Annotated in this window: 38 protein-coding genes (2 of these 38 cut by a window edge); 27 read left to right on the top strand and 11 right to left on the bottom strand. The window is 73.0% G+C overall.

The window, feature by feature from the left end:
- Positions 1–972 carry the 5' portion of a PQQ-dependent sugar dehydrogenase gene (locus HDA31_RS22295; RefSeq protein ID WP_376701461.1) on the bottom strand. It extends 210 nt beyond the left edge of the window, so 972 of the gene's 1182 nt are visible here — the first part of the coding sequence; the start codon lies at positions 970–972; its stop codon lies beyond the left edge, outside the window.
- A gap of 55 nt (positions 973–1027) precedes the next feature.
- Between HDA31_RS22295 and HDA31_RS22290 the strand changes: the two genes are divergently transcribed.
- The gene (locus HDA31_RS22290) at positions 1028–1954 is read left to right on the top strand and encodes a 2-hydroxyacid dehydrogenase (RefSeq protein ID WP_178063724.1); all 927 of its coding nucleotides are present in this window, start codon (positions 1028–1030) and stop codon (positions 1952–1954) included.
- 22 nt (positions 1955–1976) lie between these two features.
- Here the strand turns inward: HDA31_RS22290 and HDA31_RS22285 are convergent, their stop codons facing one another.
- Positions 1977–2351 carry a PH domain-containing protein gene (locus tag HDA31_RS22285; RefSeq protein ID WP_178063725.1) on the bottom strand — a complete coding sequence of 125 codons (375 nt, stop codon included), beginning with the start codon at positions 2349–2351 and terminating at the stop codon, positions 1977–1979.
- A gap of 790 nt (positions 2352–3141) precedes the next feature.
- Here HDA31_RS22285 and HDA31_RS22280 point away from each other — a divergent pair.
- A complete protein-coding gene (locus tag HDA31_RS22280; RefSeq protein WP_246384654.1) occupies positions 3142–5373 on the top strand; it encodes a putative bifunctional diguanylate cyclase/phosphodiesterase in 2232 nt (743 codons plus the stop codon).
- Between the two features lie 27 nt (positions 5374–5400).
- On the opposite strand, the gene HDA31_RS22275 is transcribed toward HDA31_RS22280, so the two are convergent.
- A complete protein-coding gene (locus tag HDA31_RS22275) occupies positions 5401–6420 on the bottom strand; it encodes a LacI family DNA-binding transcriptional regulator (protein WP_074473747.1) in 1020 nt (339 codons plus the stop codon).
- 302 nt (positions 6421–6722) lie between these two features.
- Here HDA31_RS22275 and HDA31_RS22270 point away from each other — a divergent pair, with 302 nt between their 5' ends.
- The 7 genes from HDA31_RS22270 to HDA31_RS22240 all read left to right on the top strand — a co-directional run bounded on the left by HDA31_RS22270 (position 6723) and on the right by HDA31_RS22240 (position 16708).
- A complete protein-coding gene (locus HDA31_RS22270) occupies positions 6723–8006 on the top strand; it encodes an ABC transporter substrate-binding protein (protein WP_178063726.1) in 1284 nt (427 codons plus the stop codon).
- A gap of 1 nt (position 8007) precedes the next feature.
- The gene (locus tag HDA31_RS22265) at positions 8008–8949 is read left to right on the top strand and encodes a carbohydrate ABC transporter permease (protein WP_178063727.1); all 942 of its coding nucleotides are present in this window, start codon (positions 8008–8010) and stop codon (positions 8947–8949) included.
- 65 nt (positions 8950–9014) lie between these two features.
- Positions 9015–9857 (top strand): carbohydrate ABC transporter permease, encoded by an 843-nt coding sequence (locus HDA31_RS22260; protein WP_246384655.1) that lies wholly within the window; start codon positions 9015–9017, stop codon positions 9855–9857.
- Entirely contained in the window at positions 9854–12319 is a 2466-nt protein-coding gene (locus HDA31_RS22255) for a glycoside hydrolase family 2 protein (protein WP_178063729.1), read from the top strand. The genes HDA31_RS22260 and HDA31_RS22255 overlap by 4 nt, the downstream gene beginning before the upstream one ends.
- A 160-nt stretch (positions 12320–12479) precedes the next feature.
- Positions 12480–14552 (top strand): FAD-dependent oxidoreductase, encoded by a 2073-nt coding sequence (locus tag HDA31_RS22250; RefSeq protein ID WP_178063730.1) that lies wholly within the window; start codon positions 12480–12482, stop codon positions 14550–14552.
- A gap of 84 nt (positions 14553–14636) precedes the next feature.
- Positions 14637–15032 (top strand): ArsR/SmtB family transcription factor, encoded by a 396-nt coding sequence (locus HDA31_RS22245; RefSeq protein ID WP_246384468.1) that lies wholly within the window; start codon positions 14637–14639, stop codon positions 15030–15032.
- A 17-nt stretch (positions 15033–15049) separates the two neighbouring features.
- A complete protein-coding gene (locus HDA31_RS22240) occupies positions 15050–16708 on the top strand; it encodes a SulP family inorganic anion transporter (RefSeq protein ID WP_178067148.1) in 1659 nt (552 codons plus the stop codon).
- A 111-nt stretch (positions 16709–16819) separates the two neighbouring features.
- Here the strand turns inward: HDA31_RS22240 and HDA31_RS22235 are convergent, their stop codons facing one another.
- Complete coding sequence (locus HDA31_RS22235) at positions 16820–17290, bottom strand: DUF2690 domain-containing protein (protein ID WP_178063731.1); 471 nt, start codon at positions 17288–17290, stop codon at positions 16820–16822.
- A 135-nt stretch (positions 17291–17425) separates the two neighbouring features.
- On the opposite strand from HDA31_RS22235, the gene HDA31_RS22230 reads away from it, so the two are divergent.
- The 7 genes from HDA31_RS22230 (at position 17426) to HDA31_RS33140 (ending at position 32367) form a co-directional block, all read left to right on the top strand.
- On the top strand, positions 17426–18475 hold the full coding sequence (locus HDA31_RS22230; RefSeq protein ID WP_178063732.1) for a helix-turn-helix domain-containing protein: 1050 nt from the start codon (positions 17426–17428) through the stop codon (positions 18473–18475).
- A gap of 78 nt (positions 18476–18553) precedes the next feature.
- Positions 18554–18931 carry a nucleotide pyrophosphohydrolase gene (locus tag HDA31_RS22225; protein ID WP_178063733.1) on the top strand — a complete coding sequence of 126 codons (378 nt, stop codon included), beginning with the start codon at positions 18554–18556 and terminating at the stop codon, positions 18929–18931.
- 95 nt (positions 18932–19026) lie between these two features.
- Positions 19027–20931, top strand: coding sequence for a DUF2075 domain-containing protein (locus HDA31_RS22220; RefSeq protein ID WP_178063734.1), 1905 nt, complete (start codon positions 19027–19029; stop codon positions 20929–20931).
- Positions 20932–21040: 109 nt separating this feature from the next.
- Positions 21041–23059, top strand: a complete 2019-nt coding sequence (locus HDA31_RS22215; protein WP_178063735.1) for a DUF2075 domain-containing protein — start codon at positions 21041–21043, stop codon at positions 23057–23059.
- Between the two features lie 119 nt (positions 23060–23178).
- Positions 23179–27321 (top strand): BREX system serine/threonine kinase PglW, encoded by a 4143-nt coding sequence (gene pglW / locus HDA31_RS22210; protein ID WP_178063736.1) that lies wholly within the window; start codon positions 23179–23181, stop codon positions 27319–27321.
- Positions 27318–30842 (top strand): BREX-2 system adenine-specific DNA-methyltransferase PglX, encoded by a 3525-nt coding sequence (pglX, locus tag HDA31_RS22205; protein ID WP_178063737.1) that lies wholly within the window; start codon positions 27318–27320, stop codon positions 30840–30842. Before pglW ends, pglX begins: the two co-directional genes overlap by 4 nt.
- Positions 30843–30855: 13 nt before the next feature.
- Positions 30856–32367: an HNH endonuclease gene (locus HDA31_RS33140; protein ID WP_246384470.1), complete on the top strand. Its 1512-nt coding sequence runs from the start codon at positions 30856–30858 to the stop codon at positions 32365–32367.
- A 188-nt stretch (positions 32368–32555) separates the two neighbouring features.
- Here HDA31_RS33140 and HDA31_RS22195 read toward each other — a convergent pair whose 3' ends face one another.
- The 4 genes from HDA31_RS22195 to HDA31_RS22180 all read right to left on the bottom strand — a co-directional run bounded on the left by HDA31_RS22195 (position 32556) and on the right by HDA31_RS22180 (position 34939).
- Positions 32556–32921 (bottom strand): hypothetical protein, encoded by a 366-nt coding sequence (locus HDA31_RS22195; RefSeq protein ID WP_219825010.1) that lies wholly within the window; start codon positions 32919–32921, stop codon positions 32556–32558.
- Positions 32922–33118: 197 nt separating this feature from the next.
- Positions 33119–33754 carry a Dag1 family anti-phage DNA glycosylase gene (locus tag HDA31_RS22190; protein ID WP_178063739.1) on the bottom strand — a complete coding sequence of 212 codons (636 nt, stop codon included), beginning with the start codon at positions 33752–33754 and terminating at the stop codon, positions 33119–33121.
- 122 nt (positions 33755–33876) lie between these two features.
- The gene (locus tag HDA31_RS22185) at positions 33877–34065 is read right to left on the bottom strand and encodes a DUF397 domain-containing protein (RefSeq protein ID WP_178063740.1); all 189 of its coding nucleotides are present in this window, start codon (positions 34063–34065) and stop codon (positions 33877–33879) included.
- Complete coding sequence (locus tag HDA31_RS22180; RefSeq protein WP_178063741.1) at positions 34058–34939, bottom strand: helix-turn-helix domain-containing protein; 882 nt, start codon at positions 34937–34939, stop codon at positions 34058–34060. Before HDA31_RS22180 ends, HDA31_RS22185 begins: the two co-directional genes overlap by 8 nt.
- Before the next feature lie 264 nt (positions 34940–35203).
- On the opposite strand from HDA31_RS22180, the gene HDA31_RS22175 reads away from it, so the two are divergent.
- Both HDA31_RS22175 and HDA31_RS22170 read left to right on the top strand, forming a co-directional pair.
- A complete protein-coding gene (locus HDA31_RS22175) occupies positions 35204–35455 on the top strand; it encodes a hypothetical protein (RefSeq protein ID WP_178063742.1) in 252 nt (83 codons plus the stop codon).
- Positions 35431–37419, top strand: coding sequence for an amino acid adenylation domain-containing protein (locus HDA31_RS22170; RefSeq protein ID WP_178063743.1), 1989 nt, complete (start codon positions 35431–35433; stop codon positions 37417–37419). The genes HDA31_RS22175 and HDA31_RS22170 overlap by 25 nt, the downstream gene beginning before the upstream one ends.
- Positions 37420–37467: 48 nt before the next feature.
- On the opposite strand, the gene HDA31_RS22165 is transcribed toward HDA31_RS22170, so the two are convergent.
- Positions 37468–38766 carry a 7-cyano-7-deazaguanine synthase gene (locus tag HDA31_RS22165; protein ID WP_178063744.1) on the bottom strand — a complete coding sequence of 433 codons (1299 nt, stop codon included), beginning with the start codon at positions 38764–38766 and terminating at the stop codon, positions 37468–37470.
- Positions 38763–39374, bottom strand: a complete 612-nt coding sequence (locus HDA31_RS22160) for a hypothetical protein (RefSeq protein WP_178063745.1) — start codon at positions 39372–39374, stop codon at positions 38763–38765. Before HDA31_RS22160 ends, HDA31_RS22165 begins: the two co-directional genes overlap by 4 nt.
- Before the next feature lie 538 nt (positions 39375–39912).
- Here HDA31_RS22160 and HDA31_RS22155 point away from each other — a divergent pair.
- Genes HDA31_RS22155 through HDA31_RS22135 form a run of 5 tightly spaced genes read left to right on the top strand, consistent with a single transcriptional unit; the run spans position 39913 to position 50372 of the window.
- A complete protein-coding gene (locus HDA31_RS22155) occupies positions 39913–43719 on the top strand; it encodes a DUF6079 family protein (protein ID WP_178063746.1) in 3807 nt (1268 codons plus the stop codon).
- Positions 43716–46484 (top strand): BREX-2 system phosphatase PglZ, encoded by a 2769-nt coding sequence (pglZ, locus tag HDA31_RS22150; RefSeq protein ID WP_178063747.1) that lies wholly within the window; start codon positions 43716–43718, stop codon positions 46482–46484. The genes HDA31_RS22155 and pglZ overlap by 4 nt, the downstream gene beginning before the upstream one ends.
- The gene (brxD, locus tag HDA31_RS22145; RefSeq protein WP_178063748.1) at positions 46481–47782 is read left to right on the top strand and encodes a BREX system ATP-binding protein BrxD; all 1302 of its coding nucleotides are present in this window, start codon (positions 46481–46483) and stop codon (positions 47780–47782) included. The genes pglZ and brxD overlap by 4 nt, the downstream gene beginning before the upstream one ends.
- A complete protein-coding gene (locus HDA31_RS22140) occupies positions 47779–49935 on the top strand; it encodes a DEAD/DEAH box helicase (RefSeq protein WP_178063749.1) in 2157 nt (718 codons plus the stop codon). Before brxD ends, HDA31_RS22140 begins: the two co-directional genes overlap by 4 nt.
- Before the next feature lie 35 nt (positions 49936–49970).
- Positions 49971–50372 carry a hypothetical protein gene (locus HDA31_RS22135; RefSeq protein WP_219825011.1) on the top strand — a complete coding sequence of 134 codons (402 nt, stop codon included), beginning with the start codon at positions 49971–49973 and terminating at the stop codon, positions 50370–50372.
- Between the two features lie 117 nt (positions 50373–50489).
- On the opposite strand, the gene ilvD is transcribed toward HDA31_RS22135, so the two are convergent.
- Entirely contained in the window at positions 50490–52337 is a 1848-nt protein-coding gene (gene ilvD, locus HDA31_RS22130) for a dihydroxy-acid dehydratase (RefSeq protein ID WP_178063751.1), read from the bottom strand.
- A 129-nt stretch (positions 52338–52466) separates the two neighbouring features.
- Here ilvD and HDA31_RS22125 point away from each other — a divergent pair, with 129 nt between their 5' ends.
- From HDA31_RS22125 to ilvC, 4 genes are all read left to right on the top strand, one after another.
- The gene (locus tag HDA31_RS22125; protein ID WP_221487640.1) at positions 52467–54899 is read left to right on the top strand and encodes a putative bifunctional diguanylate cyclase/phosphodiesterase; all 2433 of its coding nucleotides are present in this window, start codon (positions 52467–52469) and stop codon (positions 54897–54899) included.
- Positions 54900–55092: 193 nt separating this feature from the next.
- On the top strand, positions 55093–56973 hold the full coding sequence (locus HDA31_RS22120; RefSeq protein WP_178063753.1) for an acetolactate synthase large subunit: 1881 nt from the start codon (positions 55093–55095) through the stop codon (positions 56971–56973).
- A 61-nt stretch (positions 56974–57034) separates the two neighbouring features.
- A complete protein-coding gene (gene ilvN / locus HDA31_RS22115; RefSeq protein WP_178063754.1) occupies positions 57035–57550 on the top strand; it encodes an acetolactate synthase small subunit in 516 nt (171 codons plus the stop codon).
- A gap of 68 nt (positions 57551–57618) precedes the next feature.
- A protein-coding gene (ilvC, locus tag HDA31_RS22110; protein ID WP_074473763.1) for a ketol-acid reductoisomerase crosses the window boundary here: on the top strand, positions 57619–57671 show its 5' portion. The gene runs 961 nt beyond the window's last position; the window shows 53 of its 1014 coding nt (coding positions 1–53); the start codon lies at positions 57619–57621; the stop codon falls past the right edge of the window.

The raw sequence follows: 57671 nt of genomic DNA, 5'->3' as shown, positions 1-57671 counted from the left end.
CCACAGCCGCTGCCCGCGCAGGCAGGCGGTGACCAGCAGCCGCTCGGCCGCCGCGAGCCCCGAGCAGGAGGCGTCGGAGGTGGGCCACTGCACCAGCGGGTCGGCGTACCGGCTGTCGTCGGCCTGGCCCTCGACCTGGGGCCAGCCGTAGTTGCCGCCCTTGGTGACCTGGTTGATCTCGTCCCAGGTGTTCTGGCCGAACTCGACGGCGTACATCCGCTTGCCGGCGTCCCAGGCCAGGCCCTGCACGTTGCGGTGGCCCAGGGACCAGACGGGGGAGCCGGCGAACGGGTTGCCCGGGGCCGGCTTGCCGGCGGTGGTGATCCGCAGGATCTTGCCGCCCAGGTTCTTCTGGTCCTGCGCGGCCTCCCGGTTGCCGGCGTCGCCGGTGCTCGCGTAGAGGAAGCCGTCCGGGCCGAAGGCGAGCCCGCCGCCGTTGTGGATGCCGGCCTTGGGGATGCCGGTCAGGATCGGGGTGGGCGCCCCGTCCAGGTCCAGCTTGACGATCCGGTTGTCGTTCGCGGCGGTGTGGTAGACGAAGATCGTCTGGTCGGTCGCGTAGTCGGGGGAGACCGCGATCCCCATGAGCCCGCCCTCGCCGCCGGGCACCACGCCCGGCACCGTCCGCACCGGAGTGACCGTCAGCCCCTCGCGCCCGGACCCGGGGCCGACCTGGAGGATCCGGCCGCTGTCGCGCTCGGTGACCAGCGCCCCGCCGTCGGGCAGGAACGCCATGCCCCACGGCACCCGCAGCCCCTTGGCCAGCACCGTGGTGACCACCTGCTGACCGGCCCCGGCGGGCGCGGAGACAGACGGGGTGGGCAGGTTGGGCGGCTCGCCGGCCGGGTCCGGCTCCGGCTCGCCGAAGCTGCACCCGGCGGCGGCCAGCAGCAGCGCCGCGCAGGACGCCGCGACGACCGCCCGCAGCGGGCTCTTGCGGTGGTACGGGGCACCGGTGCTCACCCGGCCCAGCCTAGCCGCCCCGGCCGTGCCGCGACGGGGCCCGCACCGGCTATCGTCGGCGTTCGTGAAGGTCTGGATCCCGCACCCCGCCGGCCGCGCCCTCCTCGGCGAGGTGCCGCCCGGGGTGACCGTCGAGGTGGCCGAGGACCCGTCGCGGCTGCCCTCCGGGGTGGCCGGCGTCCGGTTCTGGGTGCCGCCGTTCCTCTCCGGCGTGGACGCCACCGCCCTGCTCGGGGAGCTGCCCGACCTGCGGGTGGTGCAGCTCCTCTCGGCCGGCGCGGACGCCTGGGCGGGCCGGGTGCCGCCCGGGGTGACGCTCTGCGACGCGCGGGGCGTGCACGACGTCGGCACGGCCGAGTGGGTGGTCGCCGCGATCCTGTCCCAGGTGCGCGGCTTCCCCGACTTCGCCGTCGCCCGGTCCCGCCGCGAGTGGGCGTACGACCGGCTCTGCCCGACCGACGAGCTGGCCGGCAAGCGGGTGCTGATCGTCGGGGCGGGGTCGATCGGCGCGGCGGTGCGGGCCCGGCTGGCCCCGTTCGAGGTGACGTTCACCCTGGTCGCCCGGACGGCCCGCCCCGCCGAGGGGGTGCACGGCGTCGACGAGCTGCCCGCGCTGCTGCCCGCGGCCGACGTGGTGGTGCTGCTGGTGCCGCTGACCGACGCGACGCGCGGCCTGGTCGACGAGAAGTTCCTCGCCGCGATGCCCGACGGCGCGCTGCTGGTCAACGCCGCGCGCGGCCCGGTGGCCCGCACCGACGCGCTGGTCGCCGAGCTGGCCGCCGGGCGGCTGCGGGCCGCCCTGGACGTCACCGACCCGGAGCCGCTGCCCGCCGACCACCCGCTGTGGGAGCTGCCGAACGTGCTGCTCACCCCGCACGTCGCCGGCTCGGTGCGCGGGCTGCTGCCCCGGGCGTACCGGCTGGTGGCCGAGCAGGTCCGGCGCTTCGCCGCGGGCGAGCCGCTGGCGAACGCGGTGACGGACGGCTACTGACCCGCCGGCCCGGGGGGACGGCTCAGGCGGCCCGGCCGGGCAGGGGCTGGCCGGTGACCGCGACGAGCCGGGGCAGCTCGCTGCCGCGCACCCCGGGCAGCACGACCAGCTCGCCGTCGTCGAGCCGGGCGACCGCCCGGCCCCGGGCGTCGACGCCCAGCTCGACGACCCGGTCCCAGGTGACGCGCCGCTGCCCGGCGAGCGCGCGCAGGCGCAGCTCGCGGGCGTCGGCCTCGGTGCCGGCCCGCCAGGCCCAGACGCCGACCGCCAGCGGCACGAGCAGCACGGGCAGGAAATACCACCCGGCGCTGGCCAGCGGCAGGGCCCCGATGAAGGCGATCACCGCCGCGACCAGGATCGCCTGGTGGTGGCGGAAGCGGACGGTCTCGGTACGCACCCGGAGATGATCCCACCCGGCCGGTGCGACCCGCCGGCCGGGCGTCGGGCGGCCGGCGGGACGCAGTGACCCGAATCACGCCCACCCGGTCCGCCGCGCCCGCGTCCGGCGGTGACGATGAATCGTTCTCCCGTGTTGGGCGGTTCCATCCGCCGCGCCGCGCCACGACGTCGGCGGACCCGTCCGCCGGGTGGCACCGCCGATCATCCCGGTCCGGCGACCGCAACCGCCGTGCCGGGCCGCACCGCCCTACCGCACCCGCCCGTGCCCCCTCACGAAGGCGACCGCCGTGCCCGACGCGTACCCCTCAGGTGTTCCCCGCCTGCGCCCCGCCGACCTGCTGGTGCTGGCGGTGGTGGCGCTGCTCCTCCTCGCCGGGCTGGCCGGCGCGGGCCCGCCGCTGGCCGTGGTGGCGCTCGCCGGTGCCGCCGGCAGCGCCCTCGCCGGGGCCCGGCTGTCCCGGCTGGTCGTCCCGGCCAGCGGCGACGACCCCGCCGGGGACGGCGGCGACCGGCCCGGCCCGTGGCGTGGCCCGCGGGTGCGGCCCGCCGCCGGGCTGCTCCACGCGGCGGTGCTCACCGTCGGGCTGACCGTCGCCGTGCTGCCCCTGGTCGCCGCCGGCCTGCGCGTCGCCGTCGGCGCGGCGGGGCTCGGCCTGGCCGCCGTGCTGCACACCGTCGGGCTGCTCCTGCTGCCCGGCCGGGCCCGGCTGGCGGCGCGCGCCCGGGTGCGGCACGCGACGGACATCGTCAGCCTGGGCCTGAGTCTGCACTTCGCCGCCTGGGTGCTGATGCCGACGGCGCAGGCCCCGCTCGCCGCCCGGATCGCGGTGGCGTCCGGCGGGTTCGGCTTCGCGGCGGTCGGCGTGGCGGCGCTGGCCGACTGGCGACGCCGCCCGGGCGCGGCGGTCTGCCTCCTGGGCACCGGGGCCGCCCAGTTCGGCCTGCTCGCGCTGATCGTCCTGCTGGCCTACGGCGCGCCGGACCGGGCGGCCCTGGCGACCGCGCCGCCCCTGGTGGCCGGGGTGCTGCTCACCGCCGCCGGGGTCCGGCGGGTGGCCGCCGGCGACCCGAGGCGGGCGGGCGGCCCGCCGCCGGTCTGGCCCCGGGTGAGCGCGCCCGCGGGCATCGCCACCGTGGCCGCCGCCGGGCACCTGGCCGTCTACGGCGGGTTCACCACCGGCATGGTCGTGCTCGGGCTGGCGGTGATCCCTCCGCTGGTCGTCCGGGAGCTGATCTCCGCCACCGACAACCGCCGGTACGCCGGCCGGCTCGCCGCGCAGGAGGCGCACTTCCGTGCCCTGGTCTCCGGCGGCAACGACCTGATCCTGCTGCTGGACGGCGCGCTGCGGGTGCGTTGGCAGTCCCCGGCGGCGGCCCGGCTCTTCGCCCTCACCGACGCCGACGTGCTCGGCCGGCACTTCGCGGACCTGCTGCATCCCGACGACGCGCCGCAGGCCGCGCGGCTGCTCGACCGGGTGCTCGCGGGCGACCGGCCGACGCTGCTGCCGGCCCGGATGCGCGACGGGCACGGGGCGTGGCGGGAGACCGAGTCCACGGTGAGCGACCAGCGTGGGGTGCCCGAGGTCCATGCGCTCGTGCTGCACGTGCGCGACGTCGGCGAGCGCCGCCGGCTGGAACGCGCGGTGCACCAGCTCGCCGCGACCGACCAGCTCACCGGGCTGGCCAACCGGCAGGAGCTGCTGCGCGAGCTGCGCGCCCGTCGGGACCGGTCGGGGGCGCTGCTGGTGGTCGACCTGCACGGCCTGGGCGTGGTCAACGACGGCCGCGGGCACGCGTTCGGCGACACGGTCGTCGTCGAGGTGGCCCGCCGGCTGCGCGCCGTGGCCGGCCCGGAGGACCTGGTGGCCCGGCTGGTGGGCGACGAGTTCGCGGTGCTCACCGACGCGGGCCCGGTGCTCGCGTACGGGCTGGGCAACCGGCTGCTGGCGGCGCTGGCGGAGCCGTACCGGATGGCGGGTGACGACGAGGTCCGGTTGCAGGCCAACATCGGCCTGGCCGAGGTCCGCGGCGCGGGGCCCGACGACGTGCTGCGCCAGGCGGACCTGGCCCGCCGCCGGGCCGCCCAGCTCGGGCGGGACCGCATCGAGTGGTACGACGCGTACCTGGAGGAGCAGCTGGTGCGGCGGCTCGACCTGGAGCGGGAGCTGCCCGGCGCGGTGGCCCGGGGCGAGCTGGACCTGGTCTACCAGCCGGTGCTGGGGCTGGCCGACCGGCTGCCGGTGGGCACGGAGGCGCTGCTGCGCTGGCGCAGCCCGGTGCTGGGCACGGTGCTGCCGGCCGAGCTGCTGCCGGTCGCCGAGGACCTGGACCTGATCGGCGAGGTGGGCCGCTGGGTGCTGGACCGCGCGTGCCGCCAGCTCGCCGACTGGTCGGCCGGCGACCGGCGGCTGTGGATGTCGGTGAACGTCACCCCGGGGGAGCTGACCGCGCCGGACTTCCTCCGCCGCACGGCGGCGGTGCTGGCCGCCCACGGGGTCCCGGCGGACCGGCTGGTGGTCGAGGTGGCCGAGCCCCGCGTCGGCCCGGAGCTGCCGGCGGTGGTGGCCCGGCTCGCCGGGCTGCGGTCGCTCGGCGTCCGCACGGCCCTGGACGGCTTCCGGGCCGAGCACGCCTCGCTGGCCCAGCTCCGCCGGCTCCCGGTCGACCTGTTGAAGCTGGCCCCGGCGGCGGCGTCCGCGCACCGGCCCGGTGGGGCCGGCATGGGCGGTCCGGCCGGCGGGGCCGGCATGGGCGGTGCGGCCGGCGCGACCTGTCCGGCCGGCGCGGCGGGAGGGACCGGCGCGGCCGGCGCGGTCCGGCCGCCGCTGACGGACGTGGTGGTCGGCCTCGGCCAACGGCTCGGCCTGGAGGTGGTCGCGGCGGCGCTGGAGACCCCGGCGCAGGTCGACGCGGCGGCGCGGGCCGGCTGCCGGTACGGGCAGGGCCACGCGCTGGCCCGCCCGGCGACCGCCGAGCGGGTGGAGGCGTACCTCGAGGAGTTCCCGTCGGCCTCGCGCTGACCGCTGAACCGGTTAAGTCTCCCCGGCTCACCGTGCCCGGGGCGGCGCGGTGCTGCCCCGGGGGGTGAGGTGCGCCGTCTCGCCCTGCACGCCGCTGACCGGCTCGCCCGCGATCACCTGGAGCAGCTGCCGGGCGGCGTGCGCGCCGTACGCGGGGATGTCCCGGCCCAGCGCCGTGAGCGGCGGGTGCACGAGCTGGCACAGGGGTGAGTCGTCCCAGGCGACGATGGACAGGTCGCCGGGGACCGTCAGGCCCATCTCCTGGGCCACGGACAGGCCCGCCACCGCCATCACGTCGTTGTCGTAGATGACGGCGGTGGGGCGGTGCGGGGAGCTGAGCAGCCGGCGGGTGGCCCGCGCCCCCTCCTCGCCGGTGTAGTCCGACCAGACGGTGACCGACTCGTCGAGCCCGAGCCGGGCGCACGCCTCGGTGAAGGCGTCGCTGCGGACCTCGGTGTGCAGCAGCGAGGGCAGCCCGCCGACCCGGGCGATGCGGCGGTGCCCCAGGGCGACCAGGTATTCCACGGTCTCCACCAGCGCCGTGGCGTCGTCGGACCAGACGTGGGCCAGCCCGCCGGTGTGCCCGGGACCGCCGATCACCACGGCGGGCAGTTGCAGCTCCTCCAGCGCCGGCACCCGCCGGTCGTCGGTGCGCAGGTCGCAGACGAATACCCCGTCGACGCGGCGCTCGGCCCACCAGCGGCGGTAGACCGCGATCTCGGCGTCGGGGTCGGCGACCACCTGGAGGGTCAGCGCGTACGAGCGGGCGGACAGCTCGGCCTCGACGCCGCTGATCAGCTCCATGAAGAACGGCTCGATGCCGAGTATCCGGGCCGGGCGGCACAGGGCGAGGCCCACGGCGTTGGCGCTGGCGCCGGAGAGCGCCCGGGCGGCGCTGCTCGGGCTGAACCCGATCTCCGCGGCGATGGCCAGGATGCGCTGGCGGGTCGCCTCGGAGACGCCGGGCTGCCCGTTCAGCGCGTACGAGACCGCGCCCTTGGAGACCCCGGCCCGCCGCGCGACGTCGGCGATGGTCGGCCGCTTCACCGGCGTGTTCCTCCACTTGCTCGGCCCGCCCCCGTGGCGGGTGCACGCTGCCGGGGTGGCCGGCGGCCCTCACGCTACTGCAACCGGCCCGGCCGCCGAGCGGCACCGGGGCCCGTGCGCGGCGCGGCCCCGGGGCGGCGCTTGCGCGGTTAAGCCCCGCGAGACGCCGACAAGTTACGGAAAAGGCACCTGGTTAACCGGCCGTTGACACTGGTGAAGCCGGCCCGTACGGTGGCGTCACTTATCCGGTTCAGTCGACGTCTCTCGATGTCGGGAGCGTTCCACCATGCTCGGAGGATGACATGAGACGGTCCTGGAGCCACTGGGCCCGCGCGGTCGCCGTGGGGGCGGTCGGCCTGACCCTGGTGGCCGCGTGCAGCGGCCGGAGCACCACCGGCGGCGGCGACGCGGATGGCGGCACGGTCACCCTGAAGATCAATTTCTGGGGCGACTTCGGGCTCCAGGACCTCAAGACCAGGTACGAGGCCGCGCACCCCGACGTCAGGATCCAGCTCAACTCGGGCGAGTACAACGCCCAGCACGAGGACCTCCAGAAGAAGCTCGTCGCCGGCTCGGGCGCGGCGGACATCGCCGCCATCGACGAGGGCTACGCCGTGCAGTTCCGCAGCCAGTCCGACAAGTTCGTCAACCTGCTGGACAAGGGCGCCGGGTCGTTCGAGAGCAAGTACCTGCCCTGGAAGTGGAAGCAGACGCTCTCCGCCGACGGCAGGACCCAGATCGGCCTCGGCACCGACGTCGGCGGCCTGGCCATGTGCTACCGCACCGACCTCTTCAAGGCCGCCGGGCTGCCCACCGACCGCGACCAGGTCTCCGCGCTGTGGCCCACCTGGGACAGGTTCATCGAGGTCGGCCAGCAGTACACCGGCGCGACGGGGAAGAAGTTCATCGACTCGGGCACGAACCTGTTCAACCCGATCCTCGGCCAGCAGCAGGCCGGCTTCTACGACGAGCAGGAGCAGCTCCGGATGGACGGCGGCCCCAAGGTCGCCTTCGACTACACCGTCAAGGCGCTCCAGGCCGGCATCTCCGCCAAGCTCGTCAGCTTCCAGGCCGACTGGGACAAGGGCTTCACCAGCGGCGCGTTCGCCGTCCTCGCCTGCCCGGCGTGGATGCTCGGCCACATCAAGGACACCGCCCCCGGCACCGAGGGCAAGTGGGACATCGCGGCCGTGCCCGGCGGCGGCGGCAACTGGGGCGGCTCGTTCCTGACCATCCCCAAGCAGAGCAGGCACGTCGACGAGGCGTACGAGCTGCTGGAGTGGCTGGTCCAGCCGGAGCAGCAGATCGAGATCTTCAAGAAGGTCGGCAACCTGCCGTCGCAGCCGGCCCTCTACGCCGACCCGGCGATCGCCGAGTTCAAGAACCCGTTCTTCACCGACGCCCCGGTCGGGCAGATCTTCCCGAAGATGGCGCAGGGCCTCACCCCGCAGTACCAGGGCAGGAAGAACGGCCCGACGCGGGTGAACGTGGAGAACGTCATCCGACGGGTGGAGAACGGGACGCTCAAGCCGGACGCCGCCTGGGCCGAGGCGGTCAAGGAGGCCGAGAAGGCCAGCAGGTCCTGACATGCCCGACACCCGGCGGCTCACCTGGCGCGACCGGCTGTACCGCTTCGACATGCGCTACCTGCCGTACCTGATGATCGCGCCCTTCTTCCTGCTGTTCGCCGTCTTCGGCCTGTTCCCGTTGCTGTTCAACGGCGTGGTGGCGCTGCGCAACTACGAGCTGGACGACCCGACGCTGCCGTACTGGGCCGGGCTCGACAACTTCACCCGGCTCGCCGGCGACGAGGACTTCTGGAACGCCCTCTACAACACCTTCGGCATCTTCCTGCTCTCCTCGGTGCCGCAACTGCTGCTCGCCCTGGTGCTCGCCTCGCTGCTCAACCGCAGGCTGCGCGCCCAGACCTGGTGGCGGGTCGGCGTCCTGCTGCCGTACGTCACGCCGATCGTCGCCTCCACGATGGTGTTCAGCGTCTTCTTCTCCCGCGACTTCGGCCTGGCCAACTGGCTGCTCGGCCCGTTCGGCGGTGGCGACGCGCCGATCGACTGGCGGGCCGACAAGCTGCACTCCTGGATCGCCGTCGCCACCATGGTCAACTGGAAGTGGATCGGCTACAACGCGCTGCTCTACCTGGCGGCGATGCAGTCCATCCCCCGCGACGTCTACGAGGCGGCGGCCATCGACGGCGCGGGCCCGTGGAAGCAGCTCTGGCGGATCACCGTGCCGATGATCCAGCCGGTCGTCGTGTTCACCGTCGTGCTCTCCACCATCGGCGGGCTCCAGCTCTTCACCGAGCCGATGCTGTTCGACCTCAACGCGCAGGCGGCCACCGGCGGCCCGAACGGCGAGTGGCAGACCATCGCCCAGCTCATCTACAAGGTGGGCTGGAAGGACCTCAACCTCGGCTACGCCGCCGCGATGTCCTGGGCCCTGTTCCTGATCATCCTCGTCATCGCCGGCATCAACACCTGGCTGACGAGCCGCCTGTCCGGAGGCCGCACATGAGCGTCGACACCGCGCGCAGGCCAGTCGCGCAGGTCCCCGCGCCCCGGGGCCGGCGGGCCCGGCTGATGGGCCGCGCCCCGCAGGACACTCCGGCGGGCCTCGGCACGTACCTGCTGCTGGCCGTGACGATCCTCTTCTCGGTCTTCCCGCTGTACTGGATGTTCGTCATCGCCACCAGCGACGACGAGGCCCTCGCGATGATCCCCCCGGCGGTCGTGCCCGGCGACCGGTTCCTGGTCAACCTGGAGGAGGTCTTCTCCCTCCAGGACGTCTTCTTCGCCGCCGGCCTGATCAACAGTCTCGTCGTCTCCACCGTGGTCACCGCCTCGGTGCTGTTCTTCTGCTCGCTGGCCGGCTTCGCGTTCGCCAAGCTGCGGTTCAAGGGCAGCGGCTGGCTGATGCTGTTCGTGGTGCTCACCCTCACCGTGCCCAACCAGCTCGGCATCGTGGCGCTCTACATCGTGATGGGCAAGCTCGGCTGGAACGGCACCCTGCTCGCCGTCGTCGCGCCCGGCCTGGTCACCGCGTTCGGCGTGTTCTACATGCGCCAGTTCATCGTCAACTCCGTCCCCGACGAGCTGGTCGAGTCGGCGCGGGTGGACGGCGCGACCACCATGCGGATCTACCGGAGCATGGTGCTGCCGGCGATCCGGCCCGCCCTCGCGGTGCTCGGCCTGCTGACGTTCGTGGCCACCTGGAACGACTTCCAGTGGCCGCTGATCACGCTCAGCGGCACCGACTTCCCCACCTCGATGGTGGCCATCTCCGACCTGGCCAGCGGCAACTACGTGATCTACCGGCGGGTGCTGGCCGGCGCGTTCGTCGCCACGATCCCCCTGTTGGTCATGCTGTTCGTCGGCGGGCGTCAGATCGTCCGCGGAATCATGGAAGGCGCGGTGAAGTCGTGATCCGGCAATCGTTGCACGAGGGTTGGCTGCTGCGGGCCGTCGCCGGCGGCCAGGCGCCGCCGCAGGTGGCGGGCCGGTCGGTCCCGGCGAGCGTGCCCGGCTGCGTGCACACCGACCTGCTCGCCGCCGGGCTGATCCCCGACCCCTACCTCGACGACAACGAGACGGCGCTGGCGTGGATCGGGCGCACCGACTGGGTCTACGAGACCACGTTCGACGCGCCGGCCGGCGACGCCGACCGGGTCGACCTGGTCTGCGCCGGCCTCGACACGGTCGCCACGCTCGCCGTCAACGGCGTCGAGGTCGGCCGATCCGAGAACATGCACCGCGGCTACCGCTTCGCCGTGGCGGACGCGCTGCGGCCGGGGGCCAACACGCTGACCGTCCGGTTCGACTCGCCCTACCGCTACGCCGAGGCGCACCGGGACCGGCTCGGCGACCGGCCCAACGCGTACCCCGAGCCCTTCCACTTCATCCGCAAGACGGCCTGCAACTTCGGCTGGGACTGGGGGCCGACGCTCGTCACCGCCGGCATCTGGCAGGACATCGGCCTGCACGCCTGGTCCACGGCCCGGCTCGCGACGGTCCGGCCGCTGGTCACCGTCGCCGACGGTGTCGGCCGAGTCGAGGTGGCCGTCGAGGTCGAGCGCGCCGCCGCCGGGCAGGCCACCTCCGCCGGGCAGGCCGCCGACGGGCCGGTCACCGTCCGCGCCACGGTGGCCGGGGCCGCCGCCGAGGCCGTCGTCGCGGCGGGGGAGCGCACGGCCGCGCTGACCGTCGAGGTCCGCGACCCCGCGCTGTGGTGGCCCCGGGGGTACGGTGACCAGCCGCTGCACCCCCTCGACGTGACCCTGCACGCCGCCGACGGCCGGGAGCTGGACGCCTGGTCCCGCCGGATCGGCTTCCGCACCGTGCGCCTGGACACCGCGCCCGACGCGCACGGCTCCGCGTTCACGCTGGTCGTGAACGACGTGCCGGTGTTCGTCCGGGGGGCCAACTGGATCCCCGACGACGCGTTCCCCGACCGGGTCACCCGGGCGCGGCTGGCGCACCGCTTCGACCAGGCCGTCGGGGCGAACATCAACCTGCTGCGCGTCTGGGGCGGCGGCCGGTACGAGTCGGAGGACTTCTACGAGCTGGCCGACTCCCTCGGGCTGCTGGTGCAGCAGGACTTCCTGTTCGCCTGCGCGGCCTACCCGGAGGAGGAGCCGTTCCGCTCCGAGGTGGAGGCCGAGGCGCGCGAACAGGTCACCCGGCTGGCCGCCCACCCGTCGCTGGTGCTGTGGACGGGCAACAACGAGAACATCTGGGCCTGGCACGACTGGGGCTGGCAGGAGCGCCTCGCCGGCCGCACCTGGGGCCGGGGCTACTACCTGGAGCTGCTGCCGGCGATCGTCGCCGAGCTGGACCCGACCCGCCCGTACTGGCCGGGCAGCCCCTGGTCGGGCACCGAGGACGTCCACCCCAACGACCCGGCGCGCGGCAGCATGCACATCTGGGACGTGTGGAACACCGACGACTACCCGAAGTACCGCGAGTACCTGCCCCGGTTCGTCGCCGAGTTCGGCTACCAGGCGCCCCCGGCGTACGCGACGCTGCGCCGGGCCATCTCCGACGACCCGCTCGCCCCCGACTCGCCGGGGATGGCCCACCACCAGAAGGCCATCGACGGCGACGCGAAGCTCCGGCGGGGCCTGGACGCGCACCTGCCCCCGCCGGCCGACTTCGCCGAGTGGCACTACTTCACGCAGCTCAACCAGGCCCGCGCCATCCAGCTCGGGGTGGAGCACTTCCGCTCGCACCGGCCGGTGTGCATGGGCGCCATCGTGTGGCAGCTCAACGACTGCTGGCCCGTCACCTCCTGGGCGGCCGTCGACGGCGACGGCCGGCGCAAACCCCTGTGGTACGCGCTGCGCCGCGCGTACGCCGACCGGCTGCTCACCGTCCAGCCCCGCGACGGCGGGCTGGCGCTGGTGGCCGTCAACGAGACCGGGCAGCCGTGGCGGGCCCCCGCCGCCGTCACCCGGGTCACGGCGGACGGCGAGCCGAGGGCGAAGTCGGCGTACGACCTCGACGTGCCCGCGTACGGGAAGGTGGAGCTGGCGCTGCCGGCGGACCTGGCCCGGCCGGAGGAGCCCCGGCGGGAGCTGCTGGTCGCCGAGGCGGGCGACGCCGGGCGGGCGTTCTGGTTCTTCGCCGAGGACCGCGACGCCGACTGGCCGGCGGCGGAGTACGGCGCCACGGTCGAGCAGGTCGACGGCGGGCAGCGGGTATGCGTCACCGCCCGCACGTTCCTGCGCGACCTGACCCTGTTCCCGGACCGGCTCGACCCGGCCGCCGAGGTCGACGAGGCCCTGGTGACGCTGTTGCCGGGGGAGTCGGCGACGTTCACGGTGCGGGCCCCGCGCCCGCTGCCCGCGGCGGCCCTCACCGCCCGCCCCGTCCTGCGCACGGTGAACTGAGGTGCAAGGAGGGGCCCCTTGTTAACGCTTTCTGTATAGGAAGGGGCCCCTCCAATCACCCCGCAGGCGCTTGACAGCAGCCGAGTGCATGCACGAGAGTCGATGCGTTCCCGAGGTGCGGCGGCGCGCGCCTTTCCCCTTTCCCCGAAGGGCCTGCGCGATGCCGCTCCCGCTCGACCGCCGCCGCCTGCTGCGCCTCGGCGGCGCCACCCTCCTCGCCCCCGCCGTCACCGGCCTCGGCCAGCCGGCCCGGGCCGCCGCCGGCCCTGGGCTGCCCAGCGCCGGGTCGCCCGCCGCCGGCCGGCCCGCCCGCACCGCCGCCACGGTCGCCGCCGACCTGGTCGTCTACGGCGCGACGTCGGCCGGGATCATGGCCGCCGTGCAGATGCGCCGGCTGGGGGGCACCGCGCTGATCGTGGAGCCGGGCGGCCACGTCGGCGGGCTGACCACCGGCGGCCTCGGCTACACCGACAGCGGCACCAGCGCCGCCATCGGCGGCCTCGCCGGGGAGTTCTACCGCCGGGTCCACGCGAAGTACGCCGGCACGGCCGTCACCCCCACCTCCCCGATGCGGCTGGTCTTCGAGCCGCACGTCGTCGCCGCCGTCTTCGCCGACCTGCTCGCCGAGCACGCGATCCCGGTCCACCTCGACGCCCGGCTCGCCGCCGTGACCCGCGCGGGCGACCGGCTCACCGGCCTGGCCACCGACGACGGGCGGATCTTCGCGGGCGGCATGTTCGTCGACGCCACGTACGAGGGCGACCTGATGGCGGCGGCCGGGGTGCCGTACACGGTGGGCCGGGAGGCCAACTCGGTGTACGGCGAGACGCTCAACGGGGTGCAGCTGCGCGGGGCGCACCAGTTCACCCTGCCCGTCGACCCGTACGTGACGCCGGGCAACCCCGCGAGCGGCCTGCTGCCCGGCATCTCCGCCGCACCCGTCGCGCCCAACGGCACCGGCGACGACCGGATCCAGGCGTACAACTTCCGGATGTGCCTCACCCGGGCCGCCGACCGGATCCCGTTCCCGAAGCCGGCCGGCTACGACCCGGCCGACTACGAGCTGCTGCTGCGCTACGTGCAGGCCGGCTACACCGGCCCGTTCTTCACCACCCAGAGCGTCGGCGGCGGCAAGACCGACTCCAACAACACCGGCGCGTTCTCCACCGACTTCATCGGGGCCGGCTACGCGTACCCGACGGCCACCTGGGCGCAGCGGGACAGCATGGTGGCCGAGCACCGGGCGTACCAGCAGGGTCTGCTGTGGTTCCTGGCCAACGACCCCCGGCTGCCGGCGTCGGTCCGGGCCGACACCGCCGCCTGGGGTCTGGCCGCCGACGAGTTCACCGCCACCGGCGGCTGGCCACCCCAGTTGTACGTCCGCGAGGCGCGGCGGATGCTCGCCGACTACGTGATGACCGAGCGGGACTGCCGGGGCGCGGTGCGGGTCGCCGACTCGGTCGGCCTGGCCAGCTACACGATGGACTCGCACAACTGCCAGCGCGTGGTGGTGAACGGGGTGGTCAAGAACGAGGGCGACGTGCAGGTGGGGGTGCCGGGGCCGTACCCGGTCAGCTACCGGTCGATCGTGCCCGCGCAGGGGCAGTGCGCGAACCTGTTCGTCCCGGTCTGCCTGGCGGCCAGCCACATCGCGTACGGCTCGATCCGGATGGAGCCGGTCTTCATGATCCTCGCCCAGTCCGCCGCGACGGCGGCGAAGCTGGCCCTCGACGCGGGCGTGCCGGCGCAGCGGGTCGACGTCGGCGCCCTCCAGGCCCGGCTGCGCGCCGACGGGCAGATCCTCACCTGGCCGCCCGCCGCCGAGGGCGAGATCGTGGTCGACAACCGCGCCGCCGGGGTGACCCGGGGTGGGGTCTGGGTGGGCAGCACCCACGTCGGCGGCTACTACGGCACCGACTACGAGCACGACGGCAACACCGGCAAGGGCGTCAACCGGCTGCGGTTCACCCCGGCGTTGCCGGCCGCCGGCACGTGGACGGTCCAGCTGCGCTGGACGGCCGATCCGAACCGGGCGAGCAACGTGCCGGTGGACGTGGCGCACGCCGGGGGCGTGACCACCCGCACGGTCGACCAGCGCGGCTCGGGCGGGCAGTGGGTGTCGCTCGGGGCGTACGAGTTCGCGGCGGGGTCGGCGGGCAGCGTGCTGATCCGCACGGAGGGCACCGACGGGTACGTGGTGGCCGACGCCGTCCGGTTCGTCCCGGCGGCCTGAGGGGGGCGTCCCCGCTCTTCGACTTGAAGATTTCTGCAAGTGTTAAAGTCTTCACGTATGGGTCGTCGAGCGGGGAGTCCCCAGGTGTCCGTGCCGCTGTACCAGGCCAAGGCCGAGCTGTTCCGCACCCTCGGGCACCCCGTGCGCATCCGCGTGCTCGAACTGCTCCAGGACGGGCCGAAGCCCGTCCGCGACCTGCTCCTCGCCATCGACGTCGAGGCGTCCAACCTCTCCCAGCAGCTCGCCGTGCTGCGCCGCGCAGGCATGGTCGCCTCCCACCGCGACGGCCCCCTGGTCGTGTACTCCCTCAGCACCCCCGACGTGGCCGACCTGCTGGCCGCCGGGCGGCGCATCCTCGGCGCGGTCCTCACCGACCGCGACGCCCTCCTCGACGAGCTGCGCGCCGACTCCGTGCCGGCTGCCGGCTCGGCTCCGGCCGCCAGCGGGGAGGTCGGCTCGCGGCCCGGTGCGGGCCGGTGAGCGCCGCCACAGCCGCGATGACCGCCGTCCGCGACCGCGTCCTCGGCCTGCTGCCCGGCCGCGCCGACTGGCACGCCGTACGCCGCTCGCCCCGCCGCGACCTGCTCGCCGGCCTCACCGTGGCCATCGTCGCCCTGCCGCTGGCCCTCGCCTTCGGCGTCACCTCCGGGCTCGGCGCGCAGGCCGGGCTGGTCACCGCCGTCGTCGCCGGCGCCGTGGCCGCCGTCTTCGGCGGCTCCAACCTCCAGGTCTCCGGCCCCACCGGCGCGATGACCGTGGTCCTGGTGCCCGTGGTGCAGCAGTTCGGCCCGACCGGGGTGCTGATGGTCGGCGCGCTGGCCGGCCTCCTGCTGATCGCCCTCGCGCTGGCCCGCCTCGGCCGCTACGTCCGCTATCTGCCGACCCCCGTCATCGAGGGCTTCACCGCCGGCATCGCCGTGGTCATCGCCCTGCAACAGGTGCCCGCCGCGCTCGGCGTGACAGACGCGCACGGCGAGCGGGTGTGGGCGGTGGCCGCCGACGCGGTCGCCCGGTTCGTCGTACACCCCCGGCCGGCGGCCCTCGCGGTGGCCCTCGGCGTCGCGGCGCTGATGCTGCTCGGCGGCCGCTGGCGGCCCGGCGTGCCGTTCTCCCTGGTCGGGGTCGCCGCCGCGACGATCCTCGCGGAGGCCGCGCCGGTCGACCTGGTCCGCATCGGCGCGCTGCCGCAGGGGCTGCCCGCGCCGTCGCTGGGCTTCCTCGACCCCGGCGCGGTCGGCGTGCTGCTGCCCTCCGCGCTCGCCGTCGCCGCCCTCGCCGCACTGGAGAGCCTGCTGTCGGCCACCGTCGCCGACGGCATGACCGTCGGCGAGCGGCACGACCCGGACCGGGAGCTGTTCGGGCAGGGGCTGGCCAACCTCGCCTCCCCGCTGTTCGGCGGCATCCCGGCCACCGCCGCCATCGCCCGCACCGCGGTCAACGTGCGCGCCGGGGCGTCGTCGAAGCTGGCCGCGCTGACCCACGCCGTCGCGCTCGCCGCGATCGTGCTGGCCGCCGCGCCGCTCGTCGGCCGCATTCCCCTCGCGGCGCTCGCCGGGGTGCTGCTCGCCACCACCGTACGGATGGTCGAGGCCGCCTCGCTCCTGGCCCTGGCCCGCGCCACCCGGGGCGACGCGCTGGTGCTGGTGCTCACCTTCGCCGTCACCGTGATGTGGGACCTGGTGACCGCCGTGGCCGTCGGCATCGCCGTGGCGGTCGTGATCGCGCTGCGCGCGGTGGCCCGCAGCGCCAGGCTGGAGCAGGTGCCCCTCGACCGGGGCGAGCACAGCGCCGAGGAGCACGCGCTGCTCGACGAGCACATCGTGGCGTACCGGCTGGACGGGCCCCTCTTCTTCGCCGCCGCGCACACCTTCCTGCTCCAGCTCTCCGACGTCGCCGACGTGCGGGTGGTCATCCTGCGGATGTCCCGGGTCTCGGCGCTGGACGCCACCGGGGCACACGTGCTGGGCGACGCGATCCGGCGGCTGCGGGGCCGGGGGATCACCGTGCTGCTCTCCGGCATCACCCCCGGCCACGACCAGGTGCTCGCCACCCTCGGGGTGGCCGACGAGCTGCGCCGCGACGGGCTGGTCTTCCCGGACACCCCGGCGGCCATCGCGTACGCCCGGGGCCTGCTGCGGGGCGCGCCCACCGCCTGACGGCCCCTGACGGCTTTGACGGCCCCTGCCGGCCCCTGACGGCTTTGGCGGCCGCTGACGGTCGCCGCGTCGATCAGCCCGCGCCGACGCCCGCGTCGACGCCCGCGCCGGTCACGCGCAGAGCGGCGTGCTGGTGTACGTCACGCCGCCGTAGATGACCTCGCCGACCGCGCAGATCACCGAGTTGTCGCCGTAGAGCTGGTCGCCGTAGTACTGCGCGCCGGTGCCGCCGTACCACGGCGTCGACTTGTACGGGCTCTCCCGGTAGGCGCTGACCTTGACGCTGTTCGGGGTCACCCGGTTGTTGATCCGGCCCCAGTTGGTGCCGCAGGATGCGCTGTAGCGCAGCTCCACCACGGCCAGCGTCGTCGCGCCCTTCATGATGTACGCCGGCTGGCTGGTCGCGTTGCGGGCGTCGGCCGAGCAGCCGGTGCTGATCGGGTCGCTGCCGTCGCAGCCGGAGGAGGGGCAGGCGGCGCTCGCCGGGCTCGCCACGAGCAGGCTGGCGGCGGCCAGGGCACCGGCGGCCACGACGGCCAGCGCCCGGCGGGCGGCCCTCGGCGTACGGGATGCGGTAGTCATCTTTCCTCCACAGTGGATAGCCGATCTTCGGCGATGAATCGACCTCCATCTCTACCTTCCGCGGGCGGTCGTCTCTACGCTGTGTGGCGCTGGACAATCAATGCCGGCGCTGGTCAATCAATCCGAGGAGCCAGGATGGCCCGGGCGGAGCGCCCCCTCGACCCCGACGCCGACCCCGTGCAGGCCTTCGCCGCCGAGCTGCGCAGGCTGCGCGAGCAGGCCGGACGGCCCACCTACCAGGCGCTGGCCCGCCGGGCCCACCGCTCGTCCAGCTCGTTGTCCGAGGCGGCCGGCGGGCGGAGGCTGCCCACCCTCGACACCACCCTCGCATACGTCCGCGCGCTCGGCGGCGACGAGGCGGCCTGGGCCCGCCGCTGGCGGCAGGTCGCCGCAGCCGCGCCCGCGACTGCCGTGGCCGGTGCGCCGAGCGTGGCCGGTGCTCCGAGCGCCGCCGCGACCGGTGGTTCGGGCGCTGTCGTGGCCGGGGCTCCGGGTGCTGCCGCGACCCATGGCTCAGGCGTTGTCGTGGCCGGTGGCGGTCCCGGAGCTGTCGCCGGGGCGGCCGGGCCGCCCGCCGAGGCGCTGCCGCCCCCGGCACCGGTTGACCGGTCCCGCCGCCGGCTGCTGCTCCCCGCCGCCGGCGCGGGGCTGCTGCTGGCACTCGTCGTCGGGCTCGCGTCGCTCGGCTGGCGCTCCGCGGACCGCCCGCCGCCCGCCCCCACCTCGCCGGCGGGGGCCGGGTCGCCGACGTCCACCGGGCCCGCTCCGGCCGTCGAGGTGCGCGACGGGGCGGACCCGAAGGACGCCGGCTGCGCCGCCGACCCCGCCGTGGCCACCGTGGACAGCGCCGCCGTGCTGGTCGACGAGCGGGTCGTCGGCATGGTGGAGCTGCGCTACTCGCCCGCCTGCGGGGCGAGCTGGCCCCGGTTCATGCCGGCCCCGGCGGGCACCCCGACCGTGCCCCGCCCGGCGCGGGTGGTGCTGACCGTCACCGACGGCGACGCCCCGGCCCGCAGCCGGGACTTCACCATCGACTACGCCGGCATCTCGTCCTACGGCAACCTGCTGACCAGCACCCGGAGCTGTGTCTGGGCCGAGGTGCGGATCACCGGCGACGGCTGGACGTCGCCGCCGGGGCGCACGGGCTGCTACCGGGGCGCCACCCAGGTCCGCCCGATCCCCTGACCGACGTCATGTCGGGGACATGGGGCTATCCCGCGCCCAGGACACCCCCATCTCCCCGACATGACGTTGGATAGCCTCATGAACGGCAACGACAAGAGCGGTGCGGCCACCGTCGCGGAACTCGCCGAGCAGCTCCGGCGGTTCGCGGACGAGCGGGACTGGCAGCGGTTCCACACGCCGAAGAACCTGGCGATGGCGCTGGCGGGCGAGGTCGGCGAGCTGCTGGCCGAGTTGCAGTGGCTGACGCCCGACGAGTCGGTCCACCTGATGGCCGACGCGGAGCTGGGTGGCCGCGTTCGCGCCGAGATCGGTGATGTCATGATCTACCTGACCCGGCTGGCCGATGTGCTGGGAATCGATCTGCTCTCGGCGGCGGACGACAAGCTGGCGGAGGCGGCCCGGCGGTACCCGGCGGACGTGGTGCGGGGGTCGGCCGCCAAGGCGCCGCGCGCGTAGCCCGCATTCGATCCGGCTGGGTAGGGTTCCGGGACGAAGAGCGGCCCGCGCGCGAGGGCCCGCCCGGAACCTTGTGCTGCCCGGAGGCGTTCCCCATGTCGGCGTACCGTTCGTCTGCTGCTGGTCTGCTGCGCCTCGCCGCCGACGACACACTGGTCGAGGTGCTGGCGGAGCGGCTCAGGAGCGGCGGCCACGGGGTGGCGCCCGCCGAGAAGCGGGCCTGGGCGCGCAGCCTGCCGGTGCTGGCGCAGGACCTCGTCGACGCAGGTCTCGGCCAGGTCGAGGTGCTGGTGGAGTACCAGCTCCCGCTGACCAGCCGCCGCGTCGACGCGGTCCTGGCGGGGTCCGACCCGCGCACCGGGGACGACTCGTACCTCGTGGTGGAGCTCAAGCAGTGGAGCTACGCCACGGCCTACGAGGACTCCGACACCCTGGTGGCCGTCGAAAACGTCCGGGGGCCGCGGCTGCACCCCGGGATCCAGGTCGCCGACTACTGCCGCTACCTCACCGATTTCCTCGGCGTCCTCGGGCGGGCGCCGCAGCGCCTGCACGGGGCGGCGTACCTGCACAACGCGGTGGACCGGGACGTGGCCGACCTGCTCGACCGGCCGGCCACCGAGCAGAGCCGGATCTTCACCGGGCAGCGCCGGGGCCGGTGGCTCGACCACCTGCGCGGCCGGTTCGCCGCCGGCTCGGGAGCGGGCGCGGCCGACCGCTTCCTGGCCAGCACCGTACGTCCCAGCCGGCACCTGCTGGCGTACGCGGCGGCGGAGCTGAAGGAACGGTCGAACTTCACCCTCCTCGACGAGCAGCACGTGGCGTACGAGCTGGTCATGCATGCCGTGGAGCGGGCCCGGACGGCGAACCGCAAGCGGGCCGTGGTGGTGGCCGGCGGGCCGGGCAGCGGCAAGAGCGTGATCGCCCTGTCGGTCCTCGGCGAGCTGGCCCGCCAGGACCGGTCGGTGCTGCACGCCACCGGCTCCCGGTCGTTCACCCAGACCCTGCGCCGCTACGCGGGGCGTGGGTCCACCCGCCTGCAGAGCATGTTCAAGTATTTCAACAGCTTCATGGACGCCGGCACCAACGACATCGAGGTGCTGATCTGCGACGAGGCGCACCGGGTGCGCGAGACGTCGGTGAACCGCTACACGACGAAGGCGCGCCGCGACCGGGCCCGGCCGCAGTTGGAGGAACTCGTCTCCGTCGCCCGGGTGCCGGTCTTCCTCCTCGACGAGCACCAGGTGGTCAAGCCCGGTGAGCTGGGTAACGTCGAGGTCATCTCGGCGTTCGCGGAGAAGCTGGGGCTGGAGGTCGACGTCGTCTCGCTGCACGACCAGTTCCGCTGCGGCGGCAGCGAGGCGTACGAGCAGTGGGTCCTGGACCTGCTCGGCCTCGACGGCGGCGACCCGACGGTGTGGTCCGGCGACGGCCGGTTCGACGTGCGGGTCGTCGACTCGCCGCAGGAGTTGGAGGAGTGGCTCGCCGACCGGCAGGCGGACGGCGGCACGGCCAGGATGTCGGCCGGCTACTGCTGGCCGTGGAGCGACCCGAGGCCGGACGGCACGCTGGTGCCGGACGTGACGGTCGGCGGCTGGGCCCGGCCGTGGAACGTCAAGAGCGACCGCAGCGTCGGCGACGCCCCGGGCAGCGCGTACTGGGCCACCGATCCGAACGGCTTCGGGCAGGTCGGCTGCGTCTACACCGCGCAGGGCTTCGAGTACGACTGGTCGGGCGTCATCATCGGCCCGGACCTGGTGGCCCGGGACGGTCGGCTGGTGACCCGGCGGGAGGAGTCGAGGGATCCGGCGTTCCGCAGCCGCAAGGCGGTCAGCGACGAGGAGGCGGACCGGCTCATCCGCAACACGTACAAGGTGCTGTTGACGCGGGGGATGCGGGGCACGGTGCTGTACGCGACGGACCCGGAGACGCGTGAGTACCTGAGTGGGCTGGTGCGGGTGGAGCAGCCGCCGGTGGTCCGTTTCGCGCGAGATGCCGGGTAGCGTCGACCGGAGAGTGTAGCTACAGTGACCGTCGGTTCAGCGGACCGACGGGCTTCCCACCAGGACACGCCCCCACCGCGCGAGATCTTCGTGCCGGGGGGCTCCTCACTTGCTCGCATTCCAGACCACGCCCAAGCAGATCCTGGATCTGGCCGAGACGGGGCAGTTGGCTGGGCGGGTGGGAGCCCATCTGGCCCGCGCGGGGTTCCGGGTGTCCGACAGCGAGCGATCGTCCTGGCAGCGCAGTCTTCCCGCGTTGGCCGAACAACTCGTCAGCGCGGGTCTCGCGGATCTCGACGCGCTCGTGGAGTGCCAGCTTCCCCGCAGCAGCCGGCGGATCGACGTGATCCTCGCTGGTGCGGGGCTGGCCTCCCGACGTCCGGCCTACCTCGTCGTGGAACTCAAGCAGTGGAGCACGGCAACGGTCTACGACGAGGCGGAGAAGCTGGTCCGGGTGCCGGGGCTCGTGGACCCCCAGGTGCATCCCGCGCTGCAGGTGCAGGCGTACTGCTCCTATCTGGAGGACTTCCTGCCCGTCCTCTGGGAGTGGCCGGACTCGGTGCACGGCCTGGCGTACCTGCACAACGCGGACAGCCGAAGGATCCCCACGCTGCCCGTCGGCGATGACGCGGCCCTGGACCGCCGACGCATGGTCTTCACCCGGGACCGCGTCGGGCAACTACAGGAGTATCTGGCGGGGCGGTTCGCGCCCTGGCGGGATGCGGCGGCGGCGCGGCGCCTGCTGCAGGCACCCGTCCGCCCCAGCAGGCAACTCCTGGCGGTCACCGCCGAGGAGGTGGAGAACCGCCGGCATCTCGTCCTGCTCGACGAGCAGCGCGCGGCGTACGAGCTGGTCATGCGGGGCGTGCGCTGGGCGGACCAGGGCCGGCGTAAGAGGGTGGTGCTGGTGTCCGGTGGGCCGGGCAGCGGCAAGAGCGCCATCGCGTTGACGCTGATGGCCAGCCTGGCGCGGGAGAGGCGCTCGGTCGCGCACGCCACGGGCTCAAGGGCGTTCAGGAAGACCGTGCAGCGGTACGCCAGGAGCCGCCCCTTCGACCCGCAGCAGCGGACCGCTCCGATGTTCCACTACTTCATGGACTTCATGAACGAGCCGCCGGACAGCCTCGACGTGCTGATCTGCGACGAGGCCCACCGGATCCGCAACCGGTCGACCCGTGGTGATCGCCGGGGGAGCAAGCCGCAGGTGCAGGAACTCATCGAGGTGGCCAAGGTCCCGGTCTTCCTGCTCGACGACGACCAGGTGGTGCGGCCGAACGAGGTGGGCAGCGTCGCCATGATCCGGAGCGCGGCTGAACGGCTCGATCTGGAGGTCGATTTCGTCCACCTGGGCGCGCAGTTCCGCTGCGGTGGCAGCCCTCGCTACGAACGGTGGGTGCTGCATCTGCTGGGCCTGGCAGGGACCCGTCCCTATGCCTGGGCCGGTGACGATAGCTTCCGGCTGGCTCTCGCGGACTCGCCGCAGCAGATGGAGGCCCTGCTGCGGTGGGCGCACGACGGTGGCGGCTCGGCGCGGATCTCCGCCGGCTTCTGCTGGCCCTGGACGGAGCAGCCCCGGGGCCGCCAGCTCGTACCCGACGTCAGGATCGGGTCGTGGTCGAAGCCGTGGAACGCCGCCGGCGACCATCCGCCCCGGGGGATCCCGGCCGGTTCCTACTGGGCCACCGAGCGGAGTGGCTTCGAGCAGGTCGGGTGCATCTATACCGCCCAGGGCTTCGAGTACGACTGGTCGGGCGTCATTCTCGGCAGGGACCTGGTGGCTCGTAACGGAAAGCTGGTCTGCCAGCCGGTCGAGTCCCACGACAGCGCCATCTTCGACAGGCGGCGACAACTGCCGGGGCAGAACGCGGAACGGCTCATCCGCAACGCCTACAAGGTGCTGCTCACCAGGGGCATGCGGGGCACCATGATCTACTCGGTGGACCCGGAGACCCAGGACTTCCTGGCCGGGCTGGTGCCTCCCGCCCGGGTGCCGCGTGCCTTCGAAGCCCCGGGCGTGGCGCGGATCGTGCCACCGGCTCAGGCTCGTCCCTCCACACAGGATCATCCTTCCGGGCAGGAGGCCGGCCCTGTGCGTCCTGACCCCGTTCGGCCGCACGGGGATCAATGAGCTATCTGTCGGGTTTCTGACTATCGGGGCATCCGACGGCCGGTACCGTCCACCGGATCCCAAAAAAGCTGAATAGGTGGGAGTGACCGTCATGGCGGCGCGGGGGCGCAGGGCACGGCATGCGTGAGGACTCACCGCGCTGGGAGCAGATCAATCCGAGCGCCTACCAGCACGAGCAGGAGGGCCTGCGCGAGCTGGCCGCATACCTGCCGGACGCCGAGCCTTACCACGCGTGGGCCAACGTGGAGTTCGTCGGCACCGACGGCTCCATCAACGAGGTCGACGCGCTGGTGCTCACCCGCAGCGGCCTCTACGTGCTGGAGCTCAAGCACTGGCAGGGCCGGGTCTCCGGCGACGGCCAGCAGTGGCGGCGGCACAAGCCCAACGGCCGCACGCAGGTGCTCGACAGCCCGCTGGTCCTGGCCAACCGCAAGGCGAAGCGGCTGCGCAGCGTCATCCAGCAGTACGCTCCGCCCGGCGCGCGCGTGCCGTACGTCCAGGCGGCGGTCTTCCTGCACGCCCGCGATTCGCGCTCCGAGCTGGACGAGATCGGCCGCCAGCACGTCTACGGCCTCGACGGTCACGCTGCCGCGAAGCTGCCCAGCCTCAAGGAGATGCTGCTCGCCCAGCCGCTCGACGCCCGGCACCACGTCGACGCCGTCCGGGGCCGGCAGATCGTCGAGCTGGTGAAGGGCGCGCGGATCCGCCCCTCCGTCGCCGACCGCCGGGTCAACCAGCTCGTGCTGCACCAGCGGCCGTTCGCCGAGGGCATCGGCTGGCAGGACTTCCTCGCCGACCACACCGTCGGCGGCGAGCTGCTGCGCCGGGTCCGGTTCTATCTGACCAGCCGGGCCGCCGAGGAGGACGTACCGACGATCAAGCTGGCGGCGGAGCGCGAGTTCCGGCTGCTGCAGGGCATCCACCACCCGGGCATCGCCCGCGCCCTCGACCTGGTCGAGCACCCGTGGGGGCCGGCGGTCGTCTTCGACCACCGCAAGGAGTGGGTACGCCTCGACCAGTGGCTCGCCGAGCGGGACGGTCGGCTGCAGCTGGCCCAGCGCCTCCAGCTCGTGCAGGATCTCGCCGAGATCGTCGACCACGCCCACTCCCGACGGCTGTCGCACCGCTCGCTGAACCCCCGGGCCGTCTTCGTCTGCGACCCGGACAGCGCCCGCCCGACCCTCGTGGTGACGGACTGGCAGACCGGCGGCCGGTTGCCGGGCACCCGGGCCACCACGCTCGGCTCCCCGACCGACCCGGCCAGCCTCGAACTGTTCTTCGACGACGTGGTCCGCCGCTACCAGGCCCCCGAGGCGGCCGTCGTCGAGGGGCTGCCGGGCCACCAGCTCGACATCTTCTCCCTCGGCGCGCTGGCGTACCGGATCTTCGCCGGGGTCGAGCCGGCGGCCTCCGCCGAGGATCTGCTCGCGGCGGTCGCCGACGGCGGCCTGCGCCTGGACGCGGTCGCCGACGGCATGCCGACGGCGCTGGTCTCGGCCGTCTACGACGCGACGCGGGGCGACCCGGCGCAGCGGATGGCGCGGGTGGGGGAGTTCCTCACCTGGCTGGACCTGGTCTGGGAGGAGCTGACCGCCCCGGAGCCGGAGCCGGTGGTCGACCCGCTGCAGGCCCACCGGGGCGACGTGCTCGACGGCGGCCTCACCGTGCTCGGCAACCTGGGCAGCGGGGCCACCGCGATCGCCCTCGCCGTCACCCGGGGCGACACCTCCGACGGGCGCGACAAGCTGGTGCTCAAGGTGGCCCGGGACGAGCAGTACGCCGACCGGTTCGCCGCCGAGGCCCGCACGGTCGACAAGCTGCGCGACTCCAGGGTGGCGGCGCTGGTGCAGGGCCCGATCAAGGTCGGCAACCGCACCGCACTGCTGCTGGAGAACGCCGGCGACCGCACCCTCGCCGAGGACCTGCGCGGCGGCCGGCTGGCGCTGGACCTGCTGGAGCGCTACGGCCGGGACCTGCTGGAGATCGTGGCGTTCCTGGACGGGCAGGGGGTGTGGCACCGGGACATCAAGCCGGCCAACCTGGCGGCCCGGCCCCGGCCGAAGGACAAGCAGCCCCACCTGTGCATTTTCGACTTCTCCCTGGCGGGCGTGCCGGCCGACCAGCTCACTGCCGGCACCACCGCCTACCTCGACCCGTTCCTCGGGCCGCCGCGCCGGCTGCGGTTCGACGCCGCCGCCGAGCGGTTCGCCGCCGCCGTCACCCTGTACGAGATGGCGACGGGCACGCTGCCCCGCTGGGGCAACGGCGCCAACCCGGCCGCCGTCAGCGACGAGGTGACCCTCGACCCGGCGGCCTTCGACCCCTCGGTCGCCGACCGGCTGGTCGCCTTCTTCGCCAAGGCCCTCGCCCGGGACACCGCCGACCGGTTCGACACCCTCGACGAGATGACCGACGCCTGGCGGGCGGTGTTCCGGGAGATCCCGGAGCCGGCGGCGGCCACCGACGACACGGGCGGGGCCGCCCCGCTGGGCCGCTCCTCGCCGCTGGAGGGCGCGGAGCTGACCGCGCGGGCCCGTTCGGCGCTGGAGCGGCTGGGCATCACCACGGTCGGCGAGCTGCTGGACGCCGAGCCGTCGGCGCTGACCCGGGCCCGGGGCGTGCCCGACGCCACCCGCAAGGAGATCCTGGCCCGCGTCCGGGAGCTGCGGGACCTGCTGGACGCCGAGCCGGAGCCGGCCGCCGCCGCCCGCCCCTACGCGCAGGGCGTCGAGGCGCTCTGCGCCACCCTGCTGCCGGCGGTCACCGACCGCACGGCCTGGCACCGCACCGCCGTGCAGGTGCTCCTCGGCCAGGCCCCCGACGCCGACGGCCGGTATCTGCGCTGGCCGTCCCAGTCGGACGTGGCGCGGGTGGCCGGCAAGCAGCAGCCGCAGATCTCCACCCTGCTGCGGCGGGTCGTCGCCCGGGACTGGCAGCCGAACGTGGCCCTGCGCCTGGTCGGCGACGAGATCGTCGCCGTGCTCGACGGGCGGGGCGGGGTGGCCTCCGCCGAGGAGATCGCCGAGGCGCTGGTCGCCGCGCGCGGCTCGTACACCGTCGAGCCGAAACGCACCGCGCAGGCCATCGGCCTGGTCCGGGCCGCCGTGGAGACCGAGCTGGCCCGGGGCGGCGACGCCCGGGTGGCCATGCACCGGCTGCGCGACTGCGACACCGTGCTCGTCGGCCGGGAGCCCGACGACCCGGGCATCGAGCGCACCGCCGACGACCTGCTCGGCTACGTGACCCGGCTGGGGCGGCGGGCCACCGAGCTGGCCGGCGCGGACCCGCTGCCCACCCGGGCGCGGGCGGTGGAGGAGCTGCGGGCGCTGGAAGCGCCGCCCGCCGGCACCCCGCCGCTGAGCGACGCCCGGCTGCTGCAGCTCGCCGCCGCCGGCAGCGGGGGCAGGGCCGCCGTCAACGCGCAGGGCCAGCTCTACCCGGCGAAGATGCCCGCCGGGCGCGCGCTGCGCCTCGCCGCGGGCGCGCTGGTCGGCCAGAAACTCGACCCCGACGCGGTACGCGCCAGAGTGCGCGCCCGCTTCCCCCGCGCCGAGGAGCTGCCGCCCCGGCCGCAGCTCGACGGGCTGCTGCGGGAGACGATCCCGCTGGTCTGGGACGTGTCGGCGGGCCTGTACGCCCCGCCGGACCGCACCTCCTCGGTCACCGGCACCCGCATGCAGAGCACGGTCGGCCCGATCCTGGAGCCCGACGCCGCCGCGCAGGTCAGCCGGCGGCTGCACGACGTCATCGGCCGGCGCGGCTTCCTGGTGGCGCTCACCTCGGTGCGGCGCACCGCCCACGCCCGTCGGGCCCTGCTGCAGCGCTACGACCTCACCGAGGTCGACGTCACCGCGCTCACGCTGGAGCGGCTGCGGGCGCTCAGCTTCCCCTGGGAGGCGATCGTCGCCGCCGACACCGGCTCGCCGACGGATGCCGACTTTCGCTCCCTTGTGGAGCTGTTCCAGCACGAGGTGCTGCCCGCCGTCGAGCGGTGGCTCGCCGAGGCCCCCGGGCCGGTGCTGATCACCGAGGCCGCGCCGTTGGCCCGCTACGACCAGCTCCGGCTGGTCCAGGAGCTGGCCGACCCCACCCGGCCGCGCCCCGCCGCCCGGCTGCTGCTGGTCCCCGTCCGCCGCACCGAGCCGGTGCTGCTCGACGGTCGACAACTCCCGCTCACCTCCCCGGCCAGCCAGTCCCTGTGGCTGCCGGAGGAGTGGAGCGCCGCCGCCCCCGCACAACAGCAGAGGAACGCCACCCGATGATCCCCCTGAAGGCCCTACAGGCCCAGGTCACCGCCCTCACCGACGACCTGCGTACGGTGGTCGCCGGGGACTCCGAGCTGGAATCGTCGCTGCGCAAGGAGCACGGCCAGGCCAAGGACGCCCGGCGTACGGCGGGGACGTTCGAAACCTGGCTGGAGGACGTCCTCGACCAGGCGGCGGTGGCGTGGGTGCTCGGCTGCGTCTTCGTGCGCTTCTGCGAGGACAACGCGCTGGTCGAGCCGCTGTGGATCGGCGGCCCGGAGCCGACCGCCCCGGTCGAGCGGGCGGTGCAGGAGCGCCAGCAGTACCTGATCGAGAACCCCCGGCACAACGACCGGCACTGGTTGCGCGAGGCGTTCACGTACCTGCGGGGGCTGCGCGCCACCGGCAAGATCTTCGACGAGCACAACCCGGTGTGGCGGTTCGACATCTCCGGCGAGGCGGCCGAGAAGCTGTCGGAGTTCTTCCGGCGCGGCCCGGGGCTGGCCTCGCTGCGGGTGGAGGACCTGAACACCCGCTTCCTCGGCGACCTCTACCAGGACCTGTCGGCGCACGCGAAGAAGACGTACGCGCTGCTGCAGACGCCGGACTTCGTGGAGGAGTTCATCCTCGACCGCACCTTCGAGCCGGCGGTGAAGGAGTTCGGCCTGCCCGACACGTCGGTCATCGACCCGACGTGCGGGTCGGGGCACTTCCTGCTCGGCGCGTTCGGCCGGCTGGTGCGCAAGTGGCGGGACCGGGAGCCGGCGACGGACGTGCGGGTGCTGGTCGAGCGGGCGCTCGGCCAGGTGACCGGCGTGGACATCAACCCGTTCGCGGTGGCGATCGCCCGGTTCCGGCTGCTGGTCGCCGCGATGAAGGAGTGCGGGCTCACGTCGCTGGAGCGCACGCCGGCTTGGCCGGTGCGGGTGGCGACGGGCGACTCACTGCTGCACTGGGGGCGCAAGTCCCGGCACCAGGGCGACCTTCTTGAGTACGCCAAGGGCGAGAGCGGCTTCGCGTACGCGACCGAGGACGCCGACATGCTCGCCGACTACCTCGAAGAGGGGCAGTACACGGTGGTGGTCGGCAACCCGCCGTACATCACCGTGGCGGACTCGGCCCGCAACAAGCTCTACCGCGACATCTACCCCGACGTCTGCCACCGGCAGTACGCGCTGACGGTGCCGTTCGCCAAGCGCTTCTTCGACTTGGCGAAGCGCTCCGACGAGCACGGCGACGGGGCGGGTCACGTCGGCCAGATCACCGGAAACGCCTTCATGAAGCGCGAGTTCGGTAAGAAGCTGATCGAAGACTACTTCGCGCATCAGGTTGAGTTGACGGAGGTCATCGACACCTCCGGAGCGTACATTCCGGGTCACGGCACGCCGACGGTCATCCTGATCGGACGTGCCAAAAGTCGCCGGCATTCGGAGAAAGTCCTCACCATTCTTGGAGTTCGCGGCGAGCCATCGCAGCCAGCCGATCCGGCTGCTGGTCTGGTCTGGTCTGCCATCGTGGATGGTGTAGAAGGGCGTCGGGATGCCGCAGATTGGGTAAGCGTTGTAGATACGCCACGTGGGCGGCTGAAATCTCACCCTTGGAGCCTCAGTGGTGGTGGGGCTTCTGACGTGATGCTCTCACTTCGTCGAAACGCTCACTCCCTGCTTCAAGAGTCGGTTTCCGAGATCGGATTCGGTGCTGTGACCCGGGAGGATAGTGCCTACATGGTTGGTGCAGGATTTCTGCATCGCCGATCAGTCCCCATCAGGTTCCAGCGGCCGATAGTTGAAGGCGACGTAACCCGTGATTGGGTGATCGAAGGCCCGGTTGCATCTATTTGGCCTTATGACGAATCTACCCTATCCGCTCAAAACTGCCCTGCGCTGAATCAGGTTCTGTGGCCGTTGCGTCGAATCCTTGTTGACCGCGTTGCCTACGGACAAAGTCAGATCCAGCGGGGTCTGGCCTGGTTCGAGTACTCGATGTTCTTTGCTGCTCGCTTCAGGAACCCGAACTCCATCTCCTTTGCTTTCGTGGCGACGCACAACCACTTTGTGTTGGACCGGGGCGGAAAGGTCTTCAAGCAGTCGGCACCGGTGATCAAGTTGCCGGAGGGAGCGACGGAGGACGAGCACCTGCGGCTGCTCGGGGTGCTGAACAGTTCGACCGCCTGCTTCTGGCTCAAACAGGTCAGTCACAACAAGGGCCGACCTGGTGCTGAGCAGGCGGGGGCGGACGAGCCGTGGGAACATCGATTTGAGTTCACCGGCACCAAATTGCAGGAGTTTCCGCTGCCGGGCGACTTCCCGTTGGCGCGGGCGCGGGCGCTCGATTCGCTGGCGAAGCGACTCTCCAGACTAACCCCGGCGGCGGTCGCGGAGTCAGGGGTCCCGACCCGCCAGCGGCTGCGTGCGGCGCAGCGCGAGTACGACCTGATCCGGGGCGAAATGATTGCGCTGCAAGAAGAAATGGACTGGGAGGTCTACCGACTCTACGGGCTGTGTAGTGACGATCTGACTTGCGCGAATCCCCCCCGACTTGGCTCAAGTGAGCGGGCGTTCGCAATCTACATGGCACGGGAGATCGACGCTGGCGCAACTGACACCACTTGGTTCGAACATCGCAACCACAAGTTTCAGAGAATCACGGAGCTGCCTGCGCATTGGCCGGATGACTACCGGGCGCTGGTGCAGCGGCGGATCGAGGGCATCGAGTCGGACCGCAACATTGCGCTGATCGAGCGGCCGGAGTGCAAGCGGCGGTGGGCCACCGACGGCTGGGACGCCATGCAGGCGAAGGCACTGCGGGACTGGCTCCTGGATCGGCTGGAGGCACCGGAGCTGTGGGGCACCCGTTCGACGCCGCAGTCGGTGGCACAGCTCGCGGACAAGGTGCGCCACGACGACGACTTCCGCTCGGTGCTGGAGCTGTGGGCCGGGCGCGACGACTACGACCTGACGAAGACGGTCGCCAAGCTGGTTGCCGACGAGCACGTGCCCTACCTGCCCGTTGACCGCTACAAGCCGTCCGGGCTGCGGAAGCGGGCGCAGTGGGAGCGCACCTGGGCGCAGCAGCGGTTGGAGGACGCGGGCGAGAGCGTGCAGGTAGACGTTCCGCCGAAGTACAGCTCGGCGGACTTCGCCAAGGCATCCTACTGGCGGGCGCGCGGCAAGCTCGACGTGCCGAAGGAGCGGTTCATCTCGTACCCGAAGGCGGGCCGGGACAACGACGGCACGGTGCTGCTCGGCTGGGCCGGGTGGGACCACCTCGCGCAGGCCCAGGCGCTGGCGACCGTCTACCTCGACCGCAAGCTTCAGGCGGCCTGGCCGGCGGAACGCCTGCTGCCGCTACTGGCGGGCATCGCGGAGCTGGAGCCGTGGCTGCACCAGTGGTACGTCGATGAGCGGCCCGACTTCCCCGGGTCGCCGGCTCAGTTCTTCACGGACCTGGTCGACGCCGAGCTGTCCCAGCTCGGGGCCGACCGTCGGACCTTGATCACGCTTCGCGGGCTGAACGCCCCGGCCAGTAGTGGTGAGTAGGAGGGACGAGGGTGTGAGCGACCAGGGGAAACAGCGGCAAGCCAGCCAGAGGCCGCAGTTGCTGCTGCAGTTGCGTGGTGGGGCCAGGGAGCGTGGCCCGCAGCACTACGAGCATTCGGTCAAGCGGGGCATCCGGTTGACGGAGATCGCTGCGGAACTCGGGCCCGAGCTGGCGATCCTGCGGCGCCTATACCCGGATGGGGTCGCCCGGTTGTGGGGTTCGACGCCGAGTCAGCAGGTGAACAACGCCAAGGTCCGGGCGCTCCGGAACCGCCAGGCTGGCGACCACGTCCTCTTCTATGCCGGAAAGACGTTCTACTCCCGGGCTCGGATCCTGCACCTGTTTCGGAATCCGGCGGTGGCAAAGCGGGTGTGGCAGACCGCCGACGACGGGCAGACCTGGGAACACATCGTGGCGCTGGGCGAGGTCGAGCAGTTCGACCAGCCGGTGCCGGCCGGGCCAATCCTGGCCAAACTCGGGCTGCCCAACCCGCTGCGCAGCCTCACCCTGGTCACCGCCGCCCAATACGCCGCTATCTCGTCGCTTCTGCCGACCATGCCCGGCCCGGATGCGTCCCCCGAGCCGCCTGCGCCCCGGATGAAGCGCAAGCAACTCTTCGCGGCTCTGCAGGATCTCGTCACCTCCTCGCGCCGCAGCAGGGACGATCCGGCGGCGCGGAACCTGCCGTTGGTGGTCCTCTGGGCGATCGGAAGGATCGAGGCCGGTGAGGAGCGGCTCGTCCGGTCGGAGGACATGTCCGCCAGCCTGACGCCGATCCTCGATCGGTACGGTGCGGCAGACAGGCCCGGAGCGGCCATGCCCTACCCGTCGGGCCCTCTGGCCGGCAGCGGGCTGTGGGAGGTCAGGGCCCCGGAAGGATGGGAAGTCGACCCCTCAGGTTTCCACGGCGAGACCACAGCGGGCGGTTCCACGGGTTCCTATCAGGGCTTTCTGCCAGTCGTCGCGGAGCTGTTCGACAACGTCGAGGTGCGGGGCCGGGCCGTGGCGATGCTGTCCAGGGCGTTGGCCCCCGGCATTGACCGGCCGGCGCTGTTGAGCCAGGTCGGGCTCGCCGGCTACGACTCCGCTGCCGGCACAATCGACGTGGCGTCCCTGACCGGCGGTGAGCCGGGCGCGAGCGGGCCGGCCAAGAGAAAGTCCGCCCAGGTCGAGCGCATCGTCCGTAGCAGCAGGTTCGCAGCGGCCATCAAGCAGATGTACGACCACCAGTGCCAGGTCTGCGGCGTTCGGCTGGAGACCCGCGACGGGTACTACAGCGAGGCTGCGCACATCCAGGGGCTGGGGAAGCCGCACGACGGGCCCGACGAGATCAGCAACCTGCTCTGCCTCTGCCCCAACCACCACGTCCAGTTCGACTTCTTCGCCATCTACATCGATGACGAGTTCGTGGTGCGCCGGACGAGCGACGACAAGGAGATTGGCAGGCTGCACCGGCACGAGGAACACGGCATCAGCCCGAAGCGACTGAAGCACCACCGTCGCTTCTGCGGCCTTCCCGGATGACGGAGAGGGCCGGGGCCGCTCGAAGATCATGAGTGGCTGTGCGTGGTGGCATTGCCGTATCGACGTGTCGCGTGCTGATTGAGGACGAAGCTCCGGTAGGACGAGGTCTTCGCGGATCTTGTCTTGGCGGAGCTTCGTCAACCAGTCCGCGAAAGCCTTCGTCCGCAGGGCATGGGTCGGCCGCCGGTTCAGACCTCGCCTGTGTCCGCTGCCGGGAAGTCTGAAATCGTCGCCAGGAACTCGCCGGACACGAAGTACGGGTTGTCGGCATCGTTCAGGACTTCGATGAGGATTGCATCGCCGTCGCACTCCAGAACCCGGTACTCGTCACCTGCACTGAGCTTCAAGCCCCTGTTGTCCTCACCGTCGGTGACGACACTGAAGAGCTGGCCTTTCGTCGCGCACGGCGTGTTCCTCTTCTTGTACGCGGCTAGCGCCGCTTTGAACGCCTTCTTGCCGCCCGCCTCAAGGCCCCGACCGAGGACGTATCCACTGCCGAGAGTCGCCAAAAGAAGCGCCGCTGGGCCACCCAATTTCTTGGCGAGGGTCGTCATGTCCTGATAGTTCCCTAAATTGCCCATCCGCGACTTCCTCTCCCCAGCTCGATCCGAGCGATTCTATCGACCGGCCCAAAGCGCGGTCGTCCGCTGTTCCCGGGTCGACGGGCGTCGTCGGAGGTAGGTCGCGCGAGGGTTCTCACGAATCAGGCTCGGGCGGTGGCGAGGAAGCAGAGTGCCTGGTCGGGTGCCGCCTACGGCTGGGGGTCATCAGATGCGGAGGGCTGGCCGGCGGGTGTGGCCTGTCGATCCTTGCCCAGGGTCCACAGGTATTTGTCGATCTCCCGGATGGAGAATTCTTCAAGGCCGTAGTGGATGCGGAACCTGTTGATCGAGCGGTGCCAGACCGCATAGTCGGCTGACCAGCGCTCGCCAGGGGTGAAGGTGTCGAACGTCTCGCCCTGTTTGAGCAGTGTGTTGAGAACCTCGGCTACCAGAGAGTCGTAAATGGGGTAGACGTCCGGTCTGTGGAAGCTGCAGTACTTGGTAGCAAAAGAGTAGTTGCGCCGCTTCTTGCTGCCGAACTCAACGTTGGCGATCGTTTCGATGAGGTCGGGTCTCACCTCGGGCTCGGCCAGTGCGGCGTCGATGCCCCGGCTGACGATGTGCCGCGCGACCTGAAGCACGCCCAACATGCCGGTCGCGTAAAGGCTGTTCAGTGCTGCGACCTTGACCCCGACCGCACCGATGTCGGTGTTCTCGGGCATCGCTGCGAATGTCACCCTCAGCGCTGCATCGATCTTCTCGTTGTCGCCTTCACGCCAACGTGCAAGGTGCTCCCGCACCTGGTCGGGCGATGGCGTCGGGACTGGCTGCAATGATGCGGGCATCAGTTCTCTCTTCGGGGTGTCTGGAGCGAATCGCGCCTTGCTGCCTGGTGCCGGAGGCAGCGGAGCAAGCAGCAGCGCCCCTGCCGATCGCTCGGGGCGCTGCTGCGGTCAAAGCTACGGCGTCAGCGGCGGATCGCGCCGACGAAGGTGGCCCAGGCGGTGGCCGGGAAGGTGAGCGCCGGGCCGTGGGGGTCTTTGCTGTCGCGTACGGCGACGATGCCCGCCAGGTTGTCGGCAACTTCGACGCACTCGCCGCCGTTGCTTCCGCTGCGGGTGCTCTTGCGCCAGTGGGCGTTGCTCAGATCAGCCATGGTGGACCTCCCCGATGATCTTGTTAATGAAGTGCCTCGATTGTCCTTCATCGAGGGCGAGTAGATCCAGGCTTGTCCAGACCTTCTCGTAAGCGTTGAACTCCTCGGGCCGGTCGAGGTAGAGAGCGCCCGTCCATGACTCGCTGTAGACCACTGATGGCTCGGGGGTCGCTCGATTTCCTAGCGGAAACTCAAGCAGCACGAAGGAACCTGCCTCAGAGCCACGGTGCAGGCCGGCGGCGAGCGGCAAGATTCGGATCGAGACCGTTGCCATGTCTGCCAGCGCCAACAGGTGACGGAGTTGGTTCACCATCGTTGCAGCGTCGCCGACCGTGCGTAGCAAGGCTGCCTCAGAGAGGATCACATCCAGCTTCGGCGGCGGTGGCAGGCGACGTTTGAGCAGGGCCTGACGCTGCAGCCGGACCTGTACGAAGCGCTCCCGATCTTCGTCGCTCACCTCCGTGCGGTGTTGATAGACCCCAAGCGCGTAGTCCCGGTGTTGGAGCAGCCCAGGCACCATCGATTCGTTGTAGAAGCGCAGCCGGGAGGCGGCGGATTCGAGGCCGACGTACAGCTCGAACCAGTCGGGGATGGCGTCGCCGTAGGCGTGCCACCAGCCCTTCGTCTTGGTCTCGGCGGCCAGCGCGAGCAGCGCGCGGGTCATGTCGGGCGCCGCCGCGTACAACTCGCACATGGCGCGCACGTCGACGCCGCGCGCGGAGCCGAGCCCGCTCTCGATGCGCCACACCTTCTGCCGGCTGCACTCCAGCGCCTCGGCGGCGGCGTCCAGGGTGATGCCCGCCTCGGTGCGCAGGTCACGCAGTGCCTTGCCGAGCCGGCGTCGCGGCACCGTCGAGCCCATGTCCTCGGCCATCCGGCCTCCTTTCCCCGTTGCGTTTTGCAACATCTCGACGCCCCGTTCTGGAACACCGAATGTTGCGGACGATTAGCGGAACAGTGTGAGGGGGCATTCGTTGTGATAGTGCCTCTGACCTTACAAGATGGCCCTGACAAAGGCGATGGCCGTGGAATTTCCACGGCCCATTAATTGCCGCATCGAATGGTCGTCGAGGAGGTGCGCCGTGCGCGCGATTCCCCATCCTGTCCGTCCGGTCCGCACCCGCCAGGCGATCCGCCGGTGAGCGGGCGCTGGGTGGTGCACCTGCCGTTCACCGCCGCCGACCTGCCCACCGCCCGGCGATTCGCGGCGGCGCTGGCCCGGTCGGTGACGTTCCTGCCCGAGGTGGACGCCGGGCAGACGACCGTCTCGGCCGAGGACGAGCATGGCGTACGCGAACCGGTCTTCTGCGACCTGCCGCTGCCCGACCGCCGCCGCTGCGCCCGCCGCACCGACCACGACGGGCCGTGCTCCGCCCGGCCGCCCCGGTGACCGCCGCGACCACCGTCGCCTGCCCGGACTGCGACGGCCTGACCTTCCGGCTCGACCCGTGCCGCTGCACCCGCTACGGCAACCTCGACCTGGCCGACGACGCGCCGGGCGGCGGCGTCGGCGGGCAGCGGGAGCCGTACCGGCGGTGCCGGCTGTGCCGGGGCGCCGGCAGCGTGGCCGTGGCCTGCCGCCGCTGCGGGCTGCGGGGCCGGCTGCGAGCCCAGCTCGTGCTCACGGTGGCCAACCTGGACACCGGCGCGGTCGCCTCCCACGAGGTGCTGCCGGCCGACCTCGACCCGCGCCCGGATGCGACGGGCGGCTGGGCGGTGGAGCTGACGCCCCGGGTGCGCGAACTGGCCGCCCGGGCCGGCGTCGCCCCCGCCACCGTCGGGGAGCCGCCGAGCGTACGGCTGCCGGCGGCCTGGCGGCCCGACCTGCCGGCGGCGCAGCGGCACGAGCTGGCAGCGCGGGCCGTCGCGGAGGCCGCGCGGCCGGCGTGGCGGGTGTGGCTGGGCCGGTCGGCCGCCCCGCCCCCGGTCGACCCGGGGCGGCGGCTGGCCCGGCTCTGCGCGCTGGCCGACCTGCTCCTGCTCGACCTGGTCGTGGAGGCCCGCCGCCACGACGGGGAGCTGCGCTGGGCCGTGCGCTACGAGGTGCCCGGCTCCCCGGTGCCCGCCCACCCGCCGGAGGCGGCGTACGCCGACCTGGCCGCCGCCCTCGCGGCCACCGACGTGGCCGACGCGCTGGCCGGGCTGGGCGAACGCGGCGAGGCCGCCCCCGCCCGCACGCTGTGCCCCGACCCGCTCCGGCCGCTGCTGCCGGCGGCGACGGTCGACGTGGCCGGGGTCGCCCGCCGCGTCCGCGCCGACTGCGCGGGGCCGCCGGGCGGCGACGGGCGGCCCGGGGCGCAGGCGATCTGGCGGGACGGCCGCTGGTGGCACACCGGGCTGCGCACCGGCGAGCCGGTGGAAACCCTGGTCGAGCAGTCCACCGGGCAGGTCCTCCGCCGCACCCGGACGCCGCTGCAACGCGCGGCCGAGCCCCCGGACCCGCCGTGGCTCGGTGCGCCGCTGCCCGAGCGCCGCTGCCCCGACTGCCGCCCGACCCGGCGCGTCTGCACGACCTGCGGCGGCACGGGCCGGGTGCACGACGCGGCGCTGCTCACCCTGACCGACCTGCGGCACCGGGTGGTGCACCTGGCCTGGTGGGCCGGCACACCCGAGGCGGTCACCACGGCGGGCGGCGGGGCGGGCGGCCGGCTCGTCGTCCGGCTCCCCGAACGCTACCGGCTGGCCGCCTGGGCGGCCGTGTTCGGCGTACGCCCGGAAGACCTCGCCGAGGCCGACGGCGGCCACGACCTCTCGCCGGACGTGCGCGAGGGCTACGTCACCCTGCCCTGGGCGGGCGCGGACCCGGTGGCCGAGCAGGTGGCCGCCGTCGGCCCGGCGCTGCCCGCCGCGCGCCTGCTGGTCACCGCCGTACGCCCCGACGCGCCGCCGCTGGCCGAGCTGCTCCGGCTCGCCCACGGCCTGGACCTGGCGCTGGTGGTCAATCTGGTCGATCTGCGGAATCACCCGGCTGGGCTGCTGCGGGCGCACGGCGTGCTCTGGTCGGTCGAGCTGCGCCCGCCGGCCGCCCCGGTGCACCCCGACGACCTGCCGTGCCGGCCCAGCCCGGAGGCGGCCGTGGCGCACTGCGTCGAGGGCCTCGACGCCACCCTCCCCGAGACCGTCCCCGCCGACCCGGACGCGCCGGTCCCCGTGCCCCGGTCCGGCGCCCGGCCGCTGCCCGCCGACCCGGTGCCGGCCCTGCTGCGCCTCGCCGCCGGGCACCCCGACCAGCCGCTCACCGTCCGGTTCACCCGGGGCGGCTGCACCATCCACCGCCACGCCGACGAGGGGCCGGTGCTGCTGGCCGAGGGCGACGACCTGCCCGCCGCCCTGGCAGCTCTGAATCCCTTCTGAACGGGCCCGGCACCTGGCTTGCCGCGAGAACCGGGGCGCCGAGGCTGTTCAGGCTGCTGGCGTTCTGGTCGAGCCGGGCATGTGATGGCGGGCGAAGAGGTCGTTCAGTTCCCTCCGCCCCCGTAGCAGGGTCCGCAGGAGGGCGGATGTGTCTGTCTGCGGGGGGAGGGGAACGTCTGTCGTCACTTCGCGGATGCCGAAACCCCGTCCCAGCCATGCGTGCAGGGCGTCGCGATGGCCGACGTCGTTCCTGCCGGCTGCCGGGGCCCAGACATCCCTTTCGTACGGCGTGTCGTCCCGTCCCGAGGCCGCGAGCAAGCCGGACTGTCGTACCAGGCAGGGGTAGCAGTGCCCGCAGTGGTCGAAGCGGCTGGCGCTGTAGTTCCGGGGCGGGTGGCCGCAGCTCACCGTCGCCATCAGTGTGGCGGGTGGCAGTCCCGCGTCGAGGGCTCGGCGGCACACCTCACCCTTGGTGTCGAACAACAGAGGGTTCACCACCTCGACCCTCCCGCCGACCGTTTCGATGAGCTGATTGACCAGGTGCAGGGTCCGAGGGTGCACGGAGCGGGTGGAGCAGGCGGCAATGCGCGCCGGTGTCAACGGCGGGTTCACCGCCAACTGCCCGTTCTCGGGGACCGTGACCCGGGAGGCGAGATGCGCGGCAGCCGCGTAGACGGCGGTGGACAGGAACAGGAGCCCCCGGGAGCGGGAACTCGGCTCGAGGCGTACGCCGTTGGCCCTGGACTGCAGGAGCACGGCCCGGTGTATAAGCGGGCGGGAGCCGAGACGCCGGACGGCGTCGAGGAGTTCCTCCTGTCGGTGCTTGAGCGCGGGGTCGTAGTAGGACACCAGCAACAGCGGGCCGCCGGCCGTCCCAACCCGTTCTGCCGCGTAGGCGGTGGAGTCGAGTCCGCCGGAGAAGAGCGCCACCTCCTCCGCCGGTGCGTCGTCGAACAGCCAGCCGGGTACGCCCCGGTGGCCGACCGCGCCGGGACGGAACCGAATTTCCCAGCGGTCCGCCGTCAGGGTCTCCAGCAACGCGGCCAGCAGCGGCTCGGCGCGATTGCTCCACCTGTCCGGCTCGACGAGTTGGATGGACAGGTCGATGTCCCGAGTCCAGCGGTCCGGTGTGCGGTCCCGCCGGGAGAGCTTGTCGGCGAGGTAGGTGGCCTTGGCGATGCGGAGGAGATCCTGCGCCCAGACGGGCGGCGGTGGCGCCGGGGACAGGTTTCGCTCGATGGCGCTGCCTCGGGCCCGGAACAGCCGGTCGTTCACGAGATGGCCGGCGTGGGAAGTCCTCGCCGCCCCGTCAGTGACGTAGTGGTAGGCGTACCGGTGCGTGGTCATGGGCTCGTCTCCCGTAACCCGAATGCGTGCTCGACCATGTCGGTCACCAGTTCGTCAGCCGTCTCGGCCAGCAGACTCTGCCGAGGCTCACGGCCGCCGGCCTCGGCGCAGGGGTCGGGGAGCACCTGGATGACCTGTCTCGTGACGGCGCTGGCGATGAGGCCCGTGGGATCGAACGGAAGTGCCAGCGGCATCACCATGGGCAGGCCCTCGGCAATCACCGTGCTGACGAATTGGCCCACGAACTCGCCGAAGAAGAACCGGTAGAGGGCGCAGAAGGCCTCGCCGTCGATGCGCGCGGGTTCTCGCCCGGAGCGAAGGGCGGAGGCCGCCGCTGGGCAGCCGTCCAGTAGCTTCTCGGCTGTCCGGCGGGCCGCGCGACGCGCGACGGAGTCGCCCACCAGGCCGCCCTCGCCACCGACGACGGCGACGAACCGCGCCACGAACTCGTCCTCTCGCGTCTGGCTCGTGGCACCAGGCACCTCGGTCCACAGGGTTGATTCGCGGTCGAGAAAGGCCGCGAGGACGCTGACGAGTTCGTGGCCGGCACGAAGAGCGGCCTGGTGGAGACCGGACATCTCCGGGTCGCTGCGGAGGGTGTCCGTCAATGCGCGCCGGCACCGCCTGGCGAGGTGTTCCGCCGATTCCCGGGTGTCAGGGCAGGGGCGGCCCGCCGGGGACGAATGATCCGTTGAGGGCGCGGGCCGGCCAGCCGCGCCGCCCCATCGGCTCAACTGGCCGCGAGTCGGTGTCCAGGGCCCGCCGCGCGGTCCCGGCAATTTCGTCGATGTGCCCATCTGCTCATCCCCACCGGGTAGGCAGCCGCCGAGCGGAGTGTATGAGAACTAAAAGTAGTCGTCTATATCCCGACGGTTGCGATCTCGATCCCCGGGCCGGTTGGCCAGCCAGTTCTCATCGAGCGTGCGCATCTGTCGGGAAGTTGACCTATGCGGGCTGCCGATCAGTGTCCTTTGCTGAGAGGTTGCCGGCTGAGCTGCGCCTTCTCCGACGAACGGCGCAACTGTCCGCCAACGGTCCACCATGGACCCGTCGCCCGGCCCGCAAAATGGCCATCCGGTGCGGTACCCGAGCATTCGGGTCGATGGGTAGCGTGTCGGGCACCCTGGGGAGGCTGGAGGAACACCGGTGACGCTGCTGCGCGACCTGATCGACATCCCGACGTCCGTCGGTGAGGGCGACTTCGTGGTGAAGGCCGCCGAGGGCGCGGATCTGAGCCGGTACGTGGTCACCGACCAGCTTCGGGACAACTTCGCCGACGCGCTGCGCCGGATCGGGCACGCGGTCACCACCGGCCGTTCCCAGGCGGCGTTCCTGCACGGCTCGTTCGGCTCCGGCAAGTCGCACTTCATGGCCGTGCTGCGGGAGGTCCTCGCGCACAACCCCGAGGCCCGGAAGGTGCGGAACTTGACGGGCCCGGTCGTCGCCGCCGACCCCTGGCTGCCCGGCCGGAAGTTCCTCACGCTGACCCTGCACATGCTCGACGCGCGTTCGGTGGAGCAGGCGATCCTTGAGGGCTACCTGCGCCACGTCGCCGTCGCCCACCCGGACGCGCCCGTTCCCGCCGTACACCGGTCGGACGCGCTGCTGGAGAACGCCGCCGGCCTGCGCCGGACGCTCGGTGACGACAAGTTCTTCGCGGCCCTGGGCGGCGGCGCGACCGCGCCCGGCGCGGCCGTCGGCCTGGCCGCGATGCGCGCCCAGGCCGAGGGCTGGAACCCGCAGCGGTACGCCGAGGCCGCCGCGCAGCCGCCCGGCACCAAGGAGCGCGACGCCCTGGTCAGCGCGCTCACCCAGGCGTTCTTCAGCGGTGCGGTGCACAGCGCCGAATACCTTGACCTCGACACCGGCCTCGCGGTGATCACCCGGCACGCGAAGGCCCTCGGGTACGACGCGATCGTGCTCTTCCTCGACGAGCTGATCCTCTGGCTCTCCGGCCGGATCGCCGACTACACCTTCGTCAACACCGAGGGCGCGAAGCTCAACAAGCTGGTCGAGTCCGCCGACGCCGCCCGGCCGCTGCCGCTGGTCTCCTTCGTGGCCCGCCAGCGCAACCTGGAGGACTTCCTCGGCCCGCAGGTCGGCGGCACCGAGCGGGAGGCGCTGGCGCACGTGATGCGCAGCCTCCAGGGGCGGTTCGGGGAGATCGTCCTGGCCGACACGAACCTGCCCGAGATCACCGAGAAGCGGCTGCTCAAGCCGAACGACGACACGGCCCGCGCGGTGATCGACAACGCCTTCGCCGCCGTGCGGCACCACCGCGAGGTGTGGGACACCCTGCTGCTCGGCGCGCAGTACGGCGACGCGGGCATCGGCTCCGACGCCACCGCCTTCCGCCAGCTCTATCCGTTCTCGCCGGCCCTGGTGGCGACCCTCGTCGCGCTCTCCCAGGCGCTGCAGCGCGAGCGGACGGCGCTGAAGGTGATGACGGAGCTGCTGGTCGAGCGGCGGGACAGCCTGCGGGTCAACGACCTCATCGGCGTCGCCGCCCTGTTCGACCCGCTGGTGCTGCACGGCGAGCTGCCCGACCGGCCCAAGCTGCGCCAGCAGTTCGAGGCCGCCCGCACCCTCTACCTGCGCAAGCTGCGCCCCATCCTGCTCACCCTCAACGGCATCGACGAGGAGAAGGCCGCCTCGCACACCCAGTTCCAGCTCGACGACAGGCTCGTCAAGACGATCCTGCTGGGCGCGCTGGTGCCCGACGTGCCGGCCCTGCACAGCCTCACCGCCGCGAAGCTGCACGCGCTGAACTTCGGCTCCATCTCCTCGCCGATCCCCGGCTACGAGAACACGATGGTGCTCAACCGGCTGCGCAAGATCGAACAGGATGCCGGCGAGCTGCACCTGACCGACGACCACGACCCGGTCGTGTCGCTCAAGCTGCATACCGTCGACTTCGACAAACTGCTCGACCTGGTCCCGCACAACGAGACCTCGGCCGGCGTCCGGCAGCAACTGCTGCGCGAGCTGATCAGCGCCGAGATGGGGCTGGCCGGCAGCGAGGGCAGCCACGGCGAGCTGCAGCAGCCGCGCGAGTGGCGGGGGCGGCGGCACATCGTCCAGGTGAAGTTCGGCAACGTCCGGGACACCGACGCGATGCCGATCGCCGCGCTGCTCGCCCCGGGCGAGTCGTGGCGGATCGTCATCGACTACCCGTTCGACCCGCAGGACTACCCGCGCAGCGCCGACCGGGCCCGCATCGAGGAACTGCCTCGGGGCTCCAACACCGTGTTCTGGCTGCCCCTGTATCTCACCGACGACATGATGAGCCGGGTCGCCCAGCTCGCAAAGATCAACTACTTGCTCGGCGTCGGCGGCGCGGGGGAGCGGCTCAACACCCTCGCCGCCGACTGGCCCAAGGCCGACCGGCAGCAGGGCCGGGTCTACCTGCTGCAGCGGCAGAGCCAGCTCCGCGACGGCCTGGTCACCGCCCTCAAGCAGGCGTACGGGGCGGCCAGCCCGCAGCCCTCCGACGTGCACGACGACACCGTCGGGGTGCTGCACACCCTGGCCGAGGGGCTGCGCATCGGCGACCCCCGGGGCGGCACGCTCACCGACGCGTTCCGCAACCTCACCGCCGAGCTGCTGGATTGGTCGTACCCGGGCACCCCGGCCCTGCCAGTGGACGAGAAGCCGCTCACCCGCGGCGACCTCGCCAAGGTCCTGGAGTACGCCAGGCGGGCCGCCGCCGACCCCACCCGCGGCGTCTCCATCGACTCACCGGCCGACCAGCGGGTGCTCCGCCGCATCTGCAACCCCCTGCAGCTCGGCGAGGTGGTCGACCACCGGTACGTGCTGGCGATCACCACCTGCCACTGGAGCCGGCACCTGCTGCAGGAGGCGGCCAAGGAGGACTACCGCGACCACTTCCCCGTGCACCGGCTGCGGGCGTGGCTGGACGTGCCGAAGCGGCGCGGATTCGACCGGGACCTGCAGAACCTCATCATCGCCGTCTTCGCGCTCGAACAGCAGTTGAGCTGGTACGACAACGGCGTCAAGACGACCGTCGGCGCGGTCAACGGCGTGGAGGACCGCTTCGAGCTGCGTCACCCGCCGATGCCGGGCGAGAAGGCGTGGAAGGCGGCCCTGGAGTTCGGGCAGCCCTTCTTCGGTGTCGTCCTGCCCCGCTTCCGCACCCCCGCCAACCTCACCGACATGGCCAAGGACATGCGCGAGGTCGCCACCACGTACGCCGAATCCGCCCGGAGCCTCGTGACCAGCCTGGAGACGCACGCGGTGCCCCTCGGCCTGGACCTGGGCGCGCCCACCGGCCGGCTCGCCACCGCCCGGCGGGTCGCCGAGCTGCTCACCCAGGTCGCCGGCGAGCGGGACGACGTGGTGCTCGTCGGGGTGGCCGCCGAGGGGGAGGAGCGCCTCGGCGGCCTGGACGGCCAGGCGGCGAGCGGCGTCTTCAAGCAGGCCCAGCGGCTCACCTCGGCGCTGGCCGGCGCGCAGTGGCCGCTGATCAACGCGGTGGAGCAGCGGGCCGGCAGTGACCCCCGCGCCCGCGCGCTGCTCGACCGGCTCCGAGCCGCCGCCCGGGACGAGCAGCACGGCTCCGACCTGGTCAAGGCGCTGCAGGAGGCCGTCGCCGCCGCAGCCGCCCTGCTGGCCGAGCACACCCCGCCGGTCCCCCCGAACCCGCCCGTCCCGGACCCGCCCGTCCCGCCGAACCCGGCCGTCGTCCCGAACCCACCGGTCGTCGACCGCGATCCGGTCATCGTCACGCCGCCGGACAACTCGAACCCGCGAGTCGTCATCCCGGGGAAGCGCGAGCCGGCGGACCCCGTCCTCCCGCCGCCCGCTGCCCGCCGCGTCACCGTCGCCGACGTGCGGGAACTGGATCGGCTCGTCGGCGAGCTGCGCGCCGAGGTCACCGCCGGACGGCGGATCACCGTTGCCTGGCAGGCCGAGGAGTCGGAGCAGCCGTCGTGAGCGTCACCCGGGCCGCCGTCCGCCCCGCCGCAGTGCGGCGCAAGGTCGAGTCGTGGCTCGCCGAGCGCGACGGCAGCGACGCGATCGTGCTGCACGCCCGCCCCGAGTGGACCGACGAGCCGGTGCTCACCGTGGGGGACACGCCCGTGCGGGTCGTACCCTGCCGGACGCCGCTCGCCGCGCGGGCCGCGCTCGCCGACCGGGCCGGACACGAGAAGCTGGTCCTGCTGACCGACCTCACCGACATGGAGCTGGGCGACGGCCTGCTGACCCACGTCAGCATGCAGAAGGGCCGCAGCGTCGACCCGTGGGACCTGGTCACCCAGGTGTTCGGCGGCCAGGTGCGGCTCGACTCCACCCTCGTGCGCACCGGCCGATGGGTCGCCGACGCTCTTACCGACCTCGCCCCGACCCAGGGCTGGCCGCCGCCCGCCGGCCTCATCCTCACCCGGGACCACGCGCTGCGGCACCTCGCCGGTGCGGTGCTCGGCCTCGACCCCGACGCACTGGACGGCGCCGGCCTCCTCCAGTGGAGCACCGACGCACCCAACCAGCTCCGCTTCGGCGACCTGCCCACCGAATGGTCCGACGGGATCGCCACGTTCCTCCGCGAGGTCGCCGGCCCGGTCGCCGTGCCGGTCCTCGCCGCTGTCGGAGCCGGGCACGGCGTCGACGCCATACCACTCGGCCTGCTCGCCGGGGTGCTCTGGCCCCGGGCCGCCGAGTCGCGGCCCGACCTGGACCTGGTGGTCGCCCGCACCCGGCTCGAGCCGCGCTTCGGCGGTGCCCGCCTCACGGAGTCGCAGGCCATCGCCTTCGGTGAGGCGACCGAGGCGTGGATCTACCGGGCCCTCGACGGCGACCACGCGGTACGCCACGACGCGCGCCGGATGCTGCGCCGGGCGGAGGACATCGCGGCCGAGATCGACGTCGCCGGGCGGCTCGCCGCGTCCGACCTGCTGCCGGCCGGCTTCACACAGCGGATGCGTGCCTTCGGGGAGTCCGTGCGACTCGCCGTGCCGGCGGCCGGGGCTCCCGTCTCGCCCGCCGGTGAGCTGATCGAGCGGGCGCAGGACCGGCTCGCCGAGGTGGAGACCCACCGGTCGGCCGAGCGCTCCCGGGTGGAGACCGCCCGGATGGCCGTCCGCCTGCTGCGCTGGCTGGCCACGCCCGAAGGGCCCGCCCCCGCCACGATGCTCGACGCCGTGCAGCGGCAGGTCCGCGACGACGGCTGGGTCGACCGGGCCCGCCTCGACATCTTCGTCGGGGACGTCGACCCGCAGGTCGCGCAGGCCTACCGGCTGCTGCACGCGGCCGTGGAAGCTCGTCGTGCCCGCCACGACCACCAGTTCGCCGAGCTGCTGCAGGACACCACCACCGCCGAGCGGGACCCGGGCACGCTGCTGCGCGTGGAGGACGTGCTCGACCGCGTCGTCCGTCCCATCGTGGACAACGGACGACGGGTCCTGATGCTCGTCCTCGACGGCATGGGAACCGCGGCGGCCATCGAGATCGCCGAGTCCCTCGGCCGTGGCGGCGCCTGGGAGGAGCTGACGCCCGGCGGCGGCCCCCGCGTCGGCGTCCTCGCCGCGCTGCCGACGGTCACGCAGGTCAACCGGTGCAGCCTGTTCAGCGGGCGGATCGCCGTGGGCGACCGTGGCGCCGAACTGCGGGCCTTCCGCGAGCAGTTCCCGGGCGGCGTGCTGTTGCACAAGTCCGACCTGCGCACCCCGGCCGGGCTGGCCGTCGACCCCGAGGTGGCCGCCGCCCTCGGTGACCCGGCCGTCCCGCTGGTCGCCGCCGTCATCAACACCATCGACGACGCCCTCGACCGCAGCGACCCCGGCATCACCGAGTGGAGCACCGACACCGTCAACGGGCTGCGGAACCTGCTCGTGGTCGCCCAGGACCGGGTCGTGGTGCTGGTCTCGGACCACGGCCACGTCGTCGACCGGGGCACCGAGGCGGTCCTGCGGCCCGCCGACACCAGCGAGAACCGGTGGCGGCCGGCGACGGGCGAGCCCGGTGACGGCGAGCTGCTCTTCAAGGGCAGCCGGGTGGCGCTCGGCGGCGGCGAGGTGATCCTGCCCTGGCGGGAGGAGCTGCGGTACGGCCCGCGCAAGGCCGGATACCACGGTGGGGCAGCCCCTGCCGAGGCGGCGATCCCGCTGCTGCTCTTCGCCGCCCACGACGAGAACGCCGTGCCGGGGTGGGCGGGCGCGCCGGTGTCCAGCCCGGAGTGGTGGCGGGAGCCGCTGCGCCAGGCGGCGGGGGAGACGACCTCCCCCGAGCCTGCGCCGACGGAGAACCGCCGCCCCGCCCGCCGCCCCGCCCGGCCGCCGGTGCAGGACGAGGGCCTGTTCGACCTGCCAGCCCCGGTCGCCGCGACCGCGCCGCCCCCGTCCGCTCCGACCTCCCCACAGGTCCCGTCGTCCCCGGCCCCGGCCGATTCGGCGGCGGCCCTCGTGGCGGCGCTGCTGGCCAGCCCCGTCTACGCCGACCGTCGGGGCACCCGCGCGCCCCTGCCCGACGAGCGGGTGGCCGCCATGGTCGCCACCCTCGTCGCCGGCAACGGGCGGGCGACCCTGGAGACCCTGGCGACCAGGGCCGGGATACCCGTGCACCGGGTCACCGGCACGTTCACCGTCCTGCGCCGCCTGCTGCAGGTCGAGGGGTACCCCGTGCTCAGCCTCGACCCAGACGGGCGGACGGCCAAGCTCGACATCGCCCTCATGGTCGAGCAGTTCGGGCTGGCGGTCCCGTGACGGTCGAGGTGAGCGCCCGGCGGCGCAAGGACATCGTCGACGCGCTCCGCCGGGGAGCGGTGCCCGCCAACGGCCTGGACGCCCTCGCCGTCGGGCTCGACCGCTTCGCCACCGCCCTCGACGAGGACCTGGCCCGGGTGGCCGGCGGCGGCAGCGTGTTCAAGGCCGTCCGGGGTGAGTACGGGGCCGGCAAGACCTTCTTCACCCGCTGGCTCGGAGAGCGGGCGAAGCGCCGGGGCTTCGCGGTGGCGGAGGTGCAGGTCTCCGAGCTGGAGACGCCGCTGCACCGGATGGAGACGGTCTACCGCCGGCTCGTCGAGCAACTGACCACCGAGCAGTTCGCGCCGAGCGCGCTGCGACCCGTACTCGACGGTTGGATCTTCGCCCTGGAGGAGGACGTGCTGGCCGCAGGCACGGTCGCCGAGGCCGACGCGGACGGCCTCGACCGGGCGGTCGGTGAGCTGCTCGAACGCCGGCTCGCGGACATCTCCCGCAGCACCCCAGGGTTCGCGGCGGCGCTGCGGGGCTACCGCGCCGCGATCGCCACCGGCGACCAGGTGACCGCCGGCGGGCTGGCCGCCTGGCTAGGCGGCCAGCCCCACGTCGCGGCCTCGGCGAGGCGGGCCGCCGGGGTCAAGGGCGACCTCGACCACTTCGGGGCGCTCAGCTTCCTGCAGGGCCTGCTGACGGTGCTGCGGGACAGCGGCCACCCCGGCCTGCTCCTGGTCCTCGACGAGGTCGAGACCCTGCAGCGGGTCCGGTCGGACGCCCGCGACAAGGCCCTCAACGCGCTGCGGCAACTCGTGGACGACATCTACGCCGGCCGGTTCCCCGGCCTCTTCCTGCTGATCACCGGCACCCCGGCGTTCTTCGACGGCCAGCAGGGCGTGCAGCGGCTCGCGCCGCTGGCACAGCGCCTCGCCACCGACTTCGGGCCGGAGCCGCGCTGGGACAACCCACGTGCCACCCAGCTCCGCCTGCCCGGCTTCACCGAGGCCGCCCTGGTCCAGCTCGGGGTGCGGGTGCGCGACATCTACGGCAGCGCCCGGGTGAGCGAGGTCGCCGACGACGCCTATCTCGGGGAACTCGCCCGCGCCGTCGCCGGCCGGCTGGGCGGCCAGGTCGGGGTCGCCCCCCGCATCTACCTCAAGAAGCTCGTCGCCGACGTCTTCGACCGGGTGGACCAGTTCGCCGACTGGAACCCCCGGGAGCACTACGCGCTGACGCTCCGGTCGGACGAGCTGACGGCGGTCGAGCGCAACGCCGCGTCGGCCGACGACGTCGACCTGACCCTGTGAACGACGAGGCGCTGCTGCACCCCGTGCTGCTGCACCACGTCGTCAACAGCCTCGGCTGGCCCGAGCTGCGGCCGTTGCAGCGGGCCGCGATCGGGCCGCTGCTCGACGGCGACGACGCGCTGCTGCTCGCCCCGACGGCGGGCGGGAAGACCGAGGCGGTCACGTTCCCTCTGCTGTCCCGAATGGCGCGGGACGGCTGGACCGGCACCTCGGTGCTCTACCTGTGCCCGCTGCGGGCCCTGCTCAACAACCTGCACCCCCGCATCGAGCGGTACGCCGGCTGGTTGGGCCGCACGGCGGCCCTGTGGCACGGCGACGTGCACACCGCCGCCCGCCGGGCGGTGCTGTGGCAACGCCCCGACATCCTGCTGACCACGCCCGAGTCCCTCGAGGCGATGCTGGTGAGCGTCAACGTCGACCACCGGGGCTTCTTCGCCGGGCTGCGGGCGGTGGTGGTCGACGAGGTGCACGCCTTCGCCGGGGACGACCGTGGCTGGCACCTGCTCGCGGTGCTGGAGAGGCTGACCCGGGTGGCCGGGCGGCCACTGCAGCGGGTGGGGCTCTCCGCGACCGTCGGCAACCCGGCGGACCTGCTGACCTGGCTGCAGGGATCGGCGACGGGCAGCCGCCCCGGGCGGGTCGTCGCCCCCGGTGTGCCCGCCGCTGCCGGCCTTTCCGCTGCTGCCGCGCCTTCCACCGCCACGGGCTCTTCCGCCGCTGCCGGCCCGCCGCCCGGTGACGTGGAACTCGACTACGTCGGGTCGCTGTTCAACGCCGCGAAGGTGATCGCCGCCCTGCACGCGGGGGAGAAGCGGCTGGTCTTCTGCGAATCCCGGCAAACCGTCGAGGAACTCGGCCAACTGCTGCGGGAACGGGGGGTGACCACGTTCCTGTCGCACGCCTCACTCTCCGCCGACGAGCGACGCCGCTCCGAGCAGGCGTTCGCCGAGGCCAGGGACTGCGTCATCGTCTCCACCAGCACCCTGGAGCTGGGCATCGACGTGGGCGACCTGGACCGGGTCGTGCAGATCGACGCGCCTGCCACGGTGGCGTCGTTCCTGCAGCGGCTCGGCCGCACCGGCCGCCGTCCGGGCAGCACCCGAAACTGCCTCTTCCTGTGTCGTACGGGGCAGGATCTGGTCCGGGCGGCGGCGCTGCTGTCGCTCTGGGGGCGAGGATGGGTGGAGCCGGTCGTCCCGCCGCCAGACCCCCGGCACATCGTCGCCCAACAGGTGCTCGCGCTCTGCCTGCAGGAACACCGGGTCGGTGACCGCCTCTGGACGCAGGCGTGGAACGGCCTGCCGCCCTTCGGGCCGGGTGCCGAGCCGATCGTCCGGCACCTTGTCGACCACGGCTACCTCGACAGCGACGGTGGACTGCTGTTCATCGGGCCGGAGGCGGAGCGACGGTTCGGCCGGCGGCACTTCATGGACATGACCGCCGTCTTCACCGGCCCGCCGGAGTTCACCGTGCTGCACGGTCGCCAGGAACTCGGCCGGGTCGACCCGAGCCTGCTCACCGAGGAGGTACGAGGCGATCGGCGGCTGCTGCTCGGTGGGCGGAGCTGGCGGGTCACGTACGTCGACTGGCGTCGGCGGCGCTGCTTCGTCGAACCGGTCGACGACGGCGGCCGGGCGCGGTGGACGTCCCCGGGCTGGGTGGGCTGGAGCCACCCGCTGACCCGGACGATGCGGGACGTCCTGCTGGGCGACGATCCGTCCGTACGGCTGACCGGGAGGGCAACGGACCGGCTGGCGGCCGAACGGGCCGACCGCTCGGCCGTGGTGCACCCGGGCGGCAGCCTTGTAGTCCGGGCCGAAGGCGGCGACCTGACCTGGTGGACGTGGGCCGGGCTGCGGGCGAACGCGACCTTGGCCGCGACGCTCAGTGAGGTCGTCGACCCGATGCAGCGGTACGACGACTACATGATCCGGCTGCGCGCGGACCTGGACCGGTCGCAGTGGCGCTCACTGGTGGCCGACGCGGGACAGCGGATCTGCCTGCCCGAGGTCAACGCACGGGCTCTCGCCGGGCTGAAGTTCGGCGTCGCGCTGCCGGAACGCCTGGCCCGCGCGACCCTCGCCGCGCGCCTCGCCGACCTACCCGGGGCGGCGGCGGTCCTGGCGGAACCGGTCCGCTTCGCTGCCTTGTAGTGCTTTGACCACGAACGGTCTGGAGAGGCGATCCGATGTATCAGGCCTCGAGCTACGACCCGAGTGATCTCCTGCACCCGGCTCGCGTGACCTCGGCGCTGTGCGGGCTGACGCGGGTGGTCGCCCGACTCGCGCTGGCGCCGGACGACCAGCGGGAGTACCTGCGCAGGGCTGGCGCCGGCAGCTTGGCGGACGAGCTGGCGTTGCAGATCGAAGCCGTGGTCGCTCTCCTGGATCCGTTGGAAGAGGCTGATCTCGTCGATCCGGCACAGGCCGAGTTGGCCCGCCGCATCGACGAAATGCTCGACCTGATGAGCGGTGCGGAGAAGGCGTACCTGTGGGAACCGGAGGCACTGTCGACGGCCCCGGAGTGGATCGAGGTACGTGCCCTCGCCAAGGAGTTCCTGTTCCTGCCTGATCCGTTCGGCGGCACGTAGCGGGCGAACGGTGGTCCGGGGCGAGAATCTGTTCGCCCCTGGTCACCCGTCGCCGAGCGTGGTGAGGAGGGGCCCCTTCTATACGCCAGGCGTTAACAAGGGGCCCCTCCTTTCACCTCACTCGGGGACGCGGCGGTAGGCGCCGTCGCTGGCCGACGTGGCCATCGACGCGTACGCGCGCAGCGCCGCCGACACCGGGCGCTGCCGGTCGGCCGGCGTGTACGGCCTGGGGCGCTTCTCCTGCGCGATGCGCCGCGCCTCCAGCACGTCGTCGGGCACGTTCAGCTCGATGGACCGGCCCGGGATGTCGATGACGATCTCGTCGCCGGGCTCGACCAGGGCGATGAGGCCGCCGGAGGCCGCCTCGGGGGAGACGTGCCCGATGGACAGCCCGGAGGTGCCGCCGGAGAACCGGCCGTCGGTGAGCAGCGCGCAGGAGCGGCCCAGCCCGCGCCCCTTGAGGAACGAGGTGGGGTAGAGCATCTCCTGCATGCCGGGCCCGCCCTTGGGGCCCTCGTAGCGGATCACCACCACGTCGCCGGCGACGATCTCCTTGGCCAGGATGGCCGTGACCGCGTCGTCCTGCGACTCGTAGACCTTGGCCGGGCCGCGGAAGGTCAGGCACTCGTCGGGCACGCCGGCGGTCTTCACCACGCACCCGTCCGGGGCGAGGTTGCCGTGCAGGATGGCCAGCCCACCGTCGGCGCTGTACGCGTGCTCGCGGTCGCGCACGCAGCCGCCGGCCGCGTCGGTGTCCAGCGTCGACCAGCGGTTGGTGGTGGAGAACGGCTCGGTGGTGCGCACCCCGCCCGGGGCGGCGTGGAACAACTCGATCGCCTCCGGGGTGGCGGAGCCGCCGCGGACGTCCCAGTCGGCGAGCCACTGCGCCAGCGAGGGGGAGTGCACGGCGTGCACGTCGCGGTGCAGCAGCCCGGCGCGGTCCAGCTCGCCGAGGATGGCGGGGATGCCGCCGGCGCGGTGCACGTCCTCCATGTGGTAGTTCGGGGAGTTCGGCGCGACCTTGGCCAGGCAGGGCACCCGGCGGGAGACGGCGTCGATGTCGGCGACGGAGAAGTCGAGCTCGGCCTCCCGCGCGGCGGCGAGCAGGTGCAGGATCGTGTTGGTGGACCCGCCCATGGCCACGTCGAGGGCGATGGCGTTCTCGAACGCGGCCCGGTTGGCGATCTGCCGGGGCAGCACGGAGGAGTCGTCGCCGTCGTACCACCGCTTGGCGATCTCCACGACGGTGCGCCCGGCCTCGACGAACAGCGACCGGCGGGCGGCGTGGGTGGCCAGCGTCGAGCCGTTGCCGGGCAGGGCCAGGCCGATGGCCTCGGTCAGGCAGTTCATCGAGTTGGCGGTGAACATGCCGGAGCAGGAGCCGCAGGTCGGGCAGGCGGACCGCTCGATCTCGCCGAGCTGGTCGTCGGTGACCGCCTCGTTGGACGAGGCGATCATGGCGTCGATCAGGTCGATCTTGGAGTGGACGACGCCCTCGATCGCCACGGTCTTGCCGGCCTCCATCGGGCCGCCGGAGACGAAGACGGTGGGGATGTCGAGCCGCAGCGCGGCCAGCAGCATGCCGGGGGTGATCTTGTCGCAGTTGGAGATGCAGACCAGGGCGTCGGCGCAGTGCGCGTTGACCATGTACTCCACCGCGTCGGCGATCAGCTCGCGGCTGGGCAGCGAGTAGAGCATGCCGCCGTGGCCCATGGCGATGCCGTCGTCCACGGCGATGGTGTTGAACTCGCGGCCGACCCCGCCGGCCTCCGCGACCGCGTCGGCGACGAGGCCGCCGAGGTCCTTGAGGTGTACGTGGCCGGGGACGAACTGGGTGAAACTGTTGGCGATGGCGACGATCGGCTTGCCGAAGTCGTCGTCGGTCATCCCGGTGGCCCGCCAGAGGGCCCGGGCGCCGGCCATCGTCCGACCGTGGGTGGAGGTCCTCGACCGCAGCTCAGGCATGGGTACCAGTCTTGCACCGTCGGAGGGGCAACCGCCGGGGCGCGGCCCCGTATCCCAACAGTTGCACACCCGGCCCCCCATGGGCAGCGGGCATCCGGCACAGTTGGGAGCGTGCACTTCCCCCCGGGCATGATCGCCGTCGCGGTGCTGAGCGGGCTCGTCGCCGCCGGCGCGACCGCCCTGTTGGTCGTCTCCGCCCGGCGCTCCGGCCGCCAGTGCGGGCGGGCCGCCGGGCTGGTCGCCGTGGCGGGGGGCTTCGCGGTGGCCGGCCTCGCGGTCGGGCTGGCCGTGGCGCTGGCCGGCGAGCACCTGGCCCACCGCCAGGGGCAGCGCACCGGCTGGGCCACCCTGGTCTCCGCCGGGGTCGCGGCGAGCGCGCTCGCCTTCGGCGCGGGCCTGCTGCGGCTGCCCGGCGCGGGGGCGACCCGCGCGGCGACGGCCCGCCTGGTCCTCGACAGTGTGACGATGGCCACCGCGCTCTGGTTCGTGGGCTGGGTGCTCTTCTCCGAGCCGACCCGGCTGCTCGGCGCGGCCACGCCGATGGCCTGCGCGCCGATCCTGCTGGCCACCGTCAGCGTCGCGCTCACCGCCGGGCTCACCCTGATCGTGCTCCTGCGGGCCGCCCGGCCCCGCCGCCGGCTGGCCCTGCTCGGCACCGGGATCACGGCGGTGACCTCCGGCGGGCTCGGCATCGCCGGCGGGCTCTGCCAGGCCGTGCCGGGCATGGCGCTGGCGGGGGCCGTGCTGCTCGCGGCGGGGCTGCTGACCGCCGCGCTGGTCGTACGCCGGGCCGACCCGCCGGGGCAGCTCGACGTCGACCTGATCGGCGCCGACGGCGCGTACGCCTTCGTGCCGATGGGCGCGATGGCCGCCTCCGCGATGTACCACCTGCTCCAGGGCGGCCGGTTCGACGCGCTGGGCATCGTCGCCGGCAGCCTGGAGGGCTTCGCGCTGGTGGCCCGGCAATACCTGGCCCTGCACGACGTGCGCCGCTACGCGGGCCGGCTGGCCGAGCGGGAGGCGCACTTCCGCGAGCTGGCGCACACCGACCCGCTGACCGGCCTGGCCAACCGGCGGGGGCTGCTGCGCGCCCTGCACCAAGCGACCGGCTCCGGTGACCCGTGCGTGCTGCTCGGGCTGGACCTGGACGGCTTCAAGAACGTCAACGACATGCGCGGGCACGACGTGGGCGACGAGGTGCTGGCGGAGGTGGGCCGGCGGCTGCGCGGCAACCTGCGCCCCGACGACCTGGCCGCCCGGCTCGGCGGGGACGAGTTCGCGGTGCTCGTGCCGGGCCGCCCGGCCGAGGCGGGGCGGGTCGCCGAGCGGCTGCTCGGGGTGCTCGGCGACCCGTACGACCAGCCGGGCGGGCCGGTCTTCCTGTCGGTGAGCATCGGGGTGGCCGGGCTGCCCGACGAGCCGGACACGGAGCTGCTGCTGCGCCACGCCGACCTGGCCCTGCGCTACGCCAAGCAGCGCGGCAAGAACCGGATCGAGCACTACGACGGCGCGTACGACAAGCTCTTGCGCCGCCGCACGACGGTGGAGCACGAGCTGCGCGGCGCGATCGAGCGCGACGAGCTGCGGCTGGTGTTCCAGCCGGTGGCGTCGTTGCCCTCGGTGCGCCCGGTGGGGGCGGAGGCGCTGCTGCGCTGGCACCACCCGGAGCTGGGCCACGTGCGCCCGGACGAGTTCATCCCGCTGGCCGAGGAGTGCGGGATGATCGCCAAGCTCGGCGCGTGGGTGCTGCACCAGGCGTGCTACCAGCTCTCCCGCTGGCTGGCCGACGGGCACGACGTCTGGGTGTCGGTGAACGTCTCGCCCCGGGAACTGCACGCGCCGGAATACGTGGTGCAGGTCGCCGACGCGCTGCGTGCCCACCACGTGCCGCCGCAGCGGCTGGTGCTGGAGGTCACCGAGCACGCCGTCGCCACCGACCTCGACGAGCTGATCCGGCGGCTGACCGCGCTGCGGCGCACCGGCGTCCGGATCGCCCTCGACGACTTCGGCGCGGGATATTCGTCACTCGGCCAGCTCCGCCGGCTGCCGATCGACATCCTCAAGATCGATCACGGGCTGGTGGCCGAGCACGAGCCGGTCCGCCCGGCCGGCGCGGACGGCCCGCCCTTCGCCCCGATGGTGGACATCGTGATGCGCCTGGGGCACCAGCTCGGGCTGGAGGTGATCGCCGAGGGGGTGACCAACCCCACCGAGCTGGCCGCCGTGGTCGCCGCCGGCTGCCGGTTCGGCCAGGGCGCGCTCTTCGGCTGGGGGGTGCCGGCCGAGCACCTGGAGGCGATGCTGGAGGCGGCGACGTCGTCCGGGGCGCGCCGTTCCCCGGTGCCGGCCCCGGCGGCCCCGGCCGGGCCGCCGGCCCCGGTGCGGCCGGCGCGTCTGCCCGCCCAGCGCGCGGACTGGGAGGGGCCCGCCCCACGGGCCGACTGGGACGGGTCCGCGCAGCTCGCGGGGGGTGCGGGCGGCGCGGCGGGGCAGGACGCGCCGACATCCGTTAACCAAAATGTGGGATCAGTTGACTCATCGCGTGAGATGCGGCAGGCTTGACCGCATGTCGTCGAACCGGTCTCCGCGAGTACTTACCTGAGCGCACTCTCCGTCGTCGAGAGTGCGCTGGCCCCGTGCATGTCTGCACGAGGGCCGTTTTTATTGCCATCGGACCCATCGCATCGGGGCGGGCACCCGCCCGCGCCGCACGCCCGCAGAGCACCAGCCACTCCAGCCGAAGGCCTGAACCGCAATGACGAGACCCACGCCAGAGACACTTGCCCACTCCGCCCGCCGGGCCCGCGCCGGCGCCGAGCCCGCGACCGACGCCGCGGCGACCGGCCGCGCCGCCGCCGTCCCGGCCGCCCCGGCCGTACGGCAGCCCGAGCCGGTCCAGCTCTCCGGGGCCGGTTCCCTCGTGCGGTCCCTGGAGGCGCTCGGCGTCGACGTCGTCTTCGGCATCCCGGGTGGGGCGATCCTGCCGGCGTACGACCCGCTCTACGACTCCACCGTCCGGCACATCCTGGTCCGGCACGAGCAGGGCGCCGGCCACGCCGCCACCGGCTACGCCCAGGCCACCGGCCGGGTCGGCGTCTGCATGGCCACCTCCGGCCCGGGCGCGACGAACCTGGTCACCCCGATCGCCGACGCGTACATGGACTCGGTGCCGATGGTGGCGATCACCGGCCAGGTCGCGCGGCCGTCGATCGGCACGGACGCCTTCCAGGAGGCGGACATCCAGGGCATCACCCTGCCGATCACCAAGCACAACTTCCTGGTCCAGACGGCCGAGGAGATCCCGCGGGTGCTCGCCGAGGCGTTCCACCTGGCCTCGACGGGCCGTCCCGGCCCGGTGCTGGTCGACATCCCGAAGGACGTCCTCCAGGCGCAGACCACGTTCTCCTGGCCGCCGATGCTGGACCTGCCCGGCTACCGGCCGACCCTGCACCCGCACGGCAAGCAGATCCGCGAGGCGGCCCGGCTGATGACCAGCGCCCGCCGGCCGGTGCTCTACGTCGGCGGCGGCGTGCTCAAGGCCGGGGCCACCGAGGGGCTGCGCCGGCTGGCGGAGCTGACCGGCATCCCGGTGGTGACCACGCTGATGGCGCTCGGGGCGTTCCCCGACTCGCACCGGCAGCACCTGGGCATGCCCGGCATGCACGGCACCGTGGCGGCCGTCTACGGCCTCCAGAAGGCCGACCTGATCGTGGCGCTGGGGGCCCGGTTCGACGACCGGGTGACCGGCAAGCTGGACTCCTTCGCCCCGGACGCGACGGTCGTGCACGCCGACATCGACCCGGCCGAGATCGGCAAGAACCGGCACGCGGACGTGCCGATCGTCGGCGACGCGAAGCACGTGATCGAGGAGCTGATCGCGGCGGTCACCACCGAGCGGGCCGCCGGGCGACCGGCCGACCTGGGCGACTGGTGGACCCAGCTCGACGACCTGCGCGAGCGCTACCCGCTGGGCTACGAGGAGCCGGCCGACGGCACCCTCTCCCCGCAGTACGTGATCGAGCGGCTGGGCAAGATCGCCGGCCCGGACGCCGTCTACGTGGCGGGCGTCGGCCAGCACCAGATGTGGGCGTCGCAGTTCATCTCGTACGAGAAGCCGGGCACCTGGCTCAACTCCGGCGGCCTCGGCACGATGGGCTACGCGGTCCCGGCCGCGATGGGCGCCAAGGTGGGCCGGCCGGACACGGTGGTCTGGGCGATCGACGGCGACGGCTGCTTCCAGATGACCAACCAGGAGCTGGCCACCTGCGCGCTGGAGGGCATCCCGGTCAAGATCGCCGTGATCAACAACGGCAACCTCGGCATGGTCCGGCAGTGGCAGACGCTGTTCTACAACGAGCGCTACTCCAACACCGAGCTGGGCACCCACAAGCACCGCATCCCCGACTTCGTCAAGCTCGGCGAGGCCCTCGGCTGCGTCGGCCTGCGCTGCGAGAACGCCGCCGACGTCGACAAGACCATCGAGGCGGCGATGGCGATCAACGACGCCCCCGTCGTGATCGACTTCGTGGTCGGCAAGGACGCGATGGTGTGGCCGATGGTCGCCGCCGGCACCAGCAACGACGAGATCATGTTCGCCCGCGGCGTCCGCCCGGCCTTCGACGAGGACGACATCTAGTCATGACCGAATGCACCGAGCGCAGCGAGGGCCATGAGGGCATGACAAGAGAGGCACTGCCATGACGATGCACACGCTTTCCGTGCTGGTGGAGAACAAGCCGGGTGTCCTGGCCCGGGTCTCCGGGCTGTTCTCCCGGCGCGGCTTCAACATCGACAGCCTCGCCGTCGGCGAGACCGAGAACCCCGACGTCTCGCGGATCACCATCGTGGTCAACGCCGAGTCGTCCCCGCTGGAGCAGGTCACCAAGCAGCTCAACAAGCTGGTCAACGTGCTCAAGATCGTCGAGCTGGACGCGCAGGTCTCGGTCGCCCGGGAGCTGCTGCTGGTCAAGGTCCGCGCCGACCGCGCGGCCCGCAGCCAGGTGCTGGAGACGGTCAACCTGTTCCGCGCCCGGGTCGTCGACGTCGCGCCCGACACGCTGACGATCGAGGCCACCGGCACCCCCGACAAGCTGGACGCGCTGCTGCGCGACCTCGAACCGTACGGGATCAAGGAGATGGTCCAGTCCGGGACGGTGGCGATCGGGCGCGGCTCGCGCTCGATCACCGCGGGCCCGGCTCTGCGGGCCGCCTGATCCCCCGCACCACCGACCGCACAAGCCACGACGGGCCACACCCGGGCCGCCGTACGAAAGGGAAGTCAATGAGCGTTGAGGTGTACTACGACGACGATGCCGACCTCGGCCTGATCCAGGC

It is taken from the genome of Micromonospora carbonacea (assembly GCF_014205165.1).
GTDB lineage: Bacteria > Actinomycetota > Actinomycetes > Mycobacteriales > Micromonosporaceae > Micromonospora > Micromonospora carbonacea.
The sequence above is the reverse complement of the archived record's forward strand: the minus strand, read 5'-3'. Positions and strand labels throughout refer to the sequence as shown.

Excerpts from the sequence above, each read along its gene's own strand:
- HDA31_RS22280 (WP_246384654.1), top strand. The coding sequence starts at position 3,142 with ATGCCGACGGCGCAGGCCCCGCTCGCCGCCCGGATCGCGGTGGCGTCC.
- HDA31_RS22270 (WP_178063726.1), top strand. The coding sequence starts at position 6,723 with ATGAGACGGTCCTGGAGCCACTGGGCCCGCGCGGTCGCCGTGGGGGCG.
- HDA31_RS22265 (WP_178063727.1), top strand. The coding sequence starts at position 8,008 with ATGCCCGACACCCGGCGGCTCACCTGGCGCGACCGGCTGTACCGCTTC.
- HDA31_RS22260 (WP_246384655.1), top strand. The coding sequence starts at position 9,015 with ATGGGCCGCGCCCCGCAGGACACTCCGGCGGGCCTCGGCACGTACCTG.
- HDA31_RS22250 (WP_178063730.1), top strand. The coding sequence starts at position 12,480 with ATGCCGCTCCCGCTCGACCGCCGCCGCCTGCTGCGCCTCGGCGGCGCC.
- HDA31_RS22240 (WP_178067148.1), top strand. The coding sequence starts at position 15,050 with ATGACCGCCGTCCGCGACCGCGTCCTCGGCCTGCTGCCCGGCCGCGCC.
- HDA31_RS22235 (WP_178063731.1), bottom strand. The coding sequence starts at position 17,290 with ATGACTACCGCATCCCGTACGCCGAGGGCCGCCCGCCGGGCGCTGGCC.
- HDA31_RS22230 (WP_178063732.1), top strand. The coding sequence starts at position 17,426 with ATGGCCCGGGCGGAGCGCCCCCTCGACCCCGACGCCGACCCCGTGCAG.
- HDA31_RS22225 (WP_178063733.1), top strand. The coding sequence starts at position 18,554 with ATGAACGGCAACGACAAGAGCGGTGCGGCCACCGTCGCGGAACTCGCC.
- HDA31_RS22220 (WP_178063734.1), top strand. The coding sequence starts at position 19,027 with ATGTCGGCGTACCGTTCGTCTGCTGCTGGTCTGCTGCGCCTCGCCGCC.
- pglW (WP_178063736.1), top strand. The coding sequence starts at position 23,179 with ATGCGTGAGGACTCACCGCGCTGGGAGCAGATCAATCCGAGCGCCTAC.
- pglX (WP_178063737.1), top strand. The coding sequence starts at position 27,318 with ATGATCCCCCTGAAGGCCCTACAGGCCCAGGTCACCGCCCTCACCGAC.
- HDA31_RS22195 (WP_219825010.1), bottom strand. The coding sequence starts at position 32,921 with ATGACGACCCTCGCCAAGAAATTGGGTGGCCCAGCGGCGCTTCTTTTG.
- HDA31_RS22190 (WP_178063739.1), bottom strand. The coding sequence starts at position 33,754 with ATGCCCGCATCATTGCAGCCAGTCCCGACGCCATCGCCCGACCAGGTG.
- HDA31_RS22185 (WP_178063740.1), bottom strand. The coding sequence starts at position 34,065 with ATGGCTGATCTGAGCAACGCCCACTGGCGCAAGAGCACCCGCAGCGGA.
- HDA31_RS22180 (WP_178063741.1), bottom strand. The coding sequence starts at position 34,939 with ATGGCCGAGGACATGGGCTCGACGGTGCCGCGACGCCGGCTCGGCAAG.
- HDA31_RS22165 (WP_178063744.1), bottom strand. The coding sequence starts at position 38,766 with ATGACCACGCACCGGTACGCCTACCACTACGTCACTGACGGGGCGGCG.
- HDA31_RS22135 (WP_219825011.1), top strand. The coding sequence starts at position 49,971 with ATGTATCAGGCCTCGAGCTACGACCCGAGTGATCTCCTGCACCCGGCT.
- ilvD (WP_178063751.1), bottom strand. The coding sequence starts at position 52,337 with ATGCCTGAGCTGCGGTCGAGGACCTCCACCCACGGTCGGACGATGGCC.
- HDA31_RS22125 (WP_221487640.1), top strand. The coding sequence starts at position 52,467 with ATGATCGCCGTCGCGGTGCTGAGCGGGCTCGTCGCCGCCGGCGCGACC.
- HDA31_RS22120 (WP_178063753.1), top strand. The coding sequence starts at position 55,093 with ATGACGAGACCCACGCCAGAGACACTTGCCCACTCCGCCCGCCGGGCC.
- ilvN (WP_178063754.1), top strand. The coding sequence starts at position 57,035 with ATGACGATGCACACGCTTTCCGTGCTGGTGGAGAACAAGCCGGGTGTC.